Below are 57,671 nucleotides of genomic sequence, written 5' to 3'. Positions count from 1 at the left end.
CCTTCGATTCAAGCAAAAACCACGTCGACTACCAAAGAGCCTATAAATCACCGTACAATATAGAATAGTCTTTGAATCCCCGGGCAGAATGCCTTAATTACATCCTTTCACCTTTACAAAAGGTATCTATTACATATAATTCCCTATTTAAAATCACTAAATCAGCTTCCTTGCCACGATCGATACTACCGATGCAATGAAACTGGCCGATTTTCTTTGCTGGGTTGACGGTAGCCATATGGATGGCTTCATGCAAAGCGATATCAGTAAAATGTATCATATTTTTAATCGCTTCATTCATCTTTAGTATACTTCCGGCAAGCGTTCCATCGACTAATGTCGCTACACCTGATTGCAGATGAACTGTTTGTCCACCTAACTCATATTCCCCATCTTCCATATGCTTTGCCCTTATACTGTCAGTAATTAAAATCAGGCTTTGATATCCTTTAACCTTCAACAGCAGTTGAATCATTTCTGGGCTAATATGTAGACCATCGGCAATGATTTCGGCAGTAAAGGAATCAAGTAAAAGTGCGGCACCTGCTGTCCCAATTTCGCGATGATGTATGCCAAGCATACCATTGAAGAGGTGAGTCATATGAGAGACGCCGTAAGAATGAACGGTTTCGACTTGTTCGTAAGTAGCTTCTGAATGACCAATTGATGGGATGGCTCCGTCTGCAATTATTTGGTGTAATAACCTTTGGTGTGGATCCATTTCGGGTGCATACGTAACCAGTTTTATTTGACCTTGAGCCAGTGATTGCCAGTAGGAAAATAAATGGGGATTGGACTCTTGTATATCTGCTTTTGGCTGTGCACCTGCCTGATGTAGATTGATAAAAGGGCCCTCTAGATGTATGCCAAGTACTTTTGCCCCTTTATAAGCATGAAAACGGGCGATATTTTCAATGGCTTGAGTTATTTTTTTTGTTGGAGAAGTAATGGTTGTTGCTAAGAAACTTGTTGTTCCTTCTTTAGGTAATATCTGTGAAATGGTCTTTAAGGCAGTGGCTGTACCATCCATCGCATCGGCACCAGCCACACCATGTATATGGAGATCAATAAAGCCAGGACTAATATAGCTACTGTTTTTTAAATCATATATGTAATCGTAGCGAGTAGTCTGTGGACATGAAGCCATTTCACCGAAATCTTCAATCAGATGGCCATTTAATGTTAGATAACTGTTTGGTGAAACATAATGTTGAAAAATAATATCGGCATTAATAAAAAGGGTCTTCTTATCCATTAACTAAAATCCCTCCCTTTTGTTCAATGTATTGATTAGTCATTCTCTCCATTTATTTCGTTTCAGTGTATAATAAACAACGAGAGTCGACAATGATATGGAACGGGTTTTTTCGTATACAATGACAGTTTCAATTTAAAGCGTTTGGTTCTCGCGTAAAAAGTGCTAAAATAAAAAACGTATCAGATGAGAATGGATGAAAGAAGAATAGATAACTACAGGATAAGGAGGGGTAAGAGTGGCAAAGGTTCGCACAAAGGATGTTATCGAAAAATTCGGGTTAGAATTACTAAGCGGTGAAGAAGGTATCAACCGTCCGATTGTTACGAGTGATATTTCTCGACCAGGTCTTGAATTGGCTGGCTATTTTGATTATTTTCCGGCAGAACGCATACAATTATTAGGGAAAACAGAACTGTCATTTGCTGAAAAACTAAATGACGAAGAGAGAGAAGCAAGACTGGAGATGCTATGCTCTGACATTACTCCAGCAATCATTATTACGAGAGAGCTAGAAGTACCAGAAGAATTACTTGAAGCGGCTGAGAGAGAAGCCGTACCGATTTTAAGAACAAAGCAAAAAACCACGCGTTTTTCTAGCCTTTTGACGAATTTCCTAGAAAGTAAGTTAGCCCCTACGACTGCCATCCATGGAGTGTTAGTCGATATATATGGCGTGGGAGTCCTCATTACAGGAAAGAGTGGTGTCGGTAAGAGTGAGACGGCATTAGAACTTGTCAAAAGAGGACATCGCTTAGTAGCGGACGATTGTGTAGAAATTAGACAAGAAGATGAGGACACATTAGTCGGTAGTGCACCAGAACTCATTGAGCATTTATTAGAAATTCGTGGACTTGGTATTATTAATGTCATGACTTTATTTGGTGCAGGTGCCATTCGCCGATTTAAAAAGATTTCCCTTGTGATGGATTTAGAAATATGGGATGCTCAAAAACAGTATGATCGTTTAGGTTTAGAAGAAGAAAAGATGAAGATTATTGATACGGAGTTAATTAAAATGACCATTCCTGTCCGCCCAGGTCGAAACTTAGCGGTTATTATTGAGGTAGCGGCAATGAATTTTAGATTAAAACGTATGGGTGTAAATGCAGCAGAGCAATTTACAAATCGTTTAACGGATGTAATTGAAGATGGCGATCATGAAGATCGTTGAGATTTATTAATACATAATTAAAGGAGATATGACTATGTTGTTAACAGTGGCGCCAATTGATCCGGTTGCCTTTAGTTTAGGGCCATTGTCTGTTAGATGGTATGGCTTAATCATCGGTATCGGCATTGCACTCGGTCTTATTTTGGCGATGAGAGAGTCAGAGAAAAGAGGACTAGGTAAGGATTTATTTGCTGATTTATTGTTATGGGCTATTCCGATTTCAATTATTTGTGCAAGGATTTATTATGTGATCTTTGAATGGGACTACTATTCTCAGTATCCAGGTGAAATCATTAAAATTTGGAACGGAGGCATCGCCATTCACGGTGCATTAATCGGAGCAGTTGTCACTGCGATTATTTTTGCAAAGAAGCGTGGTGTATCCTTTTGGCAATTAGCGGATATTGCTGCACCTAGTATCATCCTCGGCCAAGCCATTGGACGTTGGGGGAATTTCGTCAACCAAGAGGCGCATGGTAGTGAAGTAAGTCGACAATTCTTAGAAAACATGCATCTACCAGAATTCATTATTAACGGGATGTATATTAATGGGGCTTATTATCATCCGACATTTTTATATGAGTCAGTTTGGAATTTCGCTGGATTTGCACTGCTACTACTACTAAGACGTGCTAATTTAAAAAGAGGGGAATTATTCCTTAGCTACGTGATTTGGTACTCTATCGGTAGATACTTTATCGAGGGAATGAGAACCGATAGCTTAATGGTGACTGAAATGTTAAGAGCAGCACAAATGCTATCGATCATATTAATAGTTGGGGCTATCGTAATTATTATATATAGAAGAATAAGTGGGAATGCAAAAGAGAGGTATTTAGATCCTCCACAGAAACAAGCAAAAGCAAAGTAAGGGTCAGCAGAGGGGGAGTAGCAGGTGATACATTCTGTTAAAGCAGGATTAAAGGTTGGTTTTAAGACGACTTGGACATTGGGGAAAATTATCTTTCCTGTTACGTTAATTGTGGCGTTATTGCAACATACGCCAGTTTTACCATGGGTGATTGAATTAATCGCACCGATTATGGGAATATTTGGTCTATCGGGGGATGCGGCCATTCCTTTAGTTTTAGGAAACTTCTTGAATGTTTATGCTGGTATTGGTGCGATTCTCACGTTGGATTTAACGGTAAAAGAAGTATTTATACTAGCAGTCATGCTTTCGTTTTCTCATAACTTACTGATTGAAACAAGTGTAGCCATGAAAGTAGGCGTTAAACTATGGATTGTGCTCGCTGTTCGGCTCGGTTTAGCCTTTCTATCGGGGATTATTATTAATCTCGTTTGGAATGGCGGTTCTGAGATGGCAGAGTATGGTTTTGTTGGAGCAAGCGAAGAAACGATTGAAGGCATATGGCCGATTGTATGGAATGCAGTAGAAAAAGCAGGTCTCGGTATTTTTCAATTAGCGATTATTGTCATTCCATTAATGGTAATTGTACAGATTATGAAAGACCGTAAATGGCTTGCAGTATTTTCTAAATGGATGGCCCCATTAACAAGAAAGCTAGGGATGAGAGAAAATACATCGACAACTTTAGCATCAGGATTATTGTTTGGCTTAGCATTTGGAGCCGGTGTGATGATTCAAGCAGTAGAAGAGGATGGCGTTAGTCAAAAAGATGTCACTTTAGCGTTTATTTTCTTAGTAGCTTGTCATGCGGTTGTGGAGGATACTCTTATCTTTATACCTTTAGGAATACCTGTGTTACCACTTCTTCTTATTCGCATCGTAGTCGCTGTGATTTTAACAATGATTGTCGGGATGATTTGGAGGAAGCTTGAAGCAACACCGAGAAAGGAAGCGTATTATGGCTAAAATTGATACAATATTATTCGATTTAGATGGAACGTTAATAGATACGAATGAACTAATTATCTCTTCATTTTTGCATACATTAAATCATTATTATCCAGATAGCTATCAGCGTCAGGATGTACTACCTTTTATGGGTCCAACATTAGTCGAGACATTTACATCAATTGATAGGGACCGTGCGGATGAGATGGTTCATATGTATCGTACATTTAATAAAGAAAACCATGATGTATTAGTGAAAGAGTTTTCAGGCGTGTATGAGACGGTCCGCACACTAAAGGAATCGGGTTATAAATTGGGCATCGTAACAACAAAGATGCTAGACGTTGTTGAAAAGGGTTTACGCTTAACAAAGCTGGATGAATTTTTTGAAGTGATTGTTGCCCTTGATCATGTAGAAAAGCCTAAACCGGATGCTGAGCCTGTTTTAAAAGCATTATCACTATTGGACTCAGAACCACAAGAAGCCATCATGATTGGTGATAATCATCATGATATTATAGGTGGCAGAAATGCAGGTACGGTGACAGCAGGTGTTGCTTGGTCAAGTAAAGGAAGGGATCATCTTCTTCAATTTGATCCTGACTATATGTTAGAAACAATGCCGGACTTATTAACGATTTTAGAGGAATTAAACAGATGAGGAGAACCGAACGCTATCCTGTTGAAGGAGCGAACTCCCTTTGGCATGTGTATAAAACGGTCCCTTTTTTGAAAGTAGTAAAGAACTTTGTTGTGATTCAGCTGGCACGTTACACCCCGTTCTTAGGGGTGAAAAGCTGGCTTTATCGTACCTTTTTACGGATGAAAATCGGTGAACAGACTTCATTTGCGCTTATGGTAATGCTCGATGTCATGTTCCCAGAGAAAATCAGTGTGGGCCGCAATAGTGTGATTGGATACAATACTACTATTTTAGCCCATGAATATTTGATTAAAGAATATCGTCTGGGAACTGTAGAAATCGGTAACGAAGTCATGATTGGTGCCAACTGCACGATTCTTCCAGGAATAGTAATCGGAGATGGTGCGATCGTTTCCGCTGGTACACTTGTACATAAAGACGTACCCGCTGGTGCTTTCGTAGGTGGTAACCCAATGCAAATCATATTTACAAAAGAAGAAATGGAACAACGGTCATAAGCATCTGCTAACTTCACTTTCGAAAAGAAAGGGGGACAGCGGATGTTTTTTTTGTTACGGATGAAGGTTAACAAGAAAAAAAGACTGAGGTACGTAAAAAGATTTTTACAGACAGATTTGGCGCCAAGGTGCCATGCCCTCGCATGACATGAAGATTCACCAGTTTCGTGAGGTCGCTCGAAGCGGATAACAGCGCAAAGGAGAAAATCCTACTGCCCGTTTAGATTATCGTAAATAAGGACCTGACTCCCTCGTCCCCTTTTTAGCAATGAAACGAGCTTTTGCACTCCTCCTGTTTTGTTTTCTCACACCTGCCCCTTAAAGATAAGGACGTTGAACAAAAGTAGAACCCTCCATTATCGTAAACGCCCTGAAGTTGAGACTATGGCAACAAGCGGGATCATTACATCCCCATTAGAATATTTTAGATTACATCCCTTTGTTGTGAATTTCTTTCATTTTTCTCAAAATTAAGTGTTTAGGGTTGACGTTTAGAGGTGAGAAGCGTACACTACTAAGTAACTTCAATTTATTAGCATGGTAGCGAACTAAAGTAAAAATGAGGTGAACGAGTTGAGTCGGTTATTTATGTTTGAAAAGCCTTTAGGCATGAGGGATACATTGCCTAATCTATATATGATGAAAGAAGAAGTACGGGTGACAATGGCCAATGAAATGAAACGCTGGGGCTATCAATTTATTGAAACGCCTACGTTGGAATATTACGAGACAGTTGGTACGGCTTCAGCTATTCTCGATACACAATTGTTTAAACTGCTGGATCATGAGGGACATACACTTGTACTAAGACCAGATATGACAGCCCCTATTGCTCGTGTGGCTGCGTCTAAGTTATTAAAGGAAAAGTTGCCACAGCGTTTAGCTTATTCGGCTAATGTGTTTCGGGCACAACAGCGAGAAGGTGGACGGCCGGCAGAATTTGAGCAAATCGGTGTCGAATGTATTGGTGATCCAACAGTTAGTGCGGATGGAGAGTGCTTAGGATTAATATCCTCCGCTCTAATGAAAACAGGATTGGAGCAGTTCCAGATTTCCGTTGGTCATATTGCCTTTGTAAGGAGTTTTTTCCAAGAGATACTCGGTACAGATGAAAGAGTGGAGCAATTGATGCGATTCCTCTATGAGAAAAATTATGTTGGTTATCGTGTACATGTAGATCAGCTATCATTGTCATCTATTGATAAACAAAGGTTAAAACAGTTTCTAAAATTAAGAGGCGGACCAGAAGTCATTAAGGAAGCGGAAGGCCTATTAGAGTGCAATGCAGGCGTCGAAGCGTTAAATGAATTGAAAACCTTATGGGGAATTATAGCTGACTATCAACAGGATGCCCTCATAAAATTGGACCTAACATTAGTCAGTCATATGAGTTATTACACAGGTATTGTTTATGAAGTGTATGCAGGTAATGTTGGTTTTCCAATTGGCAGCGGTGGGCGGTATGATTTATTACTAGAAAAGTTTGGGAAAGCCAAAAGTGCAACTGGCTTTGCCATTCGATTAGATCATTTACTTGAATCGTTAGACAAACCATTTGAACAACCACCTCTTTCCTGTATTGTGTTTAGTTTAGAAAGAAGAAAAGAAGCTTTTATGTTAGCTGAACAGCAACGACTTGAAGGGAAGAAAGTCGTTTTGCAAGATATTAATGGCGTAGAAGATATTGATGCTTGTTCAGCACTTTATGAAGATATCACTTATTTAGTTGGTAAACAGAAGGAGGGGTCGCGATGAAGGATTGGTTAACAGTTGCGATGCCAAAAGGAAGAATTTTTACTGAGGCAGCGGAGATGTTGAGAATGGCTGGCTTCGAGTTGCCTCCTGAATTCGATGATTCGCGGAAATTAATTATCGATGTACCTGAAGAGTGTTTCCGCTTTATTTTAGCTAAACCGATGGATGTGCCAACATATGTGGAATATGGTGTTGCCGATCTTGGAATAGCCGGGAAAGATGTCATGCTTGAAGAAGAACGTGATGTATATGAATTGCTTGATTTACAGATTAGTGCTTGCTATTTAGCTGTTGCTGGCTTGCCTCATACGCAAATGAATGATGTCGCACCGAAAATCGCTACGAAATACCCGAATGTAGCAGCGGCTTATTTCCGTGAACAAGGTGAGCAAGTCGAGATTATTAAATTAAACGGTTCGATTGAATTGGCACCGCTTATTGGTTTAGCTGATCGTATTGTTGATATTGTTTCTACAGGAAGAACATTAAAAGAAAATGGATTAATAGAATATGAAGACATCGTCAATATTACATCAAGGCTCATCGTCAATCCGGTTAGTTACCGCATGAAAGACGCACGTATAAGTGATGTGGTTGAGAGACTGACAGAAGTGATCGAGCAGGAAAAGGTGGTTAAGTAAGTGGACATATTAAAAGTAACAAACGACCTTTCTATCAAGCGTTCCATTGACGGTGGGACAGAAGAACAAAGGCAAACAGTAAAGGAAATCATAGCAGCTGTACGTCAAGAAGGTGATCAAGCGATCATTCGTTATACAGAAAAATTTGATGGGATTCTATTAGATGATTATCAAGTGAAAGCAGCAGAAATAGACCAAGCTTATAGAGAATTATCTAAGGAAACCATTTCAATTATAAAAGAAGCAGCAGAAAATATAAGAAACTATCATATGAAGCAATTGCAAAATTCATGGATGACGACTGAAGTCGATGGCACCTTGCTCGGACAAAAAATAACGCCGATTGATTCTGTTGGTGTATACGTGCCTGGTGGAAAAGCGGCTTATCCATCTTCTGTGTTAATGAATGTTTTGCCGGCAAAAGTAGCAGGAGTAGAAAGAATTGTGATGGTTTCTCCTGTAGAGCGCAAAACAGGAAAAATACCATCTGCTGTCCTTGTTGCAGCGAATATTGCCGGGGTAACAGATATATATAAAGTAGGTGGAGCTCAAGCGGTAGCTGCACTTGCCTATGGTACAGAGACAATCGCACCAGTGGATAAAATAACAGGCCCAGGTAATATTTACGTCGCATTGGCGAAGAGAGAAGTGTATGGTGAGGTCGATATCGATATGATTGCTGGACCAAGTGAAATTGCTATTCTTGCTGATGACTCAGCAATTCCAACCGAAGTAGCAGCAGACTTATTATCACAAGCAGAACATGATGAAATGGCTTGTAGCATCCTTGTTACGAATAGCGAACAACTCGCTAACGAAGTTGCCATCGAGGTGGAAGAACAGTTAGCTACTCTACCAAAATACGATATTGCCAGCCAATCGATTCAACAATTTGGTCGTATTTATGTGACAGAGACGATAGAAGAATCGATTGCAGTGATTAATACAATTGCTCCTGAACATTTGGAGGTTTTAACAGTCAATCCATTATCACTTTTAGGAGCTATCCGCCATGCGGGTGCAATATTCTTAGGTAGATATAGCCCTGAGCCTGTTGGTGATTATTTTGCTGGTCCTAATCATGTCTTACCAACTAACGGCACAGCAAGATTTTCAAGCCCGTTGAATGTGGATGATTTTCGAAAAAAATCGAGCATTATTTACTACAGTGAAAGTAGATTTACAGCAAATGCGGAAAAAATCGCTTCATTTGCAAGACTAGAAGGTTTAGAAGCTCATGCAAGATCGATTGAAAAAAGACTCCAAAGTGAAAGGAAAGAAGGGAAATGACAAGAACGGCTGAGTTGCGAAGAAAGACTAATGAAACAGAAATTCAACTATCACTCAATATTGATGGAGAAGGAACAAGTGATTTGGAGACAGGCGTTCCTTTTATGACACATATGCTTGATTTATTTGCTAAGCATGGGCAATTCGATTTAACGATTGATGCAAAAGGCGATGTCGAAATTGATGATCACCACACGACAGAGGACATAGGGATTTGTCTCGGACAGGCATTGCGAGAGAGCCTTGGTGAAAAAAGAGGAATTAAAAGATACGGCAATGCCTTTGTTCCGATGGATGAAGCACTAGCACAAGTGGTTGTCGACTTAAGTAATCGACCACATTTAGAAATGCGTGCTATCTTTCCTAATCAAAAGGTAGGTACATTTGATACCGAACTAGTGCATGAATTCTTATGGAAATTCGCCCTTGAGGCGAGAATGAATCTTCATGTGATCGTTCACTATGGTCAGAATACCCATCATATGATTGAAGCAGTCTTTAAGGCACTTGGTCGAGCCTTAGATGAAGCAACAACGATTGATCCAAGAATAAAAGGCATTCCTTCCACGAAAGGGATGTTATAAATGATTGCGATCATTGATTATGGAATGGGGAATTTATTCAGTGTCAGTAAAGCACTGGAAAGGTTAGGCGAACCTTATCTGATTACAAATAAAAAGGATGAGATCCTTTTAGCCGATGGTGTGATTGTCCCTGGAGTTGGAGCCATTAGTGATGCCATGCGACTTTTAAATGAGACGGGTATAGCAGATGTCCTCAGAGACTATGCGGCTAGTGGTAAACCAATATTAGGCATTTGCCTAGGGATGCAATTACTGTTTGAAGCAAGTGAAGAAAACGGTGGATGCCGTGGATTGGGATTGCTTCCTGGAACGGTTGTGAAAATACCTGGTGTAACAACTCAAGGTGAAATGTATAAAGTCCCACATATGGGCTGGAACTTATTACAGTTACGACGACAATCAGCGATTTTAAAGGATGTCGAAGAGGGATTTGCATATTTTGTTCATTCTTATTATGTAACAACAGAGACAGATGAAATTATTTTGGCCGATAGCTTATATGATGTTTGTGTCCCAGCAGTTGTAGGAAAAAATAATGTCTTTGGTACTCAATTTCATCCGGAAAAAAGCAGTATGACTGGCATGAAAATCTTAGAAAACTTTACAGTGCTTGTATCAGAAGGGGTGAGTGTAAAATGAGTCTGACCATCTATCCTGCGATTGATATGCGGGGCGGGAAATGTGTTCGTTTATTACAAGGCGACTACGATAAGGAAACGGTATACGGGGACTCTCCTTTTGATATGGCAAAAACCTTTGTAGAAGATGGGGCTAGCTGGGTGCATATGGTGGACCTCGACGGAGCAAAAGCCGGAAAGCCGGAGAACGATCGTTATGTCATTCAAGCAGCAAAGAAGTTAAATGCAAATATCCAAATTGGTGGCGGTATTCGGACCGAGGAAGATATACATTTTTATCTAGATGCTGGGGTATCAAGAGTAATTATCGGCAGTGTAGCCATTTCAAACCCTAAATTTGCTATTGAAATGATTAGGAAGTATAAAGAGCGTATTGTAATTGGTCTAGATGCTAAAGACGGTTTTGTTGCAACAAATGGCTGGTTGAATACATCACAAGCAACAGCTGTTGAGGTGGGCAAACAATTCGCGGACGTCGGTGCTGAAACGTTTATTTTTACAGATATTGCTACAGATGGTACGTTATCTGGGCCGAATATTACAGCAACTGTCCAATTAGCACAAGCGACAGGAAAAGAGGTCATTGCTTCTGGTGGAGTCAGTTCTCTTGCTGATCTCAAATTAATTAACCAAGCAGGTATTCCTGGAGCTATTGTCGGTAAAGCCATCTATGAGGGGCGTTTTACTGTGAAGGAAGCATTGGAAGGGGGGCCTTTTCGTGCTTACTAAACGAATTATTCCTTGTCTCGATGTAAAAGAAGGAAGGGTCGTAAAGGGTATCCAATTTGTTCAATTAAGAGATGCAGGTGACCCAGTGGAATTAGCACGTTTTTATGACGAGCAAGGAGCAGATGAGCTTGTATTTCTTGATATCTCTGCTTCACATGAGGGAAGAAAAACAATGGTTGATGTTGTTCAAGCAGTAGCGGCAGAACTAGCCATCCCTTTTACAGTTGGTGGTGGTATTCATACACTTGATGATATGAAGAAGCTTCTTCGAGCGGGTGCAGATAAAGTTTCATTAAATACCGCAGCTGTCAATCGGCCAGAGTTAATTACAGAAGGTGCTGAATTCTTCGGGGCACAATGTATGGTTGTCGCTGTAGATGCTAAGTACGATCAAGATTGCGGTACATGGGTTGTGTATACACATGGTGGAAGAGTAAAAACAGAGTGGAAAGTGCTTGAGTGGGTTAAAGAAGCCGTGCGAAGAGGTGCTGGTGAAATTCTTCTCACAAGCATGGACTGTGATGGTGAAAAGAAAGGCTTTGATATTGCCTTAACAAAAGCTGTAAGTACGGCAGTAACCGTTCCTGTCATTGCTTCAGGAGGAGCAGGGGGAGCTAGTCATTTTTCTGATATATTCCTTGAAGGGAAGGCAGATGCAGCCCTAGCTGCTTCTATTTTTCATTATAAAGAAACTTCCGTCGCAGAAGTGAAGGCATATATAAAAGATAAGGGAGTGTATGTAAGATGATTGATCAAGTGCAATTTAATGATCAAGGCCTTGTGCCAGCAATTATCCAAGATAGTGAAACGAAAGAAGTCCTAACGCTTGCGTACATGAATAAAGAATCTTTAGCAAAGACGATTGAAACAGGGGAAACTTGGTTTTTCAGCCGTTCACGCAATGAACTTTGGCATAAAGGGGAAACCAGTGGTCACACGCAAAAGGTCGTAGAAATGAAGTGGGATTGTGATCAGGATGCTATTTTAGTACAGGTCTTACCAAATGGTGTTGCCTGCCATAAAGGCGAAATTAGCTGTTTTCATGAAACGATTTATACGGGGAAAGAAAAAGCTGTAATTGCAGATTATCAAATTCTAAAACGGTTGGAAGAAGTTATTGCTGAGCGCGAGCATGCACGTCCCGAAGGAGCTTATACGACCTATTTATTCGAGAGTGGTGTCGACAAAATATTGAAGAAAGTCGGCGAAGAATCAGCAGAAGTAATCATCGCAGCTAAAAATCGTGATCGTGAAGAACTAAAATGGGAATCTGCTGATTTACTTTACCATTTAATGGTGCTTTTACGTGAACAAGAACTGCCATTTGCCGAAGTATTAAACGTCTTGAATAAAAGGCATGAAGAGAAAAAGCCAGTTTCATAAATGGTTGAATGGGACGATTTCTGTAAGTAGAAATTGTCTTTTTTGAGTGCACGATTTTTTAAGATTAGTTTAATCGGGCAAGGAGTACGATCAAATCGTACTTTTCCACTTTTAAATTATTATCAAGATATACCTTGTTAACTACCGTCAATGATATGCACATACAAAACTTATTCTGTACTCTTATTACCTTCTCGTTCAATTTATATGAATGCTAACTAAAGAGTGATGTTCGAGAAATCCGTGCGCTTTATTAGCATGTTACACTTTCTTAATAAAAAAATCATAAAATAGTCACATTTTTGAAAGTGTTGATTTTTTAAGCTGAGTTAGATAATCATGCTATCTTCACTTTTTTCCTTATCTTGTCACCCCCTTCTCGAGCGATTATTCGTATGTTATACTCAATTAGTTAATATATTTTATGGAGGATTCCATGCGTAAAGACTCTAAAGCAAGAGATCATAAAGGAAAAATTTTATCATTTATCCCTACGGGTGAGTATTATTTTTCAAAAGGCATTAAAGCTTACCACCGCAGGGATTTTCATAGAGCGAAGAAGTACCTCCAACGTGCGATGCATTTAGAGCCAGGCGAACCGATGATTGTTTGTCAGTTGGCAGTGGTGCATGCCGAAATGGGAGAATATCAAGATTCCAATCAGCTACTCCGATTAATATTAGAGGAATTAGATGAAGAGATGGTTGAGTGTCACTATTTTTTAGCTAATAACTATGCACATTTAGGTTTTTTCAAAGACGCATACCATCATGCTACATTATATATAGAACTAGATCCAGAAGGCGAGTTTGTTGAAGATACAGAAGAGTTGTTGGAGCTCCTTACGTTAGAGGATGACGATCTAAACGAACATCTATATGAGCAGGACGACTTAATGGTCAAACAGGAACAAGCAAGGGAGTTACTTGAGACCGGTTATTTTCCAAAAGCTGTGGAACTACTCAATGGTGTCATTGAAGAGTACCCAGAATATTGGTCGGCTTATAATAATCTAGCCCTAGCTTATTTTTATCTAGGCGAAACAGATAAAGCCTCGGATGTGTTGAAACAAGTATTTAAAGACAATCCGGGGAATTTGCATGCCCTTTGTAATAAGCTTGTTTTTGCTTTTTACGAAAACGACTTTAAAGAGGTGCGAGCGCTAAAGGATGCTTTATTAAAAGTACATCCCATCTCTGTTGAGCATCAATTTAAATTAGGGGCAACGTTAGCACTTATAGGGGAATATGATAAAGCATATGCATGGCTCGGTCGTCTCTATAAACTAGGGTTTAACGGGGACGCTTCTTTTTACTACTGGCTCGCATACGCTGCCTATCATACTGGTAAAGAGTCAGTGGCTCAAGTGGCGTGGAGAAGGGCTGTTGAATTAAATCCGGAAAAAGAAGGATTGGAGCCTTGGAGCGATACGTCAAAAAGTGCTCAAGGGTTCGAAGATCATGTTTCTTCTATTCAACAAAGGCTAGATAGTGACTATCCAGAAGAACGATTGTTTGCCTTGTTTTTAACAGCAGTTTCAGGTAAAAAGGAACAATTATTAGAATCTGACCGTTTAAAAGGAAATAGGAAGTTCTCTGCGTTAGAGAGGGATTATGTAGCTTATCTAAAATTTGGTGAGGCATCTCAAGATACGTCTACAGCACATGATATAGCTGGATTGCTTTATGAAAATTACTCACCTGTTGGGGCAAAAGAAGCAAGTTTGTATTTAATGTGGTTTTCTGCGTATTTACAGTTAACCCAAGCTGGGGTGACGATTAAAAACCCTCATGCATATGCCGGTGCAATCACTTACTCTTGGCATAAGCTAAGAAATGAGACTGTATCACAAGCAACAATCGCAAAAAATTTCGGAATCTCTACATCAACTTTAAGAAAATATTTGCGATTATTGAATGAATACCTTCGTTGAGCAAAAACTTGGACGTTTTCCTATAAATTTTATAGGATAAAACCAAGAAGGTCATAATAGAACAGAAGGCTTCAAGACAAAGGAGTGGGAATGATGGCTGAAGAAAAAATTTACGATGTCATTATTGCAGGAGCAGGTCCAGCAGGAATGACCGCGGCAGTATATACATCTCGTGCAAATTTATCAACATTAATGCTTGAACGCGGGGTACCAGGCGGACAAATGGCGAATACAGAAGAAGTGGAGAACTATCCAGGATTTGATCATATTCTTGGACCTGAACTTTCTACAAAAATGTTCGATCATGCGAAAAAATTTGGTGCGGAATATGCATATGGAGATATTAAAGAAATCATCGATGGCAAGGAATATAAAACAGTCATTGCTGGTTCTAAAGAATACAAAGCACGTGCGGTTATTATTACAACAGGTGCAGAATATAAAAAACTAGGTATTCCTGGTGAAAAAGAGTTAGGCGGCCGCGGTGTTTCTTATTGCGCGGTTTGTGACGGTGCATTCTTTAAAGAAAGAGAACTAGTAGTTATTGGTGGAGGCGACTCTGCTGTTGAAGAAGGTGTTTACTTAACACGATTTGCAAGTAAAGTAACCATCATTCACCGTCGTGATAAATTACGTGCACAACAAATCTTACAACAACGTGCCTTTGATAATGATAAAATTGATTTCATTTGGAACCATACAGTGAAAGAAGTTAACGATAAGGACGGAAAAGTAGGCAGTGTCACGATTGTATCAACAGAAACAGGTGAAGAAAAAGAATTCAAAGCGGATGGCGTGTTCGTTTACATCGGTATGAATCCACTATCGAAACCATTTGCAAGCCTTGGTATTACGAATGAAGAAGGCTATATCGTAACCAATGACCAAATGGAAACGAATGTTCCTGGTATCTTCGCTGCTGGAGATATTCGTGAAAAAACATTGCGTCAAATCGTTACCGCAACAGGCGATGGTAGCATTGCCGCTCAAGCTGCTCAGCACTATATTGAAGAGCTGCAAGAAAGTCTAAAAACAGCTACAAATTAACGAAAAAGGGGATCATAATCCAACTTTATTCATCATTTACAAAAAGTCATTTCGTTTTAACTCTACTGTAACCTGGGTGAAACAAATTTCGGTTATGATAATAATAGAAATTGACCCCCTTTTAAAGATATATTCCTTTTACAGCACAGGTAGCTCCTGTGCTCTTTTTTTTGGTTTTTGAGCAAATGAGGAAATGGTTCACTCAGAATGAAATCACGAATGAGAGCGAAGTAAAAGAGATTTGCATGTCACTTAGAATGAGAAAAAGAAATGAGAGCGAAGCAAAGTGGGTTAGCGAGTCACTCAGAATGAAAATCACGAATGAGAGCGGAGCAAAAGAGATTTGCACGTCACTCAGAATGAGAAAAAGAAGTGAGAGCGAAGCAAAGTGGGTTAGCGAGTCACTCAGAATGAAAATCACGAGTGAGAGCGAAGCAAAAGAGATTTGCACGGCACTCAGAATGAGAAAAAGAAGTGAGAGCGAAGCAAAGTGGGTTAGCGAGTCACTCAGAATGGAAATCACGAATGAGAGCGAAGCAAAGTGGGTTAGCGAGTCACTCAGAATGAAAATCACGAATGAGGGCGAAGTAAAAGTAAATTGCGCATCACTCAGAATGAGAAAAAGAAGTGAGAGCGAAGCAAAAGAGGTTTGCGCGTCACTCAGAATGAAAATCACGAATGAGAGCGAAGCAAAAGAGATTTGCACGGCACTCAGAATGAGAAAAAGAAGTGAGAGCGAAGCAAAGTGGGTTAGCGAGTCACTCAGAATGGAAATCACGAATGAGAGCGAAGCAAGGTGGGTTAGCGAGTCACTCAGAATGAAAATCACGAATGAGGGCGAAGTAAAAGAGATTTGTGCGTCACTCAGGATGAAAATCACGAATGAGAGCGAAGCAAAAGTGAATTGCGTGTCACTCAGAATGAGAAAAAGAAGTGAGAGCGAAGCAAAAGAGATTTGCACGGCACTCAGAATGAGAAAAAGAAGTGAGAGCGAAGCAAAGTGGGTTAGCGAGTCACTCAGAATGAAAATCACGAATGAGAGCGAAGCAAAAGTGATTTGCGTGTCACTCAGAATGAGAAAAAGAAGTGAGAGCGAAGCAAAGTGGGTTAGCGAGTCACTCAGAATGAAAATCACGAATGAGAGCGAAGCAAAAGAGATTTGCACGTCACTCAGAATGAGAAAAAGAAGTAAGAGCAAAGCAAAATTCTTTTTTACACAGATCGAATGTAGCACACCGGTTGGATATTATAATAATGGATAGACACTTACTATAAAGAAGTCTAGGCAATTTGCTTAGGACGAAGAATCATGTTCAACCTGTATCGTTGTAGCGCTATGACAAAAATAGTATAATATAATGATAAATACTATGCTTTCATTCATTAGAGTATTTAGGTTCATCTGTTCTCTAATAATGAGTGGCACGAAGTAAGAGGTGAATAGGATGCAGCGGGTCACAAACTGCGTATTATTAAAAGATGATCAAGTATTGTTGTTACAAAAGCCACGCCGAGGATGGTGGGTTGCACCGGGCGGAAAGATGGAGCCAGGTGAATCGGTGCGTGACTCTTGTATCAGAGAATATAGAGAAGAAACAGGGATTTACTTAAGGAATCCAAACATAAAAGGGATATTTACTTTCATTATGAAGGATGGAGATCAAGTACTTTCTGAATGGATGATGTTTACCTTTTTTGCTACAGATGCGGACGGATTAAATGTAGATGAGTCAGAAGAAGGAAAATTGCGATGGGTCGAAGTGGACAAAGTGAAGGATTTACCAATGGCTGCAGGAGATCATCATATTCTTGAATATATGATTAATGGCAATCGCATGATTTACGGTACATTTACTTATACACCTGACTTTGAATTAATTAGTTACCGCTTAGATCCAAGCTAAAAATGAATACAGGGGGAAGCGAGAAATGAGTTCGGTTGCAGCAAAAGAAACACAAATGGTCATTATTACGGGGATGTCTGGCGCAGGTAAAACAGTGGCGATTCAAAGCTTCGAAGATTTAGGCTTTTTTTGTGTAGATAATTTACCACCGACCTTATTACCGAAATTTCTTGAACTGATGAAGGATTCAGGGAATAAGATGAATAAGGTTGCGCTTGTGATGGATTTACGTGGCCGTGAGTTTTTTGAGCATCTTTTCAAGGCGTTAGATGATTTAGCAGATACGTCATGGGTCACACCAGAAATTCTTTTTCTTGATGCGGACGATGCGACCCTTGTAAGTAGATATAAAGAAACGCGTCGCTCTCATCCATTAGCGCCATCAGGTTTGCCAATGGAAGGCATCAAGTTGGAAAGAGAATTATTAGATGATCTAAAGGGTAGAGCGCAGATTATCTATAAGACATCTAATATGAAGCCGCGTGAATTAAGAGAAAAAATACTCCATGAGTTTTCTGTTAATAAACAATCTATTTTCACTGTAAATGTGATGTCATTTGGTTTTAAACATGGATTACCGATTGATGCCGATCTTGTATTTGATGTTCGCTTCTTGCCAAATCCGCATTATATTGAGCATATGCGTCCGAAGACAGGCTTGGATGAAGAAGTGTCTAACTATGTTTTGAAATGGAACGAAACAAATAAATTTTTAGAAAAAGTCACGGATTTACTAGCATTTATGCTCCCGCATTATAAGCGTGAAGGAAAATCACAACTTGTTATCGCGATTGGATGTACGGGTGGACAGCATCGATCAGTAGCACTAACCGAGTATATCGCTAACCATTTTAAGGAAGACTACAACACTCGCATCACTCACCGTGACATTGAGAGGAGAAGGCAAACAACATGAATAGAAAGCCGAGGGTCGTCATCATTGGCGGTGGAACAGGGTTGCCAGTTTTATTAAGAGGATTAAAAAAATATCCCCTTGATTTAACAGCCATTGTCACAGTTGCTGATGATGGTGGTAGCTCTGGTAGGTTGAGAGAAGAATTAAATATCCCACCTCCAGGAGATATTCGTAATGTTTTGGCAGCGTTATCAGATGTGGAACCCCTTGTAGAAGAAATGTTCCAGCATCGTTTTAAAACGTCCAATGAATTATCGGGTCATTCTTTAGGTAATCTGATTCTAGCAGCGATGACTTCTATTACTGGCGACTTTGTTCATGCGATTCAAGAGATGAGTAAAGTATTGAATGTGAATGGGAGAGTCTTACCTGCAGCTGAAAAGAGTGTTGTATTACATGCAGAAATGGAAGATGGAAGTATTGTATCAGGAGAATCTAAAATCCCTTACTCTGGCAAGAAGATTAAGAAAGTATTTTTGACTCCTGAGAAGGTAAGTCCGCTTTCGGAAACGATTGAAGCTATTCGAGAGGCTGATCTCATTATCATTGGTCCTGGTAGCCTGTACACAAGCATACTTCCTAATCTACTTGTACCGTCTGTAGGTAAGGAAGTGTGCCGTTCTCATGCAAAAAAACTGTATATCTGTAATTTAATGACGCAGGCAGGGGAAACTTTGGACTATCGTGCGAGTGACCACGTACAGGCAATATTTGATCATATGGCTGAGCCATGTTTAGATCTGATTCTTGTCAATCATGAAGAAATTCCAGAAGATATTCAAGAGCGTTATGAAGAGGAACGAGCGAAGCCTGTCTATTATGACCGTGATCGATTAGTCGAACAGGGGTTGGAAGTGCTACAGGGTGAGATTGTTAGCCTTGAAAAAGGGGCAATTCGTCATAATACGAATGAAGTCGCTAAAAAGATTTATCAATTAATTGTTAATGACATAATGAAAAACTAGTATTTGTCTGGTTAGGGGGGAGAAGGTATGTCTTTTGCTTCGGAAACGAAAAAAGAATTAACGAACTTGGAGACAAAGGATTGTTGCGGAAAGGCAGAACTATCCGCTTTGATTCGTATGAACGGATCTCTCTCTTTTTCAAATAAAATGTTAATTGTAGATATTCAAACGGAGAATGCAGCGATTGCCAGAAGAATCTATACGCTGATCAAAAGGAATTATGATGTGCAAGTTGAGCTGCTTGTTCGAAAGAAAATGAGACTTAAGAAAAATAACGTTTATATTGTTAGGCTAATGGAGCAAGCACAAAAGATTCTTGATGATCTGCATATTATTAGTGCTGGCTTTCAATTTATCCATGATATCTCAATGGATTTAATTAAAAAGAAATGCTGCAAACGTGCTTATTTAAGAGGGGCTTTTTTAGCAGGGGGATCAGTCAATAACCCTGAAACCTCTTCCTATCATTTAGAAATTGCTTCAATGTATAAGGAGCATAATGACGCCTTGTCGAAATTAATGAATACTTTTGGATTGAATAGTAAAACATTGGAAAGAAAGAAAGGTTTTATTACCTATTTAAAAGAGGCGGAAAAAATTACAGAATTCCTTAATATTATTGGGGCTCATAGCGCGCTTTTACGATTTGAAGATATCCGCATTGTTAGAGATATGCGAAATTCGGTTAATCGCTTGGTCAATTGTGAAACAGCCAATTTAAATAAAACAATTGGTGCTGCCTTAAGACAAGTCGAAAACATAAGATATATTGAGAGTACCGTTGGGCTAAAGGTGTTACCAGAGAAATTACGCGAAATTGCTGAATTGCGTGTTACGTATCAAGATGTGACTTTAAAAGAACTTGGAGAAATGGTCTCTGGTGGCACGATAAGCAAATCGGGTATCAATCATCGCCTAAGAAAAATTGATGAAATTGCAGAAAAAATTAAAACAGGGCAATGGAAGGAATCTTAAAGTTTTTTGGAGGTTAGGACATGGTAGAAAGACAAGTGGAAGTCAAAATTAAATCAGGCTTACAGGCGCGCCCTGCTGCAAAGTTAGTGCAGGAAGCCAATCGCTTCACAGCAGATCTCTTTATCGAAAAAGGCGGAAAAAAAGTAAATGCCAAAAGTATCATGGGATTAATGAGCCTATCTCTAAGTGCTGGTTCCACCGTAACCCTCCTCGCTGAAGGCAGCGATGAAACCGAAGCCTTAAATAAACTGACTGCACTCCTACAAGAAGACATTGTTTCATAATCTGTATAATACACAAATAACCTGCGCACCCCCATTACTAGATGCTTCCTTCTACCAATGGGGGTGCGTTTCTGCACAGCTATCCAGGTGGAAAATTGAAAAGAAGCCGTAGTAAAAAGGAATTGCGCAGCCATCGAGAAGAAAAACCACAAAAGAAGACCGAACAAATTAATTTTTCCTCTTATATCGGTTACGATTGCCACTCGACAAATTACGCTATTTCTACTTCTTTTTATCTCACCATTTTTCGTTCACCTCCCAACTATTTGTAAATCGACAATGAAACGTAATCTTATTCAACTATGTATTAACTCTAAATAGTCGATCTAACAACTATTCACTCATCACAAATAACAAAAGCCATCAGCAAAGGAAATGCTGATGGCTTTTGTTATTTGTGATGCTTATTTTTTCTCTTCTGGTGTATTGTTTGTAATGATTTTGTCGATAAGACCATATTCTAGTGCTCTTTCTGCAGTCATGAAGTTATCACGATCTGTGTCTTTAGAAATAACATCTAAAGGTTGACCAGTACGTTCAGCTAGAATTTGGTTCAATTTTTCACGTAAGAATAGGATGCGTTTAGCAGCAATCTCGATTTCAGTTGCTTGCCCTTGAGCGCCACCTAGTGGTTGGTGAATCATGACTTCACTGTTTGGAAGCGCAAAACGTTTCCCTTTTTCACCAGCTGCTAGTAAGAATGCACCCATGGATGCAGCCATACCAGTACAGATTGTTGAAACATTTGGTTTGATGTATTGCATCGTATCATAGATAGCCATACCAGCAGTGATACTTCCACCTGGACTATTAATATAAAGCGTGATGTCCTTTTCAGGATTATCTGCTTCTAAGAATAATAGCTGTGCCACAATTGAGTTAGCCACATTATCGTCAATCGCACTGCCTAACATAATAATGCGATCTTTTAATAGGCGAGAGTAAATGTCATAAGCGCGTTCCCCTCGGTTTGTTTGTTCGATTACTGTAGGGATTAAGTTCATTTCCAATTCCTCCTTTAAAGGTCAAAAAAGTTTTGGAAAGGTATTTTATACCTCGCCATTGGTAAATGTATGTAGTTTCATCATACATGGTTGGTCAATTAAGGTCAAACGAATCGCTTGATTATTTCAAGAGAATTATTCGACATTTTTTTCTAAGTTGATTTCCTCGTATCCATGATACCCACAAATTTTTGCTTTTAAACAACGAATGCTTGCATATAAAGGGTTTTTCCCATATAATTAATATTCGTAACACCAAGAAAAACGTGTTCCTACATATGAAAAATGCCCTCGTGGTGCAACGGATAGCACGTAAGATTCCGGTTCTTAAAATGGGGGTTCGATTCCCTCCGAGGGCGCTACATGCTTATAATATAAGGGATTATGGGAGATGTTTAATTTTTGTCCGACTTTTGTCCGACGAAGTTAAAAATCTCCTATTTTATTTATCCAAATCGGAAATTCATCAATCGATTATCCTTTAATTATTCTTAATATTCCTACATATAGATTATCGCTAATGCTTAAAAGAAGGTTAGTTTTAATATTTGAGGTGAAAAAAATTGAAAAGATAATTGAAGGAAAGGGGAGTTTAAGAGTTATTACAATATGTTTTCTAAAATTCACCAATCTCAAGAGCAATTCTCAAAAGTTGTACATAAGCGATCTACCAGAAAAAAGATGGTCAAAAGGTAAAAGAGCCCTATGGTATGTTTATCTAAATAAAATACAATGCATGTAACAACTAAATATTTAAGCTACATGAAAAAGTGTGCAATAGCCTTCTACTAGATCCTTAATTTTCGATAGGTTCTACCGGTTTTTCAATGTATTTTTGAAAGCCATAATTCAAAAGAGAAAGGAAATAATAAAGGATAAGTATTCCAGTTCTTGTGAATTTTTTGAGTTTAAAGTGTCCAATCTTTTCGAAAAGAGGAGTTAAGAGATAGGCAAAAATAACATCCATAATTAAATTGGTAGTCGCATATAAGGGGAATTTGCCATAAGTAAAGTGAAACACCCATAAATTTATCGTGAAGAATGGTCCTAAAATAAATGCTAATGCATCAAATAACATAAATTTATAACCACCTTTTACTGTCCACCAATTAAATATTGGACTTAACATTTCGACAATGAGTAAAAGAAAAGAGCAAAATAATGTCACTGGTAAAAATCTTTTAAACGAATTTTTAGGTAGAAAAATAATAACGATTAACCATAATACAATTGCATTAAATATTCTAAAAAAATTAGCAAGCATTCACTTCACCTCTATTTTCCTTTAGATTATGTGGATGTTAACTAATTTATACAGGTTTAGTTAATAGAAGGTTTGAACGATATTATCGAAAACAAATAAAAAGAGCCTATAAAGGCCCTAATTATCTAAATCATATAAACCTGGTGCATGTTCATTTGGCATATCGGGCATTGTTGGCACAGGAAACCCTTTAGGTGGTTCAGTAACTGAAAGGTCTCCACCATTCCTACTAGGTGTTGTTCCAGTGAATACTTCCCCAATAAGTGTATCATCTAAACGGAAATTAAATTGGGCGTTGTGAAAGCCCATATCAACATATTTCTTACATTCAGGATATTTATTCAAGTCGTAGTTAGGAACAGGGAAGATTTTTCCCCAATCGACTCCTAATGTTTCTAATGCTTTTGCAAAAGCATTTTGATGCGCATTATCTCTAACCATAAGAAAAGCTACTGTTTCTCTTAGAGTTTTATTACTGCTCATCTCATAAATTCTTGATTTTTGAAGTACACCAGTTGATTCTAATGAAACATTATTGATTAAATTTGCTACTAAATTACCGTGGTCATAAACCCAGGAACCATTCCATGGGTTACCTCCTGCATCAACTGGTAAGGATGCTTTAGCACCTATAATGAAATGATGGGGATTTGCCCCATCTTGAATAACATCATCTAACGGAGCATTATCAAATGCTTGGTTACCTGGGCTAGAACCACCAGCACCATTTAAAAGTTGATTTATTGTCGATTGTACTAATTCTATATGACTAAGCTCTTCTATAAATACCCCTCTTAATAGGTCTCGATATTTTTTTGCTTTTCCTCTGAAGTTGGCACTTTGAAATGAATATTGCATCATTGTACGTATTTCTCCAAATTGTCCACCTAGAGCTTCTTGAAGCACCTTGGCTGCATGTGGATCTGGTTTATCAGGAACGATCATATTAATTAAATCTTCTTTGTAAAAATACATTAATGTATTCCTCCGTTTTTGAGTTGTAAATTCTAATAATAAATCTATTTTGTGTTAAAAAAATCGTTTTATCCATTTATCCATTTATCCATTTAAAAAGCGCATCTGGGGAGAAATCTTTCTTTGTGAAATCAAGGCTTTAGCCCACATTTTTTAAAAAACTAACCAAAAAAAACACAAAATGTGAACAAAAAAGAAGAGTCATGCATTGACTCTTCTTTAAATGAAATTCCGATGAAACTACTCTTATTATGCAATTTTATCATGCAGAAAGGATGAGTAAAGAAAAGAACAGCGAGCGTGAGGGATGCATTCTGGGAAGGGATCATTGGTTGGCAAACCAATGTAACCATTGTATTTTATGTTCAATCATTTTAATGCTGGGGTTAAATAATGATGTTTCATCAAAAAGGTTGAAAATTCATTTATAAATCTATAAGAACGCTAAAGAGAAACATTACAACCAAGATATTTATGTACATGGCTGCTATAACTATGCCATAATGAATTTTTTTAAAAAGGAATAATGAAGTTGGGGCTAGTAATCCCCCGAAAATGAGCATGCCGAATATTTCATTTGAATAGAAGAAAATAATCACCTACAGACAATTTTCTCCTTAGTGTATTTAATTGATAAATTTTTATACGAAGGTTAACGAAATATGTTTAATTCAGTAAGCTTGGACAGTCTATAGGCTAGCTCGTATGAATTGCCTTCATAAAGGTGAAATGAGAGTGAATCATTGAGGTATTCCACTTTTTGTTGGAATTCCTCTAAACAGCCTATTTGTGCTGACCAATGGAGATCAGGAATAGAGACAATATATTTTTCTTCTGGAGTTTTAATAATGTATACATTTGAGTGTCTTTCTCCTAATAAATGCATTTTTTCTTGAAGATATTTCATCTATTCTACACCTCAACTTCTCCATTTATTAAAAGTATTATATAAATGAAAAGGAGACAAAGAAAGCAATATCTATTAGAAACACTGAAAAGGAGACTAAAGGCTCTAGGGAAAAAGTCTACAATATTGGGAATCGTTAACTTTTTCAAAATAAATGAATAAAAGAAGAGCCGATTGGCTCTATAGTACCTTGATTAACTTCTCATTTGTATGGATCAATATACTGCCACTTTTGAAATAAGTAAATGAGTGAAGCACAAATAATACAAGTGATAAAAATGATGATATGGATAGAATCATCCATTTTATAAATCCCGAAATATTCATAAAGGTTCATGATACCAAAAGAAAAGACTGCATCGCTAATTGTATTAATTGTTATATAAATCCAAAAGTTACCAAATGTAAAGTATAGAAAAATAGTAGGTAAGACAATGTATAAGCCGTAGACAAAAGGAGTTGTATTAGTTAATGGGAAAATGGTTTGCACAACTTCAACTAGATGATATCTTTGATATAGTTGAAATACTATTGTTAAAAGCAGGGCACTTACTAATCCACCGGGAATGAAGGACTTTACCCTTTTAGTATCTAAAAAAAGGAGAAAGAACCAAGGTAGAATCAACATAGTCCACAAGAAAATATGGGTAAACATTCAACTATACCTCCAATAAGTAGATAATTATACTCTTACCGATAACACCTTAGTCTATGCATAAAAAGTTGGGAATCGCCGGAACCCTTAAATGAGTTGAGATGAGAAAAATTCTCGAATAATTTGTTCTGCAAACAATAAAAATAGGTTTCTAAATTTTATAATAAAAAATTTAAAAAGAGATGATTGTATGAGAGAAAAATTATTAAGTATTCAACTTCCTGATAGATATGAAGAAAATTTGTTTGAATATATTCCTACACTAGATGGTGTTCCAGAGTTAATTGATTACTTAAACCTCGGATACTCCAAAAACCAATACAAAAAAATGACATCATTAGTCACAATTGAAAGTATGAAATTCAATTTAATTGAAGCAAAAAAAGACAATGCTCTTTCAAAGGAGGAAGTGGAAAAAGGAAATAAATTGATTGTAGAAGCGATTGAAAGATATAACTCAATATAAAGCACTAAATAATCTTCATAAGATAGGTACTAGAAAACAAAAAACAATCATACAGCCATTTTAGCGCCGGAAAGTGATAGTAAAGCTGAAACTGTTCCTTTTCAGCTGTCTTTAGCAATTCTCATGTATACATCTTCATAAAAACTAGAACTAGCATATCTCAAGTTAGATGTGTTTTTTTGTGTTGGGGTAATTCCGTCAAACATCTCACTAAAAAACGCAAGGAGCCGCAAAAAAATAACCGAAAATGGTCCGTTTGTTTTCTTTTTTCGACAAATTCTTCGCTTTTTTGTACCGAAGTACCTAAAAATATTACCCCAATTTACAAGTAATAACTTCACAACCTATCATTAAATTATAAAAATAATAAATTTTCAAAAAATAGGGGTGGAGTTATGAAGTTTAAAAAGCTAAAGCCGTTACTTACGTTGACGATGGCCGCTGGTATGATATTTTCGTTCAGTGTACCTAGTCATTCAATGGCAGCTGAGAATGATAAGTTCAATATGAAACAGATTGAATCTATGCTCAGTGGTTTATCCAAAGAAGAAAGAGCGACTTTGAATGAATTAAATGCGTCACCAACATTTACAATTTCTCCAGATATTAAGCAGGATAGTGCAGAATTAGTTTCTGTTATTGTAGAATTTAAAACACTTCCAGCAAAAGTGGCTGTTAAACAGCAACTTTTATTAGGTAAGCAAAAAGCGGTTAATAATGCAGAACAGCAAGTTGAGGCTTCTCATAAATCCTTTTCAACATTTATATCCTCAATGAAAAAGAAAAAATCTATTGATAAGTTTGATGCCAATAAGCTTGAGATCATTCATGAATACAAACACGCTTTTAATGGGGTATCAATGACTTTACCTGGTACGGCTATTCAATCATTACTTGCCTCTGATGAAGTAAAAAGAATATGGAGTAACAAAGAAATCAAATTAGATTTACCTAGTGAAGATGAGAAGGTTAGTCCGAAAATGGCTGATAGTGTACCTCAAATTGGGGTGGATCAATTGCATGATGAAAATATTAAGGGAGAAGGCATTAAAGTCGGTGTAATCGATACAGGAATTGATTATAACCATCCTGATTTAATGGATGCTTATAAAGGATATCGCTATACCGATGGCGAGAATCCTGCTGAGGTAGAGCCATCTTCAGTTAAAGGCTGGGATTTTGTTGATAATGATGCTGACCCAATGGAAACAACCTATGAAGATTGGGTTGGAAATGATGAAGGGTATCCTGAAGAATACGGTGGAGCGACTTATTATACATCTCATGGCACTCACGTATCAGGAACGATAGCAGCAAACCCTGATAACACTGTAGATTATGCTGTAACCGGGGTAGCACCAGAAGTTGATTTATATAATTATAGAGTGCTAGGTCCATACGGATCTGGAAGTAACGAAGATGTTATGGCTGGTATTGATAAAGCAGTTGCAGATGAAATGGATGTAATGAATTTATCACTTGGAACTTCTGTCAATGACCCACTAGACCCGACCTCTATTGCGATAAACCAAGCGATGCTTTCTGGGGTTGTTGCGGTAGTGGCTGCAGGAAATGCAGGTCCAGATGAAAAAACACTCGGTTCACCTGGTACAGCTGCTTTAGGTATTACTGTAGGGGCAAGTGACTCCGATATGAGTATCCCGACTTTAGATGTAACCGTTAAAGGACAAAAACTATCCTTAATGTTACTAGCGAAGAATTTTTCTGATAAGTTGGCATTACTAGAAGGTAAAGAGTTACCGATTGTTGAAGCTGGGATTGGCCAAGAGACGGATTTCCAAGGGTTAGATGTGAAAGGGAAAATCGCATTAATTGAAAGAGGCACTTTGACATTTGATGAGAAAATTAAACATGCGAAAGATGCAGGAGCAATAGCTGTTATTATCTATAACAATGAAGAAGGGCAAATCCCATCCTACTTGGGAGAAGGAAGTGAATATCTCCCATCTTTCCGCCTGTCAAAAGAAGATGGAGAGAAATTGAAAGCGAGTGGAGTCAATAAAATCACTTTAACAAATCTTGATGAAACGACAACAGAGGGAGATCATTTAGCTGACTTTAGTTCAAGAGGTCCGGTGAATGGAAACTATGATATTAAACCAGACGTTGTGGCGCCAGGAGTAGCGATATTTTCGACGATTCCAGAGTATATCAATAGTCCTGAAGAAGGAGTCGCATATGACAATGCCTATGCTAGAATGCAAGGAACGTCGATGGCAACACCTCATGTAGCAGGTGTAGCAGCATTGATTCTTCAAGAAAATGAAGCTTATGACCCTTTCGAAGTGAAGGAAGTATTGATGAATAACTCAGTCGACCTGAATGGCGATTATTCAGTGAATGAAGTTGGAGCAGGAAGAATCAATGCCTATGCATCTGTACATGCTGAAACGACAATTAAAGTACTTGATGAAACGGAAATGATGGAGGGAGAAGGTACCGTTGTTATAGATGAAGAGACAGCTTCTATAGCATTTGGTAGGGATTATTTACGTGATGATGGTGAAGCGATTAACCACTCTAAAGATATAGTAATCAAAAATAGCGGTAAGAAAAAATCTTATGACCTTACAGTAGAGTTTAATCAATCGATTGATGGGGTCGAAAATGCAAAAGAAAATAAGGTCACTTTAAAAACGAAGAAGTCTGTTACAGTCGGTAAAGGGAAAGAAAAAACGCTAAACGCCACCATCAATGTACCAGCGAATGCGAAGCCGGGTGCATATGAAGGCTATATTCGTATAAGTAATCAAGAGGATGCCCAAGAGAAATATCAAATTCCTTTTTCCATCTTTGTTACAGATAAAGGAATTGATTCTTTTGAAACGGATCGACCAACACTAGCGAATGATGTTGGGTTTTGGCAAAACTACTATCCAATTATTAACGGATTATTTACTTTGAAAAGTCCAATGGAAAGCATCGACGTGATCGTGAAAGATAGTCAGTCAGGTGAGGCACTCGGATATATTGGTTCGCTAAATGCTGAGAATATGATGCCAGATCGAGAATATTTCTTGCTGTATATGTTTACAGGAGCAATGTTGCCATTTACGAAAGACCCTAATCAGCCAATTGCTGAAGAATACGTAAAATTACCAGAGGGAGACTATGAAATAGTCATTTTAGCGAAGGATGATAGTGGAAAAACGTATACAGTTGACGCACCAGCAATCATTGACAATACCGCACCTGAGATTGAGTGGGATCACGAGCCAGGTGTGTATGAACTGAATGACTCGATGTTTACAGTCGAGGATGGGGAAGAGGCATTTTATGTGCATGGTAAAGTAGAAGATGAAACAATCGGACTATTAAATGAAAAAGGTTTACCGTACGATCAATCATCTAATACGATGTATTTTGACACGTCTAAATACGCTTATTTTGCAAGAACATTCCCAATTGATGCAGAAGGAATTGTGAAATTTGGCATTGAAAAAAGTGATATTGAAAATCAAGAGTTATATTTACGGTTAGCCACTTCCGATTTAGCGACAGCTGTTAAGATGGAGAACTATATTTTTGTGAAGGAAGGAACTCCATATGTTTCCGCTAGTTATGATAAGGAAGCGATAAAGAAAAAAGACAATATTACAATGACTCTTTCGCTAAACAATGTTCAAGATATGATGTCAGGGGAATGGCAAGTGAGTTTCCAACATGACTTATATGATTTCAAAAAGGCAAACTTGACGAAAGAGATAGAGCAATACACAAAACAAAAGGGCATTAAAGTGAATTTAGCTAAACCGGTAGTAGAAAAAAGTGATATTTGGAATAGTACGGTTACATTAAATACTGCTTTATCTGGAAAAGCTTTTGATGGGCTAGATGGGGATATGCCATTAATTGATGTGACATTTAAGTTGAAAGATGATGCTTATTATGCTAAAACAAGTAGCTTTGAAGTAGTAAATGGAAAGTATACAAAAAAAGACGAGCAACAAGTTGATATTCCTTATTATAGTATCGATTCATTTGATGTGATTTCTAAACATACGACTGTTTCAGGCTCAGTAAACTTAGAAGCCTTTAATAGTGAGGAAGGATATTTTAACCGCGTTGGAGAAGCAAACGATTTAGGTATTAAAGTGTATGCTCAAACACGTTCAGGTAAGAATTATAAAGGTACGCTGGATGATCATGGACAATTCACTGTAAAAGGAATTCCAGCGAGCAGTCAGGATTATACGTTAGTTATTGAAGCACCAGGCCACCTAAAGAGCGCCACAACTTTTGTGCCTGGTAAGAAAATCGATGGCGAACTCATTGGTCAACATCAAACCATCCGTCCAAAACTAGGATTAGCCGGTGATGTGAATGGTGATAAGGTCATTGATATTAAAGACATTCGAAAAATCGTTGATGCATATGGAGATGAAGATACCTCGAAGAAGAAAGAAGATATTAATCAAGACGGAATTGTCGATGAATTAGACATAAGAATAACAGAAAAGAATTTCTTAACGAAAGGTCCTGATGCTGAATCGAAACAACCAAAAGAAAAAATCGGTAACAAAGACCTTGAATATTTTCTTCGATTAATTGGTTTAACACCAATTGAATAGTACGAATCCTATCGACACGAACTTATTGAACTGCCCCTGTTAAGTAGACAGTGGAAATAATAAAAACAGTCTAAGCGGCTTTAGCTCTATATTCTTTAGGGCTAAGGCCGCTTAATCGTTTCTGATTTGCCCCCTCATTAGGTTATTTTTTCGAGATAAGTTTCATGGTTTACTCTACCGTATAAAACTTGGTCCTCCTAGTTTGTCTATTACTTTTCCGTCATGTGTAAGACTGTTAAATAGGATTTCCTTGCCTTTCTCCTTCATTTTTCTCTGCTATAATAGCCAAAAAGAGACATGATTAACTTTTCACTTATTGGGAGGTTCAAGGATGGAAGGAAAAATCATCAAATACTATCGAGAAGCAAAGAAGCTTACACAGAAGGAGATTGTACAAGGCATTTGCTCTATTACCCATTTAAGTAAAATTGAAAGAGAATCTACTCAATACTCCAGTGAAATTATTTATATGCTTTGTGAACGGTTGGAAATTAACATGGAAGAAGAAATTGAACGATTTCACCAATTTAAGCGAAAGATGACTGACCTACAAAAGCAAATTATTATTCAAGATGATGAGAGAATTGAGCAATTAAAGAAAGAGTTAACAGCAAACTCGTTAAGAAAAGTACCTGATTTTCAAGCGAGTTACTTTTTAACAATGGCGAGGTACTTCTTATATAAGATGAAAGTGACAGAAGCTTATTACTTTATCAACCAACTTCAAAAGGAAGTGATAGAGCTAACCTCTTTTGAAGAGAATTCATTAAAGCATCAATTAGGGATATATTATTTTTTAACGGGGAGAAATAAAGACTGTATTCGAGAATTAAGTTCTATTGACCATGATAGCTATCATCAAAATGAATATTATTACCATCTAGCACTCGCTTATTATGCTGCTAATCAGAACGTACAAGCCTATTATTATGGTAAAAAAGCTGCTGTTTATTTTCATTCAACGATGAATGTTAATCGCATGATAGATTCGGAAACATTATTACTTGTGCAGTTAAATGCGAAAGGTGCTCATGATTTTAAAGAGACGAAAGATAGGTATGAGGCTCTTTTTCGTTTATGTGAAGAGTGTGGCGAAGTAGAGAGAAAAGCAAAGGTATATAACAACTTCGCTTATGACCTTCATAAAAGGAAAAAATACACTGAAGCACACTATTACTATTTGAAAGCATTAGAAATTGCTTGCGAAAACTCTCCATTATACGCCATGTTTTTAGAAAATTATATTCATAATGGTTTTATTAGTGGGTTAGTACATAAAAAGGAATTGTTACAAGAAGTAAGAAAAGGGATTGAATTAGCAAAGACTTACCAATGGAGTGGGCTTTTTACATTTGAGCTTTACTCCTTCTTAATTGAGGGCAGAGAAGAGGAAGCATACGCTATTATAGAAAATAAATTATTACCTTATTATCGTCAGTCGGGTGATACGCTTATGATAGAAAAATACGAGCAACGTTTATTTGCTTATTATAGGAAAATTGGTGACGTTGAAAACGCGTTTGAATTGGCAAAAAGTTTAATTGCTTCACCGACATTAGTTTAATTGTATATGGATGTAAAAAACTGGGAATGTTTCCTTGAAGTTAAGGACACGCTATAGATAATCTTTCAAGTGGGAGGGTTAATATGGCGGAGAAAGATCAAAGGTTAACGGCATCTGAGTTAGCACAGCTATGGAATGCCTATATGAATAATAAAATGTATAAATGCGTCCTGCAATATTTTTATGAAAAAGCTGATAAAGGAGAGATTAAGGAATTTATTGAGACGGCTATCGAGATGTGTGATGAAATTATTTTTGATATTACGACGATCTACAATAAGAACAACCATCCATTGCCGAAAGCCTTTAGTGAAGAAGAAGATGTTAATGTAACTGCTCCAAAGCTTTACTCAGATGTGTTTATCCTTGCGTATATGCATGATATGACTCGTTATGGCATTATTGGTTATGGAACGGCATTAGCTATTGCGATTCATGAAGATGTGGATCAAATTTTCACAAAAGCATTGGAAAAAGGTTCACAATTATATAGAAGGGCAATTAAATTGCAGCAAGATAAGGGTGTTTTTCACCCCTCACCGTCTATTCCAATCCCAGAAAAAATTGAAATCGCTGAAAAAAATAGTTATTTAAACGGCTTTATAAGTGAACAGCGAGCATTATCAGTCGTTGAGATTATGAATGTGTACAATGATATGCAAAGAAATGCTTTAGGAAAGGCCCTGTTTTTAGGCCTTTGTCAAACAGTTACTTCCAATGATATCAAGAAATTCTTGCGGAAAGGCCTTGATTTGTTCGATGAAAATGTTCAAGAATTTGCTAATACTTTAATTAAAGATAGTATTTCTGTTTCACCGACTTGGGACTCAGAAGTGCTTAATTCTACCACACCACCTTTTTCAGAAAAGTTAATGCTATACCAAGTAGTAATGTTTATTGCTACGTTATCCGGCTATTATGGGACAGCATTAGGTACGACTACAAGACGGGATTTAACGGTAATGTATGCAAAGATAATGACCGAAACATTAGACTTAGGCAATCAATCGGCAAGTTTATTAATTAAATACGGTTGGCTTGAACAAGCCCCTCAGTCAGTAGACCATAGAAATATTTCCAAAAAGAAAAGGAAATAGGGATGTTCTGTGAGAAAAAATAACCCGATTGAGAAATTGTTTTGGTCGATTGCTTTTCCCGGTTTTGGTCAATATTTAAATGGTAAATTGTTTAAAGGGACTGTATTTTTAGTTTTAGAAATTTTATTTAATGTCATGGGTAATTTTAACGAAATTATTATGTTGAGCTTTCAAGGGAAAGTTCACCAAGCTGCTGAAGCCGCTAATTATGGATGGTTAATGTTTTATCCGTGTTTATACTTCTTCGCTATTTGGGATGCTTATAAGGATGCCGGGGGTGAAGGGAGTAAGTATTCATTCTTACCATTTGTATTTTGTGCTTATTTTGTAACGGTTGGTCTTATGTATTCAACAGAGGTATCAATATTTGGCGTGTTTTTTGGGCCTGTATGGTTACCGATGTTAGCTGTCATTCCTGGTGTCATAATCGGGTGGCTCATTCGAATGGTCATCCTTAAATTTTCAACTTCATCATAAAAGCCAACCCTTCGCATGGATATATGGTTGGCTTTTAAATTTGGTATGTATACAATTAATCCTCATTTACTGTTGCTTTGCATACGGGACAAGTAATTTTTTCATTCGATCTAAATTGGATTTTCTTCAAATCTTTCCTCGTAAATGTAGCAAAAACATTATAGCGGAAACCGCATATACAAGAGTGTTGGTCTTTTACAATGTGGGTTAAATGGGTTTCTTCGCTTTGAACGGTTGGATAGATCATAAGACACACCTTTCTTTTTTGTGGGAAATTTAGGCAAAATTAGAAAGGTTTTTATATAGGAGACCTTTAGAAAGTCCATAAGAAGTAAAGGTGATTCAAGCGAAAATAATCACCTCACACATCTGCAACCCGGCTGCCATGACAATATATGCTTTAGGCCCGTGGCTTTGCGTCTTTTACTTTCGTAAAATTTGCCCAATATGATAGATTCTATCACATATTCATAGAGTATGGTCGATAAACGTCCTTTTTGTAACTAAAGGGAAAAATAACTGAAAAATCTAATAATTGTTTAGTTTCCACAAATCTTCCTTTTTCTTTTTTGATGATATTTACTCTACAATCTGAATAGTTATGTAGTGAGCTACCAATTTATTTCTATACACTATTTCAGGTGATTATTGTAGAATGGGAATAAGGGGGTTTTTAGAATGAACTTGAAAGCAGGGTTATGGCAACAGCAAACATTAAAATTGACCATGACACAAGAGCTTACACAAGCGATTGCGCTGTTACAATATAATACACAAGAATTATCTGCCTTTTTGGAAAGTAAGGCGTTAGAGAATCCCCTTATGCAAATTGAAGCGAGTCCTGCACAAGCAGCCGATTCGAGATTTGATCGAATGAAACCATCAAAACAAAAAGTAGATGACAATAAACAGGACTGGATTGAACAAATCGGTTCAAAAAACCATACCACATTACAAGAATACTTACATTCGCAGTTAGCGATCGCAGAATTAAATCATATGGAATATAAACTCATTTCCTATCTCATTGGATGTTTAGATGAAAACGGTTACTTACAAACAGACCTACAAACTGTTGCGGAAAAATTCAACGTAAGTGAAGAGGATATGAATGAAGCGTTGATTGAGATTCAAAGTTTAGAACCCGCAGGAGTAGCAGCGAGAGATTTACAGGAGTGTCTATGGTTACAATTAGAGAGACTTCACCCTTATAATGAAATCGCTGAGAAAATCATTAGTGATTATTTTATTCTTTTTGCTGATAAGAAATGGAAAGAAATTGCGAAAAAAATGAAGGTAGACATAAAAGAGATCCAAGAAGTTTTTGATCTTGTGCAAACACTTAATCCAAGACCAGCTGCAGCCTTCCAAAATGAGTTAGCACCATATATTACACCAGAAGTCGTTATTCAGTGGGAAGATGGGACTTTTTCTGTAAGTATTTATGATGATGTGCTACCAAAGATTCGCTTTAATGAGAGCTATTTTCGTAAGTTTCAAGCAGGCGGAGATCAAGAAGTGAATCGTTTTTTGCAAGAGAAAAAAACGGATTTTCAATGGATTGCTAGAAGTATAGAGCAAAGAAAAGAAACATTATTAAAAGTAGCATTAAAAATTGTTGAAAAACAGCCTGATTACTTCTGGAAGGGCCCAAATTATTTGCAACCGATGACAATGAAAGAGATAGCTGATGAATTAGAGATACATGAATCAACGGTCAGTCGTGCGGTCCGTGAAAAATATGCGCAAACGCCATTTGGAACGATTGAATTGCGATCCTTTTTTTCTAGTACGATTAAGACGACGTCATATGAGAATACATCATCTGAGCAGGCGAAAAACGCAATAAGTGACATGGTCAAAGGTGAAGATAAGAAGAAACCTCTTTCAGATCAAGTGATAGTTAAGCGATTAGAAGAGGAAAAAGGTATTGTGATATCAAGAAGAACAGTTGCAAAATATCGTGATCAATTAAAAATTCCATCTTCTTCAAAAAGAAAAAGATACGAATAAAGAGTGGGGTGGATGATTATTGCAGATTGTTAAACTGTATACAAGAAAAGGATGCCCCTTATGTGAGCAAGCTGAGCTTGTCATTGAGATGGTCCAAGAAGAAAGTTTATTTCAATATGAAGCCATTGATATTGAAACAAGTGATGATCTAACAGAACGCTTTGGTTTAATGATTCCAGTTATTGAAGTAGACGGTGAGATCCTTCAATATGGACAAGTAGATTATGCCACTCTTTCTGAGAAGTTAAGTGGGGAAAATGATAAATGATTGAAAAATAAAAATAACCCTGCTAATATAAAGTTGTAGGGTTATTTTTAAAGATTAATGATTAAAATAGTGTAAAAAGGGTATAAGAATAAAGAAGAAAAAAATGAAGTTTTGACTTCATTATATATTTTTATTCTCGTGGGACACAAAATGTCTTGCGTGGACATATAATGTCCATGTAAAGGGGTAAGAAATTGAATAAGTGGATGAATGTTACTCAAAAAGTAATTCCAGACTTGATGGAAATAATGAAAAGACGATATGAAATTTTGCAACAAACCTCTTTAATGGAGCCTGTAGGAAGAAGGAGTTTAGCGACAAAAGTAGGCATGACCGAAAGAGTATTACGCGGAGAACTCGATTTTTTAAGAGAACAAGGCTTAATTATTGTAGATGCACAAGGAACGAAACTATCAGAGGCTGGAAAGCATCTCCTTGTAGATCTCCACGAGGTGATTAAAGAATGGTCGGGATTAAATGATAAAGAAATAAATTTGACTAAAATGCTTCAAATAGAAAAGGTACTACTTACTTATGGGGATACTGATAAGGATGAAACAGTAAAGTCAGAGTTAGGAAAAGAAGTAGCCCGACTTGTTCAGGTGATAGCTAATGGAGGGATGACCATTGCAGTAACGGGTGGATCCACAATTTCAACTGTAGCTGAAGCGCTTAGGAAACAGCAACATATGTCGGATGTCTTATTTGTTCCAGCCCGTGGAGGCGTCGGCACAGATATGAGATTCCAAGCCAATACATTAGCGGCGCGAATGGCAGAAGAATCGGGCGGCACATACCAAACATTGTATGTCCCAGATGTCGTCGGTGAAGAAATGTATCAATCCATCATCAAGGAACCAGAAATTAAGCAAGTGCTGAAAGTGATAAAAAAGGCGAATATCGTTATTCACGGTATTGGCAATGCACTTGAGATGGCAGAAAGACGTGGTACCCATACGGGAAATATAAAGGAATTAACAGAATCAGGTGCGATTGCTGAAGCATTCGGGTATTACTTTAATGAAGAGGGTAAAGTGGTCCATCGTTTGCAAACGGTAGGACTACAACTAGAAGATTTGCAACATGCAGATTATGTGATTGCCGTTGCAGGTGGATCAACAAAGGCTAAAGCGATTGCTGCCTACATGAAACAAGCACCGAAACAAACCATACTTGTCACAGATGAGATTGTGGCACAGGAATTACTAAAAACAATTAATTAACGGAGGTTTCATACTATGACAATCAAAGTGGGAATAAACGGATTTGGAAGAATTGGCAGAAACGTATTTCGTGCAAGCTTTGAAAAGGAAAATGTAGAAATCGTTGCGATAAATGACTTAACAGATGCGAATATGCTTGCTCATTTATTAAAATACGACTCCATTCATGGAGCATTTCCGCACGAGGTAAAGGTAGACGGCGATAACTTAATCGTAGGTGGCAAAAAGGTTAAAGTGTTAGCAGAAAGAAATCCAGCTGATATTGGTTGGGGTGATTTAGGTGTTGAGTTAGTTGTTGAATCTACAGGCCGCTTTACAAAACGAGCAGATGCAGCGAAACACTTAGAAGCAGGTGCGAAGAAAGTGGTTATATCTGCTCCGGCAACCGATGAAGATTTAACGATTGTAATGGGTGTGAACCATGAGTCATATGATCCTGACAACCATCATATCGTATCAAATGCTTCCTGTACGACGAATTGCTTAGCACCGTTGGCGAAAGTTTTACATGATTCATTTACAATCAAACGTGGAATGATGACAACTGTCCACTCCTATACAAATGACCAGCAAATTCTTGATTTGCCTCATAAAGATTATCGTCGAGCAAGAGCAGCTGCAGAAAATATTATTCCAACAACAACTGGAGCAGCAAAAGCCGTTTCCCTTGTTCTACCAGAATTAAAAGGGAAATTAAATGGTGGTGCCATTCGTGTTCCAACACCGAATGTTTCTCTAGTTGATTTAGTTGCCGAGCTTGATAAAGATGTCACAGTCGATGAAGTGAATGAAGCATTGAAATCTGCCGCAAATGGAGAGTTAAAGGATATTCTTAGCTTTAGTGAGGAACCATTAGTTTCAGGTGATTACAATGGCAATCCTGCATCATCAACTGTTGATGGATTATCTACAATGGTCATGGAAGGCAATATGGTCAAAGTCATTTCATGGTATGACAATGAAAGTGGTTATTCTCACAGAGTAATTGATTTAATGGAATATATGGCTGAAAAAGGATTATAAATGTAGGTTTGGTAAACATTAAAAATAAAATTTTGCTTACAAACTCACATCTTTATGGATATTAGATGAATGAACGTCTATAATGATAAATGGTGAAGGGAGAAAGGGACCATACCTCTCCCTTTTATTTTGACTTTTTCTAAACGTTTTCGCGCTTTTCTTGCGCGAGTAAGAAAGAAAACGGTGATTTTTTATACATATAAATGAATGAACATTCGCCTTTCTTGTAGTACAAGCAGCTAACTAGAAAATAGTCTATTATTATGTTTAGGAGGGCCTTTTACTATGAACAAAAAGAGCGTAAAAGATGTTGAACTAAAAGGAAAACGCGTATTTTGTCGTGTAGACTTTAATGTGCCAATGAAAGAGGGTCAAATCACGGATGAAACACGTATCCGCGCAGCGATTCCGACAATTAACTATCTAATTGACCAAGGAGCGAAAGTGATTTTAGCTTCTCATTTAGGGCGTCCAAAAGGACAAGTAGTAGAAGAGTTAAGGTTAACTCCTGTTGCAGAAAGATTATCTGCCTTGCTAGGAAAAAATGTTGCCTATGCAGATGAGGCGTACGGAGAAAAAGTAGAACAGGCAGTAGATGGTTTAGATGAGGGCGATGTTCTATTACTAGAGAATGTTCGCTTTTACCCAGGTGAAGAGAAGAATGATCCTGAACTTGCTAAGGCTTTTGCCCAATTAGCAGATGTTTATGTAAATGATGCTTTTGGTGCGGCACATCGTGCACATGCATCAACAGAAGGAATTGCCCACCATATCCCAGCGGTTTCTGGTTTACTAATGGAAAAAGAATTAGAAGTGTTAGGCAAGGCACTGTCAAACCCAGACAGACCATTTACAGCTATCATTGGTGGTGCAAAGGTAAAAGATAAAATCGATGTCATTGATAATCTATTAGATAAAGTAGATAATTTAATTATCGGTGGCGGTTTGGCCTTTACGTTTGTAAAAGCACAAGGCCATGATATCGGCAATTCTCTATTAGAAGAAGATAAATTAGAATTAGCGAAAACGTTTATGAAAAAAGCGGAAGAAAAAGGCGTGAAATTTCTGATGCCAATTGATGCTGTTGTTGCCGATCGTTTCGCTGAAGACGCAGATAGTAAAACAGTGGCTATTGACGAGATTCCAGGAGATTGGATGGCATTAGATATTGGTCCTGAAACGGCTAATTTATATAGTGAAGTAATTGCAGATAGTAAGCTAGTCATTTGGAATGGACCGATGGGTGTATTTGAAATGGATCAGTTTGCTGGTGGAACAAAAGCAGTAGCAGAAGCATTAGCGGAAGCAAATGACACATACTCTGTTATCGGTGGTGGGGATTCTGCCGCAGCAGTCGAGAAATTCCATTTTGCTGATCGTATGAGTCATATTTCAACAGGTGGCGGTGCATCATTAGAATTTATGGAAGGAAAAGCCCTTCCAGGTGTTGTCGCTTTAAATGATAAATAAGTAATAAAAAGAAAGGACGAGATAGTATGCGTAAGCCGATTATTGCAGGTAACTGGAAAATGCATAAAACAATGAATGAGGCGAAGTCCTTTATGGAAGAGATTAACGGTCTTGTTCCAGATGAAATGGATATGGATACGGTCGTATGTGCACCTGCCCTATTTTTAGAGCGTCTTGTTGATTGTGTGGAAGGTTCGCCTATTGCCATTGGTGCACAAAACATGCATTTTGAAGATAATGGCGCATTTACTGGCGAAATCAGTCCTGTTGCACTTCAAGACTTAGGTGTATCATATGTCATCATTGGTCATTCAGAACGTCGCGAAATGTTCAATGAAACGGATGAGGCTGTGAATAAAAAAGCGAAGTCAGCATTTGCTCATAACCTCACGCCAATCATTTGCGTAGGTGAAACACTTGAGCAAAGAGAAAACAATGAAACAATGAGTTTTGTTGGACAGCAAGTTGAAGCAGCGTTGTCGGGGTTATCTGATGATCAATTAAAACAGACGATCATCGCTTATGAACCGATATGGGCTATTGGTACAGGAAAGTCATCCTCAGCGGAAGATGCAAACGAAGTATGTGCTCATATTCGTTCTGTCGTTAGTAAACAGTTTTCTGAGGAAATTGCCGAAGCTCTTCGCATTCAATATGGTGGTAGTGTGAAACCGGCAAACATTAAAGAATATATGAGTCAAGCGGATATTGACGGTGCACTTGTCGGTGGCGCAAGTCTTGAGCCCTCTTCTTTCCTGCAATTATTGGAGGCGGGTAAGTATGAGTAAATCACCTGTTGCTTTGATTATTCTTGATGGCTTTGCCCATAGAGAAGAAGTCAAAGGCAATGCTGTTGCTCAAGCGAAAAAACCGAATTTTGATCGGTTATGGAATGAGTATCCACACGCTTATTTAACAGCAAGTGGAGAAGCGGTTGGTTTACCACAAGGACAAATGGGGAACTCCGAAGTCGGTCATATGAATATCGGAGCAGGGCGCATTGTTTATCAAAGCTTAACAAGAGTAAATGTGGCTATTCGTGAGGGGCACTTTGAGCAGAATGAAACTTTCCTTGCAGCGATTAATCATGCAAAGAAAAACAATACAAGCCTTCATCTGATGGGATTATTGTCAGACGGTGGTGTGCATAGTCACATTAACCACTTGTATGCCCTCCTTCAGCTAGCTAGTGACGAAGGATTAAAAAAGGTCTATGTCCATGGTTTTCTTGATGGCCGTGATGTTGGTCCGCAGACAGCTAGAGGATATATTCAATCAGCAGAAGCGAAAATGAAAGAAATTGGTGTAGGTGAATTCGCCTCTATTTCAGGTCGTTATTACTCAATGGATCGTGACAACCGCTGGGAACGTGTGGAGAAATCTTATCGTTCGATGGTGTATGGCGAAGGTCCTGCTTATCATAGTGCCCATGAATTAGTCGAAGATAGTTATGCGAACGGTATTTATGACGAATTTGTTATTCCTTCTGTTATTGTGAAGGAAGATGGATCACCTGTTGGAAAAGTTAGTGATAATGATGCCATGATTTTTTACAACTTTAGACCTGACCGCGCAATTCAGATTTCAAATACGTTTACAAACAAAGACTTCCGTTCATTTGATCGTGGTATAGGCCATCCAAAGACTTTATTCTTTGTTTGTTTAACCCATTTTAGTGAAACTGTTGACGGGTATGTTGCATTTAAACCGACAAACCTAGATAATACTCTTGGAGAAGTACTTTCACAAAATCACTTAACGCAACTGAGAATTGCAGAAACAGAGAAGTATCCTCATGTTACATTCTTTATGAGTGGAGGAAGAGAAGCGAAATTTCCTGGTGAAGAACGGATTTTGATTAACTCACCTAAAGTTGCTACTTATGATTTAAAGCCTGAAATGAGCGCCTACGAAGTAACAGATGCTTTGCTTCATGAAATTAGTCAAGATAAGCATGATGCCATTATATTAAATTTTGCTAACCCTGATATGGTGGGGCACTCAGGCATGTTAGAACCAACAATTAAAGCTGTTGAAACGGTTGATGAATGTCTGGGAAAAGTGATAAACGCCATTATTGCTAAAGGTGGAAAAGCGATTATCACCGCTGACCACGGCAATGCGGATGAGGTCATTACTCTTGATGATCATCCAATGACAGCTCATACAACTAATCCAGTACCTGTTATTGTAACGGAAAAAGGTCTAATATTACGTGAAGATGGTATATTAGGAGATTTAGCTCCAACTATACTTGATTTATTAAAAGTGTCTAAACCTGAAGAAATGACTGGTTCTACATTAATTAAATAAGTGCCGGTGTTCACTTCTTTGTGAACATCTGTGCCTTACATATAAATGAAGTTTGACAAGATGACAGCCAATGAAAAAGGAGAGATTATCATGCCATTTATCCAACATGTATATGCTCGTGAAGTATTAGATTCACGTGGAAATCCAACAGTAGAAGTAGAAGTATTAACCGAGTCTGGCTTTTTCGGCCGTGCGATTGTACCATCTGGTGCATCAACTGGTGAATATGAAGCAGTTGAACTCCGTGACGGAGACAAGGACCGTTACTTAGGTAAAGGTGTTCAAAAAGCAGTAGATAATGTGAATAACTTAATTTCTGAAGCAATTATTGGTTTTGACGTAACTGATCAAGTAGGTATTGACCGTACAATGATCGCACTTGATGGCACAGAAAATAAGGGCAAATTAGGTGCAAACGCGATTCTTGGTGTTTCTATGGCTTGTGCTCATGCAGCAGCAGAGTCTGTTGGTTTACCATTATACCGCTATCTTGGTGGTTTTAATGCAAAACAATTACCAACACCAATGATGAATATCATTAATGGTGGTTCTCATGCGGATAACAATGTTGATTTCCAAGAATTCATGATTATGCCTGTTGGCGCTCCTACATTCAAAGAAGCGATTCGTATGGGTGCTGAAGTTTTCCATTCATTGAAAAAAGTTCTTTCATCTAAAAGCTTAAACACGGCAGTAGGTGACGAGGGTGGCTTCGCTCCAAACCTTGGCTCAAACCGTGAAGCGCTAGAAGTCATCATTGAAGCGATTAGCAATGCAGGTTATGAAGCAGGTAAAGATATTTACCTTGCAATGGACGTTGCTTCATCTGAATTCTTTAACAAAGAAACAGGCAAATATGATTTAACTGGAGAAGGTCGTCTTGGATTATCTTCAGAAGAGATGGTTTCTTTCTACGAGGAGCTTGTTTCTGAATTCCCAATCATCTCTATTGAAGATGGGTTAGATGAAAACGACTGGGAAGGCCACAAATTATTAACTGAACGTATCGGTGGTAAAGTTCAATTAGTAGGGGATGACCTTTTCGTTACAAACACGAAAAAGCTAGCACAAGGAATTGAACAAGGTGTAGGAAACTCAATCCTTATTAAAGTAAACCAAATTGGTACGTTAACTGAAACATTTGAAGCGATCGAAATGGCGAAACGTGCTGGTTACACAGCAGTTGTTTCTCACCGTTCTGGCGAATCAGAAGACGCAACAATCGCTGATATCGCTGTAGCTACGAATGCTGGTCAAATCAAAACAGGTTCAATGAGCCGTACAGATCGTATCGCTAAATACAACCAGCTTCTTCGCATCGAAGACGAGCTTGGTGATTTAGCTGTGTATGATGGATTGAAATCTTTTTATAACTTGAGTAAATAATGTCTTTAAAAACAAACATCATTTTGTAAATGGTGTTTGTTTTTTTAGGCTATGTTGGTTTTAAGAGATGTGCGAGCTTCGTAGTGGAAATACGCGTAAATACATGGCGGGATAATTAAAGAATTGTAAACAAAACCAAAAGCCCTGACTCGTTTATTATGGACTTGTGTCAAATTTTTGGATTTACTTTGAATTTTGATTCATTTATCATGGAATCGCGTCAAATTTTCGAATTCACTTCGAATTTTGATTCATTTATCATGGAATCGTGTCAAATTTTCGGATCCACTTCGAATGCTGACTCGTTTATCATGGAATCGTGTCAAATTTTCGAATTCACTTCGAATGCTGACTCGTTTATCATGGAATCGTGTCAAATTTTCGAATTCACTTCGAATGCTGACTCGATAATCAAGGAAACGCGTCAAATTGTCGGATGCCCATCGGATTCTGACTCGTTAATCAAGGAAACGCGTCAAATTTTTGGGTGCACTTCGGATTCTGACTCGTTAATCAAGGAAACGCGTCAAATTTTTGGATTCCCATCGAATGCTGACTCGTTAATCAAGGAAACGCGTCAAATTTTTGGATGCTCATCGGATGCTGACTCGTTAATCAAGGAATCGAGTCAAATTGTCGTATTCCCTTCGGATTCTGACTCGATAATCAAGGAAACGCGTCAAATTTTTGGATTCCCATCGAATGCTGACTCGTTAATCAAGGAAACGCGTCAAATTTTTGGATGCTCATCGGATGCTGACTCGTTAATCAAGGAAACGCGTCAAATTTTTGAATCCACTTCGAATTTTGATTCATTTATCACGGAAACACATCAAATTTTTGGAATCCTCTTCTTAGTATACTTTGAAAAGAAAGGTCAAAGATACAGAAATATACATAAATAGAGACTTTCCTAAACAGCGGCTAATCACATCGTACAAAATATGATCATCGTTTTTGTGAATAATTTGTAGTGTGAGCATCTAGGCATGCGGGCATGAACTTGACATTTCATGATAGATTAACTTGTCTGTACATAGTAAATATGCTAAAATTTGAGTATTAATATTGTACGTAAATGGTTGATATGGAGGTGCCCACATGCATACACTTTTAATTACACTGCTAATCATTGTGTCTATCGGTTTAATTGCCGTTGTGTTACTTCAATCTGGAAAAAGTGCAGGTCTTTCAGGTGCGATTTCTGGTGGAGCGGAGCAACTTTTTGGGAAACAAAAAGCACGCGGCTTAGATTTGATTTTACATCGTTTGACGATTGTTTTAGCTGTTTTATTCTTTATTTTAACAATCGCAGTTTCTTATTTTGCTCTATAAATAGAGACGAACAATGCAATGCCTGGCCTCAACGAAAGGTCGGGTTTTTATTTTGCCTATTACAGGGAAAACTAATCATGTTAAACAAACGTTTGATTGAAAGGAAGTATACAATAATGAAAGTAGTTCAACCCAAACCATTCACATTTGGAGACGGTAAACGAGCAGTATTATTATTACATGGGTTTACTGGTAATACAGCAGATGTCCGCATGATGGCAAGATTCCTAGAAGGGAAAGGTTATACTTGTCATGCGCCATTATATAAAGGCCATGGCGTCCCGCCGGAAGAACTTGTCCATACGGGACCAGAAGATTGGTGGCAAGACGTCATGAATGGTTATCAACACCTAAAGGAAATGGGCCATGAAGAAATCGCGATTGCCGGCTTATCGCTTGGTGGGGTATTTTCCTTGAAATTAGGTTACACTGTACCTGTAAAGGGTATTATAACCATGTGTGCACCTATGCATATTAAGTCTGAAAAAGTGATGTACGATAATGTCGTTGATTATGCCCGACAATATAAGAAGCTAGAAGGAAAATCACCCGAACAAATTGAAGAAGAAGTAGCTAAGTTTAAAGAAACACCAATGGACACATTAAAGGCATTACAAGCATTAATTGCAGATGTCCGTCATAATGTGGATATGATTTATTCTCCGACTTTTGTTGTGCAATCAAGAGAAGATCATATGATTAATACTGAAAGCGCGAATATTATATACAATGAAGTAGAAAATGATCAAAAACAGATTAAATGGTATGAAGAATCCGGTCATGTCATTACACTTGATAAGGAAAGAGATCAGCTGCATGAAGATGTGTATCAATTTTTAGAGCAGCTTGATTGGCAAGTGTAAGTTGGATCGAAGTTTGAGGAGTGTTGTCAATCGTGGATAACCACAAAAAAGAGCTAGTCGATAAACTATTAAATTATATGAAGGACGAGGCGTACAAGCCTCTAACAGTACAAGAAATGGAGGAGGCTTTTGGGATAGAAGACTCCACCCAATTTAAGGATTTTGTAAAAACTTTAGTCATTATGGAGGAACAAGGCCTAGTTGTGCGTACAAGAAGTAATCGCTATGGATTACCTGAAAAAATGAATCTTGTGCGCGGAAAATTATCTGGCCATGCCAAAGGATTTGCCTTTGTTATTCCAGATGAACCAGGACTCGATGATTTATTTATCCCACCAAATGAAACAAATAATGCCATGCACGGTGATATTGTCTTAGCCCGTGTAGCAGCAGAAAGCGCTGGTCAAAGAAAAGAAGGAACCATCGTCCGCATTTTGGAACGTGGTGTGCAACAAATCGTTGGTACATACACTGAGAGTAAGCATTTTGGCTTTGTTATTCCAGATGATAAAAAGTTTGCCAGTGATATCTTTATCCCAAAAGCTGCTTCTAAAGGGGCAGTAGAAGGACATAAAGTCGTTGTTAAACTCACAACTTATCCTGAAGGAAGAAAGAGTGCGGAAGGTGAAGTAATGGAAATTCTGGGTCATAAAAACGATCCAGGTGTTGATATTCTTTCCATTATTCATAAACATGGCTTACCGATGGAATTCCCTGATGATGTGTTAAAGCAGGCAGAAGAAACGCCTGATGAGATCGATGAAAAAGAAATTGAAAACCGTCGTGACTTAAGAGGCGAAACGATTGTTACGATTGATGGTGCAGATGCGAAAGATTTAGATGATGCTGTTACTGTGACGCAGCTTGATAATGGTCATTATAAATTAGGTGTGCATATTGCTGATGTATCTTATTACGTAACTGAAGGATCACCAATTGATGTGGAAGCAGAGGAACGAGCAACAAGTGTGTACTTAGTCGATCGTGTAATACCGATGATTCCTCATCGCCTATCGAATGGGATTTGTTCATTGAATCCAAAAGTAGATCGTCTTACACTTTCATGTGAGATGGAAATTACGCCTGATGGTGAAGTCGTCAATCATGAGATTTTCCAAAGCGTCATTAAAACAACCGAAAGAATGACTTATTCGGATGTGAATAAAATTTTGGAAGACAATGATGAACAATTAATTGAGCGCTATGAGCCACTGGTACCAATGTTTAAGCGTATGGAGGAATTAGCTGCGATTCTTCGTAAGAAGCGTATGCATCGTGGTGCCATTGATTTTGACTTTAAAGAAGCGAAAGTGTTAGTGAATGAAGAGGGTGATCCAAAAGATGTCGTCATTCGCGAACGTTCAGTAGCAGAAAGACTCATTGAGGAATTTATGTTAGCTGCGAATGAAACGGTTGCCGAGCATTTTCATTGGATGGAAGTACCGTTCATCTACCGTATTCACGAAGATCCGAAAGAAGATAAACTCAGAAGATTCTTTGAGTTTATTACAAACTTTGGGTATATTGTGAAAGGAACAGCCAACGCTGTTCATCCGCGTGCATTACAGGATATTATAGAAGAAGTACAGGGGACACCAGAGGAAATGGTGATCTCCACAATGATGCTTCGTTCCATGCAACAAGCGAAGTACGATCCAGAAAGCTTGGGTCACTTCGGACTATCAACAGAGTTTTATACACACTTCACCTCGCCAATTCGTCGATATCCAGATACGATTGTTCACCGTCTCATTCGTACGTATTTGATCGAAGGAAAGATAGACGATCGCACCCAAGAAAAATGGAATGCGATGTTACCTGAAATCGCGGATCATGCTTCTGAAATGGAGCGCAGAGCAGTCGATGCCGAACGTGAAACCGATGAATTGAAAAAAGCAGAATACATGCTTGATAAAATTGGTGAAGAATATGATGGTATGATTAGCTCTGTTACGAATTTTGGGATGTTTGTCGAACTACCAAACACGATAGAAGGTTTAATCCATGTCAGCTATATGACCGATGATTATTATCGCTATGAAGAACGACAAATGGCAATGATCGGCGAACGTACAGGGAATGTATTCCGCATTGGGGATGAAATTACCGTTCGTGTCATTAATGTCAATAAAGATGAACGTGCGATCGACTTTGAGATTGTCGGAATGAAAGGCACGCCTAGAAGAGAACGCCGACAAGAAACAAAAGTGTTTAAAACAGGTAGTTCAGAAAGAAAGCCAAGGAAATCTGCTGCGCCAGAACGAGGAGATAAATCTGGTAAGCCAGATGGTAAGAAAAAGAAAAAACGCAAATTCTATGAGAATGCACCGAAAGCAAAACGAAAAAAGAAACGTAAATAGTCTAATGGAGGAAGCCTTTTTTGTAAGGCTTTCTTCCTTCTTACCTTTGTTTTTGCTAAAATAAATAAAACTGCTGTGATTTAAGGGAGATGAGAAAGAGATGCCAAAAGGTGCAGGGAAAACAATCGCCCAAAATAAAAAAGCCTATCATGATTATACTGTCGAAGAAACATATGAAGCGGGTATTGTTTTACAAGGAACTGAGATTAAATCCATTCGTAACGGACGTGTGAACCTAAAAGATGCCTATGCACGAATTGTTAATAATGAATTATTCATTATTGGTATGCATATTAGTCCTTACGAGCAAGGGAATATTCATAACCACGACCCATTAAGAACGAGAAAACTTTTACTACACCGGAAAGAAATTAACAAACTAATAGGTGAGTCAAAAGAAAGCGGCTATGCCCTTGTTCCATTAAAACTATATTTAAAAAATGGCTTCGCAAAGGTTTTAGTTGGATTAGCGAAGGGTAAAAAGAAATATGATAAGCGTGAGGACTTAAAACGCAAAGAAGCGAAACGAGAAGTTGAACGTGCCTTCCGCGAAAGACAAAAAATGTAATATACCAAAAGCTTACAATTGATATTTCGTTTGTTTGTGCTATAATAGTAATTGTCACTTCAAATAGAAATGCACAATCTTTGCTCAAAGTTTATCGAGCATTCCGTATGCTGCAACGACTCAGTTGCGCACCTAATACAGTTAGCAGCTTTAAAAACTGCTACTATCCAATGGGGACGCTACGGATTCGACAGGGATAGTTTGAGCTTAGGTTGCGAGTCGAGGGGATCGTCCTCGTTAAAACGTCAAAGCCTATAACTGGCAAACAACAAAACAACTTCGCTTTAGCTGCCTAATAGGCCTTTAGCGGTTCCTCCCTCCATCGCCCATGTGGTAGGGTAAGGGACTCAAATTTAGTGGGCTACGCCGGATTCCACCGTCTGAGGATGAAGGAAGAGAACAACCAGACTAGCTGCCCGGACGCCCGTCGATAGGCATAAGGAGCAGCGAAACACGAATATATCGACTACACTCGTAGAAGCTTAAGTGCCAATATCTTTGGACGAGGGTTCGACTCCCTCCGTCTCCACCAAATACATATTTGGTGGTTTTTTATTTGGTTAAAACCAATAACATATAAAACCAAGCTATTCACAAAACTCAATGATCCTCCAATAAGTTAACATCAAACGTCTCTTTATTGCCATTCCATTCTATTTCGAATGTATGCATTTTATTTGGCGTAAACATGAATGTCCCTTCCTCTCTTTTACTAAGCTGGTTTTTATCATCAAGCGTTTCCCCACCGCCGCCGGTGCCAAATAGTGAAGAATGAAAATACCAATGGTCAACTAATACATTTTTGTCACCACCAGTATATTCTATTTTTATCTCATGCCTATAGTTATCCTGATGAATAGATGTATATTTAGAGGTAACAACCCAGTATTGTCCTTCACCCCTAAAAGAATAAACTTCACTAGCAAATCTATAATTGTTTATATAGTTATAAATCAAAAAAGTAATGACACCTAGCAGAAGAATTAATAAGGCAAATATTTTATAGTATCTTTTTTTCATTAGGGCTTATCCCTCCTTTTTCTCCTACTATACATCATATTATAATTGAAAATTAGGAATATTATGTACATAATAAGCAGGATTTGAGAGGCAATAAGAAGTACAGTATTGTTGTTAAGCAAACATATTAATACTAAAGGTAGTTATATTTTAATTTATGCTCCATAGGGATTATAGTAAGTTAAAAAACAAGGCACTGATTCAGTATCTATGTTTTTAAATTACTTGTTATTTTAGGAAATGAAAGAAATATCCCTTAAATATCTACACAGCATCCCTCACTCTGAACCCCGCGATCCGCCTTCGTATAAAAAAACTCCCACTCATTCCCATCTGGATCGGTGATCCAAAACTTGTCTTGTAGAGCGTAGCAGCAAGTGGTATCTCGTTCTTCACGTGCGAAGAATCCTTCTTGTTCTAATCGTTGTTTATGGTGATCGATTTCTTCTTGTGTTTCTACTTGGAAACCAAAGTGATTCACTTGATTACCGTTTACTTCGTCTTTTACATTAAGGGTAAAGTTGAGTCCAGGTTGTTCTAGTAAAAACTTACTGTAAGTGGGCTTGAGCTTGATTGGAGAAACACCAAATACTTTTGAATAAAAGGCGATAGATGCTTCTAAATTGGTTACGTTAATACCGATATGCACATATTTCATTTGAAATGCCTCCTTTTAATTGCAACAAGAATTACTTGATTTTCTAAAGATACAACAAAGTTCTTCTGATAAGAGATGGTTAACGGATTGCTCATTTAATTCATAGTAATTCCATTTTCCTTGTGTCTCTTTTGTAATTAAACCAGCATCGAGCAAAATCTTTAAATGATAGGATAATTTCGATTGCGGAAGAGAGAAAATCTCGGATAAATCACAAACGCATGTCTGTCCCCGTTGGCATAGCTCATACATAATTTCTAGTCTCTTTTGGTCGGCTAATGCTTTAAATTGTTTTTCATATTCAATGAATGGTTTCATGGCTTGCACTTCCTATCAAATTTTTTTGATGTGTTATTAGTATACTTTAACTATAATTGGAAAATCAAGAAATAAATCAAAAAAATTTGATGCGTTTTTTTCTAACAGGGATTGCTTAACTATAGATTTATCTATAAAATAGCATAAGGATATAAGCATTTACTTATACGATAAAGGAGTACCTTAATGAAAAGTACAATTGAGGAAGTTGCGCTTGTGTTAAAGCTGTTAGGCGATAAAACAAGGCTAAAGATGGTGAAGATTCTTGAATCAAGGGAATGCTGTGTTTGTGAGCTTGTTCATTTATTTGATATGAGCCAGCCAGCTATTAGTCAGCATTTACGTAAGTTACGTGATGTTGGTTTGATCTTTGAATCAAGAAGGGGTCAATGGGTTTATTACGGTTTAAATAGACAATATGAGAACTTTCCCTTCGTTTGTACTTTATTAAATCAGCTTCCAAGTCAAGAGGGGCTACTTGAAAGTCTTGAAAAACAAGGTTTGCGCGTATTGTGTGATTAAGGAGGAATGGGTATGACAACGTCAGTGGTTTTGGCATCAGTGATTTTTTTAATCACACTTATTTTAGTCATCTGGCAACCTAAAGGGGTGTCTATTGGTTGGTCTGCCTGTGGTGGAGCGATATTGGCTTTACTAGTTGGTGTGGTAGATTTCCAAGATGTTTTGGATGTAACGTCGATTGTATGGAATGCAACGTTAACATTTATCGCTATTATTATTATTTCTTTAATTTTAGATGAGATTGGTTTCTTTGAATGGTCTGCCTTGCATATGGCGAGAGCGGCAAAAGGGCATGGTGTAAAAATGTTTGTCTATGTGATTTTGCTCGGAGCGATTGTATCTGCCCTGTTTGCGAATGATGGGGCTGCCTTGATTTTGACACCGATTGTTCTTTCGATGGTAAGGAACTTGAATTTTAATGAGAAAATGGTCTTTCCGTTCATTATTGCAAGTGGTTTTATCGCTGATACAGCGTCATTACCCCTTGTGGTTAGTAATCTTGTTAATATTGTATCGGCCGATTTCTTTGGCATCGGCTTTGTGAAATTTTTCACTGTCATGATTGTGCCGAATTTATTTTCTGTTGCGGCAAGTATTTTGGTTCTCTATTTGTTTTTTAGAAAAAGCATACCCGGTCGTTATGATGGTACGCAATTGCGGGAGCCGCGTGTAGCGATAAAGGATCCACGATTATTCAAGTACTCATGGTGGATTTTGGCGATATTACTAGTTGGTTATTTTGCAAGTGAGTTTGTTGGTGTGCCTGTATCGATTATTGCTAGTATCATTGCTTTTATTTTTCTTATGATCTCTAGAAGAAGTGATGCAGTTGATGTGAAAACCGTTATGAAGGGGGCTCCGTGGAATATTGTTTTCTTCTCAGTCGGTATGTATGTTGTTGTGTATGGTTTGCGGAATGTTGGGCTAACGAGCTTGTTAACAGATGTTCTTCAATTAACCGTTGATCAAGGATTGTTTGCCGCAACAATGGGCATGGGCTTTATTGCCGCCATTTTGTCTTCGGTCATGAATAACATGCCGACAGTGATGATTGATGCGTTAGCCATTGCAGATACGAATGCAACAGGTATGACGAAAGATGCTTTGATTTATGCCAATGTCATCGGTTCTGACCTTGGACCAAAAATCACACCAATTGGTTCACTTGCTACGTTATTATGGTTACATGTGTTATCACGTAAAGGGGTGAAGATCTCTTGGGGTACTTACTTTAAAACAGGTATCATCCTAACGATTCCTACCTTATTTATCACCTTATTAGGTCTTTATATATGGTTATTAATTATTCATTAAAGGAGTGTTCATATGACGAAAAAAATCATTTATTTTCTTTGCACAGGGAATTCTTGCAGAAGTCAGATGGCTGAAGGTTGGGCAAAGCATTATTTAAATGGGGATTGGCAAGTCTATAGTGCAGGCATTGAGGCACATGGACTCAATCCAAAAGCTGTAGAAGCGATGAAAGAAGCGGGGATAGATATTTCACAGCAAACATCGGATGTGATAAATACCGACATCTTAAATCAAGCGGATTTGGTTGTCACCTTATGTGGCGATGCTGCTGATAAATGTCCTATAACACCGAAAGAAGTGAAACGAGAACATTGGGGATTTGATGATCCTGCCAAAGCAATTGGCACGGAAGAGGAAAAGTGGCAAACGTTTACTCGTGTAAGAGATGAGATAGCCGAGCGGTTGAAGCGGTTTGCTGATGCTGGTGAAAAGTAGTCATACACCGTCATGGAAGTACCTCCATGGCGGGTATTTTTATTCTGAATAGTTAAAATATATAGTTAATTAAACTTTTGTTATGCTACACTTGTAATAAATAACGACCAACATTGTCTAAGTCACTCAATGAAATAAGGGTAGGAGGGAATAGACGGTTTATGACTAAAAAAGTTGTTCGTAGGAATGGGAAGCGTAATGAAGGCAAAGCTAGACAATTGACAAATGAAATTGATAATTTTTTAATTCTATGTATTTATGAACAGCAAAAAGAAGCAATTGCCAATCAAGAGTCGATTGAAAAAGAGAAGGCACCTATTTATTATATCTCAGGTGTCAAATCTTTTATGATTTGGGAAAAGGCATATCAAGAAAATCCGGCTGTTTTTAATTCGTTAAGACAAATCGCAAGAGATCGCTTTATTCATCAATTGGCAGATCATATCGTGCATTTTCTTATCGAGAAAAACAAAAATTATTCCTCCCTATTTACAACGGTTTTTTTAGATCATCAACTAAGAGGACTTGCCATTTCAGCAATTGAAAATAGGCTAAGAACGGATACCTTTTTAAATGAGGAAGCTGCTTGGGAAGAGTTTTGTCAGTGGTTTCAGCGGGGAATCGCAGAGTGGGTATTAGATGTAATGGCTGACGAACTTGGGATGGAGCACCTTAGTCAACTAAAGAAAGCTGAATTAAATCAGCTCTTCTATCAATACCTGTCTAATTATTTGCTGAACAGTAAAGAATTTCTTTCTATGTTCACGATAATCGTAAATGATTATGCTGATAAATGGATCAATCAACTTTTTAAATATAGTAAATGCACTGTACAGGAATTAGAAAAGGCTATCGCTCATGGAGTAGACTGGAGAAATTCATCTCTAGTCCCTTCTCAGAGAGAGAATATTTGTGTAATGAATAATGCCCCTTATCAAGCAGTACGAGAGGCGCTATATCAAGTTTTTCATTGGGATCAAGAGAAAGAAAGGTATTGTAGAAGAATCCAGAAAGGTCATGTGCAAGGCTTATTGATGATTAACGAGATAGTAGAAGATCAAAATGTAGATCGCTTTACGTTAACAGATTTGGATGTTGATGTACTCGATATGTTATGTGCCAACTTTCTTGCTATCGCCAAGCATCATGAAGATGTTATTACGATAGAGGTGGATGAACTGCTTCGGATGAGGGGCTTGTTACCTAAACGCGGTGGAGAAGGGAGACGCGGAGGGTATGAGCGGAGTCAACGTCTAAGAATTATGAAATCGCTTACAATCATAAAAAATCTTTGGATCGATATAGAGACTGTGGTATATCAAAAAGGAAAACCAGTCGAGAAAAGGTTAATGGGTAATGCTTTTGACGTGTATGACCAAAATGAATCACAGCAAGTGTACAAATATAAACTGGGTCCTATATTTTCCCCATTTCTATATGGATCCGGTAGGCAGGTTATACATCTACCACTTAAAATATTGCAGTATGATCCTTACAGAAGGTCTTGGGAGAAGAGGTTAGGGAGATATATGCATTGGCGTTGGAGAGTCCAGGCAAAGAAGGGCGATTATTTAAAACCACATTATATTTCAACATTACTCGCAGCGATAGGTGAATCATTAAATATAAGATTGCCTTCAAGGACAAGAGAACGATTTGAGAGCGCGCTTGATACGCTACAAGAGGATGGTTTACTCTCTGCATGGTATTACGAAGCATGGGAAGAATCCATTGTGGATAGTAAAGGCTGGGGGAATACTTGGAAGCAAGCAAAGATTATTATTCAGCCACCTGAGGAAGTTATTGAAAGGTATGCTCAATTGAAGAAAACGACTTTTGAAGTGAAAGTGAAAGACCATCAATCGTTAACAGATCACGTCCTTTTAGGTAAACGTGTAAGAGAAGTAAGAGTGACAAATGGCTTGTCGTTATCACAATTAGCGCAAGAAGTTGAGGTGTCACAAGCTTATATTAGTACGATAGAACGAGGAATTAAAGTCCCATCTAAACGGGTGGAAGGTAAGTTATTACGCTGGATAGAGATAATGGAAAAGAGGCAATGAGCACAAGTTGTGTGATCATTGTCTTTTTTTCGTGGTAATCCCTTGCCATTGTCGAGGTGATCTTGTGTCATAGTCGAGATGATGTAGTACGTAAAAAAATAATTGTGAAAGTTTCTGCCTACGGTAAGTAAAGGTTTAGTTGATATTTACTTTTTTTAACTACCTAATAATTAAATGTTTAATGTTTTCTTTACGCCTGATCCATTAGCGTTCATTTTGTAAGCTATCGATAGAAAGAAATTGATTTTTATTTAGTGAGGTGAATGTAATGATAAATGAAAACGTTTCCGCAAAGGATGAGCTACATTCTTTTTTTTATCCGCAATCAGTAGCCGTGTTAGGTGCATCAGAAAACCCGAAGAAGCTTGGCAATATCCAGGTGAAGGCATTATTAGATGGGGGCTTTCAAGGAGATATTTTTCCTATTCATCCTACTTCAAATGCCATTCATGGAGTGAAGTGCTACTCATCCTTACAAGCGGTTTCACATGCAGTTGATTTAGTCATCTTTTGTTTAAGTGCTCACCAGATTCAGCAAGGGCTAGAGCAATGTGTAGAAAAGAAAGTGAAGGCAGCGATTATTTTTGCTTCAGGATTTTCTGAAACTGGAGAGTCGGGAGAAAAACAACAAAAACAAATAGCGGATTATGCAAAAAAGCATGGTCTCCGTTTACTTGGTCCAAATTGTGTCGGCCTTGTTAATACGCTGAATGGTCTAGTCGGTACATTTTCTCCTGCTGTTATGAGCTATCCTCTTAGTGAACAACGCGCAGTTGGTTATGTATCGCAAAGCGGCGCCTTTGGTGTGCTTACGTATATGGCTGCTGCCCAACATGGATTAACGTTCAATTATTTTGTGAGTGTTGGAAATGAAATGGATACCAGTTTTGAAGATGTAGTCGAGTATATGGTTCATGATAAGCAAACGAAAGTGATCAGCGGTTATTTGGAAGGTGCGAAAAAACCTGAAAAATTAAGGGGATTGGCATACGAGGCGCTTGAAAAAGGGAAACCGATTATCGTTATGAAGGCCGGGCGAGGAACTGCAGGAAAAAGAGCAGCCGCTTCTCATACGGGTTCATTAGCCGGCTCGAACGATATTTATGACGCATTTTTTAAACAAACTGGCATGATTAGAGCCAATGATTATGATGAAATTATTTCATTCTCGAAATTATTCTTATCTGGCAAACTGCCAACAGGGAGAAATACCGTAATTATTACAAGCTCGGGTGGCAGAGGGATTAACGAAGCCGATCGTTGTGAAGCTAATGGCTTGTTGATTCCAAAATTAAATGAGGAAACACAACGGAAAATCAAACAAGTGATTCCTTCCTTTGCTAGTGCAGCCAACCCAATTGATCTAACTGCAGCGGCTTCTGTATCGGCACCAGAGCTATTTACTGCGCCATTAAAAGCCTTAATGGAGGATCCGGATGTAGACAATATCATTCTTACAGAGTTCCCCTTATTTTGGGATGAAGAGACGAAGGAATTACAAGAATTTGTTGAGATGTGTAAAAACACGAATAAATTTGTGTTAGTAAGTACATTTCCGTTAGAAGGAATGAGTATACCTAAAGGGCAACAATATATGGTCGACCATGGTGTGCCAGTGATACCGGGTAACTTACAAGCGATATCTGCGCTCGCAAAGTTAGTCGAATATAGCGAAAAATATCGTGCATATCAAAAAGAGAGTGTTCGAGAACGGGCATCTATTCAGAAGAAAGAGAACGTAGCGTATTTACTGCAAGAGAATCAAATTTTAAGCGAATGGGATGCAAGCAAGGTGCTACAGGCTTACGAAATTCCCACTACAAAAAAGAGCTTAGCAACTAAAGTGGATGAAGCGGTTCAGCAAGCGAACTGTATTGGTTACCCTGTTGTATTAAAAATTGATTCTAAAGACATTTTGCATAAAACAGAAGCAGGTGGTATACGTCTTTCCTTGCAAAATGCAGAGCAAGTAAAGCAAGCATTCGATGACATTCTTCTGTCCGCTCACAAATATCATCCTGATGCCCACATTAATGGGGTGATGGTGCAGGAAATGGTGGCAAAGGGGACGGAAGTAATCGTTGGTGTGACGCGAGATGCCAGCTTCGGACCGGTGATTATGTTTGGTTTAGGCGGCATTTTTGTTGAAGTGTTCAAAGATATTGCTTTCCGGGTTGCACCGATCACAAGACAAGATGCACTTGAAATGATAAATGAGATTAAAGGGAAAGCCATTTTCGATGGTGTACGAGGTGGAGAAGCGCTTGATGTAGAGGCCATTGTCGACATCTTACTGCGTGTATCATCACTTGTACAAGATTATGACATTGAAGAGCTAGATTTAAATCCAATTATTGTGACTGAAAAGTGTGCAAAAGCGGTAGATGCACTAATTGTAACAAGCGCTGCGCAAACAGAAAATATGCTCGTTAGGAGGTAGTGGTAACGATGCTCGATCAGACAATTATCGGTAAGACTGGGCCAACGTTCATGTTTGAAGTGGATAAAAGACATGTTAAACAATTTGCTCAAGCTATAGGTGATGACAATCCATTATATACGGAACCAACTTATGCTAATCAGAGTCCCTATAATGGGCTCATTGCGCCACCTACTTTTCCGGTGGTAGCAGGGGTAGAGGGTGAAGGAATAGAGCTAGATTTAGATGAAAAGAGAATGCTTCATGGTGAGCAGTCCTTTATTTATCATCGCCCACTAAAAGTAGGCGAGTCTCTTACTTGCCAAATAAAAGTAGCAGACCTTTATGAAAAAGAAGGAAAAAAAGGAAAGATGCAATTTATTATTCTGGATACCGAAATGAGAGACACAGAGGGGGATTTAGTGGTTACAAGTCGCATGAATATCATTTATACCCAGCCTCCGGTCCAGGCAGTATAACGATACGAGGAGGAATGACAATGCTAAGATTTGCCGATTTGGTAGACGGTCAAGAGTTAAAACCATTAGTGAAGCCTGCGGTATCGAAGGTTCAACTCGTCAAATACGCGGGAGCATCAGGAGATTACAACTTATTGCATACAGACGATGCTTTTGCTAGAAGTATG

Annotated in this window: 55 protein-coding genes, 1 tRNA gene, 1 other RNA gene and 1 riboswitch (1 of these 58 only partly in view); of the genes, 48 read left to right on the top strand and 9 right to left on the bottom strand. The window is 38.1% G+C overall.

All coding sequences use genetic code 11. The features are described from left to right. Nucleotides 1-97 precede the first annotated feature (97 nt). Nucleotides 98-1,255, bottom strand: a complete 1,158-nt coding sequence (gene nagA / locus LCM23_RS11730; RefSeq protein WP_224937110.1) for an N-acetylglucosamine-6-phosphate deacetylase — start codon at nt 1,253-1,255, stop codon at nt 98-100. A gap of 238 nt (nt 1,256-1,493) precedes the next feature. Here nagA and hprK point away from each other — a divergent pair, with 238 nt between their 5' ends. The 21 genes from hprK (at nt 1,494) to LCM23_RS11625 (ending at nt 20,453) form a co-directional block, all read left to right on the top strand. Beyond that, a complete protein-coding gene (gene hprK / locus LCM23_RS11725) occupies nt 1,494-2,429 on the top strand; it encodes an HPr(Ser) kinase/phosphatase (RefSeq protein ID WP_095371874.1) in 936 nt (311 codons plus the stop codon). 34 nt (nt 2,430-2,463) lie between these two features. Continuing rightward, nucleotides 2,464-3,300, top strand: coding sequence for a prolipoprotein diacylglyceryl transferase (gene lgt / locus LCM23_RS11720; protein ID WP_224937109.1), 837 nt, complete (start codon nt 2,464-2,466; stop codon nt 3,298-3,300). Between the two features lie 27 nt (nt 3,301-3,327). After that, nucleotides 3,328-4,266, top strand: a complete 939-nt coding sequence (locus LCM23_RS11715) for a nucleoside recognition domain-containing protein (RefSeq protein WP_224937302.1) — start codon at nt 3,328-3,330, stop codon at nt 4,264-4,266. Then, nucleotides 4,259-4,909, top strand: a complete 651-nt coding sequence (ppaX, locus tag LCM23_RS11710; protein WP_224937108.1) for a pyrophosphatase PpaX — start codon at nt 4,259-4,261, stop codon at nt 4,907-4,909. Before LCM23_RS11715 ends, ppaX begins: the two co-directional genes overlap by 8 nt. Next, entirely contained in the window at nt 4,906-5,409 is a 504-nt protein-coding gene (locus LCM23_RS11705) for an acyltransferase (protein WP_224937107.1), read from the top strand. The genes ppaX and LCM23_RS11705 overlap by 4 nt, the downstream gene beginning before the upstream one ends. 573 nt (nt 5,410-5,982) lie before the next feature. Next, nucleotides 5,983-7,164, top strand: coding sequence for an ATP phosphoribosyltransferase regulatory subunit (locus tag LCM23_RS11700; RefSeq protein WP_224937106.1), 1,182 nt, complete (start codon nt 5,983-5,985; stop codon nt 7,162-7,164). Further along, nucleotides 7,161-7,805, top strand: a complete 645-nt coding sequence (hisG, locus tag LCM23_RS11695) for an ATP phosphoribosyltransferase (protein ID WP_224937105.1) — start codon at nt 7,161-7,163, stop codon at nt 7,803-7,805. Before LCM23_RS11700 ends, hisG begins: the two co-directional genes overlap by 4 nt. Further along, a complete protein-coding gene (gene hisD, locus LCM23_RS11690) occupies nt 7,806-9,095 on the top strand; it encodes a histidinol dehydrogenase (protein WP_224937104.1) in 1,290 nt (429 codons plus the stop codon). Next, the gene (gene hisB, locus LCM23_RS11685; protein WP_224937103.1) at nt 9,092-9,679 is read left to right on the top strand and encodes an imidazoleglycerol-phosphate dehydratase HisB; all 588 of its coding nucleotides are present in this window, start codon (nt 9,092-9,094) and stop codon (nt 9,677-9,679) included. The genes hisD and hisB overlap by 4 nt, the downstream gene beginning before the upstream one ends. Next, on the top strand, nt 9,680-10,318 hold the full coding sequence (gene hisH / locus LCM23_RS11680) for an imidazole glycerol phosphate synthase subunit HisH (RefSeq protein WP_224937102.1): 639 nt from the start codon (nt 9,680-9,682) through the stop codon (nt 10,316-10,318). It begins immediately after the preceding gene. Further along, entirely contained in the window at nt 10,315-11,046 is a 732-nt protein-coding gene (hisA, locus tag LCM23_RS11675) for a 1-(5-phosphoribosyl)-5-[(5-phosphoribosylamino)methylideneamino]imidazole-4-carboxamide isomerase (protein WP_224937101.1), read from the top strand. Before hisH ends, hisA begins: the two co-directional genes overlap by 4 nt. After that, complete coding sequence (gene hisF, locus LCM23_RS11670; protein ID WP_224937100.1) at nt 11,036-11,794, top strand: imidazole glycerol phosphate synthase subunit HisF; 759 nt, start codon at nt 11,036-11,038, stop codon at nt 11,792-11,794. Before hisA ends, hisF begins: the two co-directional genes overlap by 11 nt. Further along, the gene (gene hisIE, locus LCM23_RS11665) at nt 11,791-12,429 is read left to right on the top strand and encodes a bifunctional phosphoribosyl-AMP cyclohydrolase/phosphoribosyl-ATP diphosphatase HisIE (RefSeq protein WP_224937099.1); all 639 of its coding nucleotides are present in this window, start codon (nt 11,791-11,793) and stop codon (nt 12,427-12,429) included. Before hisF ends, hisIE begins: the two co-directional genes overlap by 4 nt. 436 nt (nt 12,430-12,865) lie before the next feature. Further along, nucleotides 12,866-14,362 (top strand): tetratricopeptide repeat protein, encoded by a 1,497-nt coding sequence (locus tag LCM23_RS11660; RefSeq protein WP_224937098.1) that lies wholly within the window; start codon nt 12,866-12,868, stop codon nt 14,360-14,362. A 93-nt stretch (nt 14,363-14,455) separates the two neighbouring features. Then, entirely contained in the window at nt 14,456-15,409 is a 954-nt protein-coding gene (gene trxB / locus LCM23_RS11655; RefSeq protein WP_224937097.1) for a thioredoxin-disulfide reductase, read from the top strand. Nucleotides 15,410-15,594: 185 nt separating this feature from the next. Continuing rightward, entirely contained in the window at nt 15,595-16,671 is a 1,077-nt protein-coding gene (locus tag LCM23_RS11650) for a hypothetical protein (protein WP_224937096.1), read from the top strand. A 183-nt stretch (nt 16,672-16,854) separates the two neighbouring features. Continuing rightward, nucleotides 16,855-17,313 (top strand): NUDIX hydrolase, encoded by a 459-nt coding sequence (locus LCM23_RS11645; RefSeq protein ID WP_095371889.1) that lies wholly within the window; start codon nt 16,855-16,857, stop codon nt 17,311-17,313. A gap of 25 nt (nt 17,314-17,338) precedes the next feature. Then, entirely contained in the window at nt 17,339-18,229 is an 891-nt protein-coding gene (rapZ, locus tag LCM23_RS11640; protein ID WP_095371890.1) for an RNase adapter RapZ, read from the top strand. Then, nucleotides 18,226-19,194 (top strand): gluconeogenesis factor YvcK family protein, encoded by a 969-nt coding sequence (locus tag LCM23_RS11635; RefSeq protein ID WP_095371891.1) that lies wholly within the window; start codon nt 18,226-18,228, stop codon nt 19,192-19,194. Before rapZ ends, LCM23_RS11635 begins: the two co-directional genes overlap by 4 nt. Before the next feature lie 27 nt (nt 19,195-19,221). Continuing rightward, nucleotides 19,222-20,169, top strand: a complete 948-nt coding sequence (gene whiA / locus LCM23_RS11630; protein ID WP_095371892.1) for a DNA-binding protein WhiA — start codon at nt 19,222-19,224, stop codon at nt 20,167-20,169. A gap of 20 nt (nt 20,170-20,189) precedes the next feature. Then, entirely contained in the window at nt 20,190-20,453 is a 264-nt protein-coding gene (locus tag LCM23_RS11625) for an HPr family phosphocarrier protein (protein ID WP_095371893.1), read from the top strand. A 404-nt stretch (nt 20,454-20,857) separates the two neighbouring features. Here the strand turns inward: LCM23_RS11625 and clpP are convergent, their stop codons facing one another. Next, nucleotides 20,858-21,457 carry an ATP-dependent Clp endopeptidase proteolytic subunit ClpP gene (clpP, locus tag LCM23_RS11620; protein WP_095371895.1) on the bottom strand — a complete coding sequence of 200 codons (600 nt, stop codon included), beginning with the start codon at nt 21,455-21,457 and terminating at the stop codon, nt 20,858-20,860. 287 nt (nt 21,458-21,744) lie between these two features. Between clpP and LCM23_RS11615 the strand changes: the two genes are divergently transcribed. Further along, nucleotides 21,745-21,816, top strand: a tRNA-Arg gene (locus LCM23_RS11615). Between the two features lie 437 nt (nt 21,817-22,253). Here the strand turns inward: LCM23_RS11615 and LCM23_RS11610 are convergent. The 4 genes from LCM23_RS11610 to LCM23_RS11595 all read right to left on the bottom strand — a co-directional run bounded on the left by LCM23_RS11610 (nt 22,254) and on the right by LCM23_RS11595 (nt 25,258). Then, entirely contained in the window at nt 22,254-22,721 is a 468-nt protein-coding gene (locus LCM23_RS11610) for a hypothetical protein (protein WP_224937095.1), read from the bottom strand. 117 nt (nt 22,722-22,838) lie between these two features. Then, nucleotides 22,839-23,696 (bottom strand): manganese catalase family protein, encoded by an 858-nt coding sequence (locus LCM23_RS11605; protein WP_224937094.1) that lies wholly within the window; start codon nt 23,694-23,696, stop codon nt 22,839-22,841. Between the two features lie 652 nt (nt 23,697-24,348). Next, nucleotides 24,349-24,603 (bottom strand): YueH family protein, encoded by a 255-nt coding sequence (locus LCM23_RS11600; RefSeq protein ID WP_095371897.1) that lies wholly within the window; start codon nt 24,601-24,603, stop codon nt 24,349-24,351. A 202-nt stretch (nt 24,604-24,805) separates the two neighbouring features. Continuing rightward, the gene (locus tag LCM23_RS11595; protein WP_095371898.1) at nt 24,806-25,258 is read right to left on the bottom strand and encodes a hypothetical protein; all 453 of its coding nucleotides are present in this window, start codon (nt 25,256-25,258) and stop codon (nt 24,806-24,808) included. Nucleotides 25,259-25,448: 190 nt separating this feature from the next. Here LCM23_RS11595 and LCM23_RS11590 point away from each other — a divergent pair, with 190 nt between their 5' ends. The 19 genes from LCM23_RS11590 (at nt 25,449) to ssrA (ending at nt 48,808) form a co-directional block, all read left to right on the top strand. Then, nucleotides 25,449-25,724, top strand: coding sequence for a hypothetical protein (locus LCM23_RS11590; RefSeq protein WP_224937093.1), 276 nt, complete (start codon nt 25,449-25,451; stop codon nt 25,722-25,724). Nucleotides 25,725-26,119: 395 nt separating this feature from the next. Beyond that, complete coding sequence (locus LCM23_RS11585) at nt 26,120-30,316, top strand: S8 family serine peptidase (protein ID WP_224937092.1); 4,197 nt, start codon at nt 26,120-26,122, stop codon at nt 30,314-30,316. Between the two features lie 331 nt (nt 30,317-30,647). After that, nucleotides 30,648-31,880, top strand: coding sequence for a helix-turn-helix domain-containing protein (locus LCM23_RS11580; RefSeq protein WP_224937091.1), 1,233 nt, complete (start codon nt 30,648-30,650; stop codon nt 31,878-31,880). A gap of 83 nt (nt 31,881-31,963) precedes the next feature. Then, the gene (locus LCM23_RS11575; protein WP_224937090.1) at nt 31,964-32,977 is read left to right on the top strand and encodes a DUF3231 family protein; all 1,014 of its coding nucleotides are present in this window, start codon (nt 31,964-31,966) and stop codon (nt 32,975-32,977) included. Nucleotides 32,978-32,986: 9 nt separating this feature from the next. Then, nucleotides 32,987-33,454, top strand: a complete 468-nt coding sequence (locus tag LCM23_RS11570) for a hypothetical protein (RefSeq protein ID WP_224937089.1) — start codon at nt 32,987-32,989, stop codon at nt 33,452-33,454. A gap of 367 nt (nt 33,455-33,821) precedes the next feature. Then, a riboswitch (cyclic di-GMP riboswitch) is annotated at nt 33,822-33,907 on the bottom strand. A 225-nt stretch (nt 33,908-34,132) separates the two neighbouring features. After that, the gene (gene rpoN, locus LCM23_RS11565; protein ID WP_224937088.1) at nt 34,133-35,467 is read left to right on the top strand and encodes an RNA polymerase factor sigma-54; all 1,335 of its coding nucleotides are present in this window, start codon (nt 34,133-34,135) and stop codon (nt 35,465-35,467) included. Nucleotides 35,468-35,486: 19 nt separating this feature from the next. Further along, nucleotides 35,487-35,735: a glutaredoxin family protein gene (locus tag LCM23_RS11560; protein ID WP_224937087.1), complete on the top strand. Its 249-nt coding sequence runs from the start codon at nt 35,487-35,489 to the stop codon at nt 35,733-35,735. Between the two features lie 194 nt (nt 35,736-35,929). Continuing rightward, nucleotides 35,930-36,958, top strand: a complete 1,029-nt coding sequence (locus LCM23_RS11555; RefSeq protein ID WP_224937086.1) for a sugar-binding transcriptional regulator — start codon at nt 35,930-35,932, stop codon at nt 36,956-36,958. A gap of 15 nt (nt 36,959-36,973) precedes the next feature. Continuing rightward, the gene (gene gap / locus LCM23_RS11550; RefSeq protein ID WP_224937085.1) at nt 36,974-37,981 is read left to right on the top strand and encodes a type I glyceraldehyde-3-phosphate dehydrogenase; all 1,008 of its coding nucleotides are present in this window, start codon (nt 36,974-36,976) and stop codon (nt 37,979-37,981) included. 285 nt (nt 37,982-38,266) lie between these two features. Continuing rightward, nucleotides 38,267-39,451 carry a phosphoglycerate kinase gene (locus LCM23_RS11545; RefSeq protein ID WP_224937084.1) on the top strand — a complete coding sequence of 395 codons (1,185 nt, stop codon included), beginning with the start codon at nt 38,267-38,269 and terminating at the stop codon, nt 39,449-39,451. Between the two features lie 26 nt (nt 39,452-39,477). Continuing rightward, on the top strand, nt 39,478-40,239 hold the full coding sequence (gene tpiA, locus LCM23_RS11540; RefSeq protein ID WP_224937083.1) for a triose-phosphate isomerase: 762 nt from the start codon (nt 39,478-39,480) through the stop codon (nt 40,237-40,239). Then, nucleotides 40,232-41,764, top strand: coding sequence for a 2,3-bisphosphoglycerate-independent phosphoglycerate mutase (gene gpmI, locus LCM23_RS11535; protein WP_224937082.1), 1,533 nt, complete (start codon nt 40,232-40,234; stop codon nt 41,762-41,764). Before tpiA ends, gpmI begins: the two co-directional genes overlap by 8 nt. 90 nt (nt 41,765-41,854) lie before the next feature. After that, nucleotides 41,855-43,150, top strand: coding sequence for a phosphopyruvate hydratase (eno, locus tag LCM23_RS11530; RefSeq protein WP_095371910.1), 1,296 nt, complete (start codon nt 41,855-41,857; stop codon nt 43,148-43,150). A 362-nt stretch (nt 43,151-43,512) separates the two neighbouring features. Continuing rightward, entirely contained in the window at nt 43,513-44,055 is a 543-nt protein-coding gene (locus tag LCM23_RS11525) for a hypothetical protein (RefSeq protein ID WP_224937081.1), read from the top strand. A 196-nt stretch (nt 44,056-44,251) separates the two neighbouring features. Next, nucleotides 44,252-44,485, top strand: coding sequence for a preprotein translocase subunit SecG (gene secG / locus LCM23_RS11520; RefSeq protein WP_224937080.1), 234 nt, complete (start codon nt 44,252-44,254; stop codon nt 44,483-44,485). A 116-nt stretch (nt 44,486-44,601) separates the two neighbouring features. Next, nucleotides 44,602-45,348 (top strand): alpha/beta hydrolase, encoded by a 747-nt coding sequence (locus LCM23_RS11515; RefSeq protein ID WP_224937079.1) that lies wholly within the window; start codon nt 44,602-44,604, stop codon nt 45,346-45,348. A gap of 77 nt (nt 45,349-45,425) precedes the next feature. Next, entirely contained in the window at nt 45,426-47,708 is a 2,283-nt protein-coding gene (gene rnr, locus LCM23_RS11510) for a ribonuclease R (protein WP_404826605.1), read from the top strand. Nucleotides 47,709-47,808: 100 nt separating this feature from the next. After that, the gene (gene smpB, locus LCM23_RS11505; protein WP_095371914.1) at nt 47,809-48,276 is read left to right on the top strand and encodes an SsrA-binding protein SmpB; all 468 of its coding nucleotides are present in this window, start codon (nt 47,809-47,811) and stop codon (nt 48,274-48,276) included. A gap of 172 nt (nt 48,277-48,448) precedes the next feature. Continuing rightward, nucleotides 48,449-48,808: a transfer-messenger RNA gene (gene ssrA / locus LCM23_RS11500) on the top strand. A 68-nt stretch (nt 48,809-48,876) separates the two neighbouring features. On the opposite strand, the gene LCM23_RS11495 is transcribed toward ssrA, so the two are convergent. The 3 genes from LCM23_RS11495 to LCM23_RS11485 all read right to left on the bottom strand — a co-directional run bounded on the left by LCM23_RS11495 (nt 48,877) and on the right by LCM23_RS11485 (nt 50,272). Beyond that, nucleotides 48,877-49,296 (bottom strand): family 16 glycosylhydrolase, encoded by a 420-nt coding sequence (locus tag LCM23_RS11495; protein ID WP_224937077.1) that lies wholly within the window; start codon nt 49,294-49,296, stop codon nt 48,877-48,879. A 256-nt stretch (nt 49,297-49,552) separates the two neighbouring features. Next, on the bottom strand, nt 49,553-49,954 hold the full coding sequence (locus LCM23_RS11490; RefSeq protein WP_224937076.1) for an ArsI/CadI family heavy metal resistance metalloenzyme: 402 nt from the start codon (nt 49,952-49,954) through the stop codon (nt 49,553-49,555). A gap of 15 nt (nt 49,955-49,969) precedes the next feature. Then, on the bottom strand, nt 49,970-50,272 hold the full coding sequence (locus tag LCM23_RS11485) for an ArsR/SmtB family transcription factor (protein WP_224937075.1): 303 nt from the start codon (nt 50,270-50,272) through the stop codon (nt 49,970-49,972). 186 nt (nt 50,273-50,458) lie between these two features. On the opposite strand from LCM23_RS11485, the gene LCM23_RS11480 reads away from it, so the two are divergent. The 7 genes from LCM23_RS11480 to LCM23_RS11450 all read left to right on the top strand — a co-directional run. Beyond that, nucleotides 50,459-50,794: an ArsR/SmtB family transcription factor gene (locus LCM23_RS11480; RefSeq protein WP_095371918.1), complete on the top strand. Its 336-nt coding sequence runs from the start codon at nt 50,459-50,461 to the stop codon at nt 50,792-50,794. Between the two features lie 12 nt (nt 50,795-50,806). After that, the gene (locus LCM23_RS11475; protein ID WP_263624209.1) at nt 50,807-52,108 is read left to right on the top strand and encodes an arsenic transporter; all 1,302 of its coding nucleotides are present in this window, start codon (nt 50,807-50,809) and stop codon (nt 52,106-52,108) included. A gap of 12 nt (nt 52,109-52,120) precedes the next feature. Then, entirely contained in the window at nt 52,121-52,543 is a 423-nt protein-coding gene (gene arsC, locus LCM23_RS11470) for an arsenate reductase (thioredoxin) (RefSeq protein WP_224937074.1), read from the top strand. Between the two features lie 161 nt (nt 52,544-52,704). Next, nucleotides 52,705-54,606: a helix-turn-helix domain-containing protein gene (locus LCM23_RS11465; RefSeq protein WP_224937073.1), complete on the top strand. Its 1,902-nt coding sequence runs from the start codon at nt 52,705-52,707 to the stop codon at nt 54,604-54,606. A gap of 268 nt (nt 54,607-54,874) precedes the next feature. Beyond that, nucleotides 54,875-57,046, top strand: coding sequence for an acetate--CoA ligase family protein (locus LCM23_RS11460; RefSeq protein ID WP_224937072.1), 2,172 nt, complete (start codon nt 54,875-54,877; stop codon nt 57,044-57,046). An 8-nt stretch (nt 57,047-57,054) separates the two neighbouring features. Then, a complete protein-coding gene (locus tag LCM23_RS11455) occupies nt 57,055-57,504 on the top strand; it encodes a MaoC family dehydratase N-terminal domain-containing protein (RefSeq protein WP_224937071.1) in 450 nt (149 codons plus the stop codon). Between the two features lie 20 nt (nt 57,505-57,524). Next, nucleotides 57,525-57,671 carry the beginning of a MaoC/PaaZ C-terminal domain-containing protein gene (locus tag LCM23_RS11450; RefSeq protein ID WP_224937070.1) on the top strand. It continues 273 nt past the right edge of the window, so only the first 147 of its 420 coding nucleotides appear in the window; the start codon lies at nt 57,525-57,527; its stop codon lies off the right edge, out of view.

The organism is Cytobacillus kochii (genome assembly GCF_020171845.1).
Taxonomy (GTDB): domain Bacteria; phylum Bacillota; class Bacilli; order Bacillales; family Cytobacillaceae; genus Cytobacillus; species Cytobacillus kochii.
The sequence above is the reverse complement of the archived record's forward strand: the minus strand, read 5'-3'. Positions and strand labels throughout refer to the sequence as shown.

Coding starts and splice junctions, on each gene's coding strand:
- LCM23_RS11485 (WP_224937075.1), bottom strand. CDS start 50,272: ATGAAACCATTCATTGAATATGAAAAACAATTTAAAGCATTAGCCGAC.
- LCM23_RS11480 (WP_095371918.1), top strand. CDS start 50,459: ATGAAAAGTACAATTGAGGAAGTTGCGCTTGTGTTAAAGCTGTTAGGC.
- LCM23_RS11495 (WP_224937077.1), bottom strand. CDS start 49,296: ATGAAAAAAAGATACTATAAAATATTTGCCTTATTAATTCTTCTGCTA.
- LCM23_RS11600 (WP_095371897.1), bottom strand. CDS start 24,603: ATGAAATATCTTCAAGAAAAAATGCATTTATTAGGAGAAAGACACTCA.
- arsC (WP_224937074.1), top strand. CDS start 52,121: ATGACGAAAAAAATCATTTATTTTCTTTGCACAGGGAATTCTTGCAGA.
- LCM23_RS11455 (WP_224937071.1), top strand. CDS start 57,055: ATGCTCGATCAGACAATTATCGGTAAGACTGGGCCAACGTTCATGTTT.
- LCM23_RS11585 (WP_224937092.1), top strand. CDS start 26,120: ATGAAGTTTAAAAAGCTAAAGCCGTTACTTACGTTGACGATGGCCGCT.
- LCM23_RS11490 (WP_224937076.1), bottom strand. CDS start 49,954: ATGAAATATGTGCATATCGGTATTAACGTAACCAATTTAGAAGCATCT.
- tpiA (WP_224937083.1), top strand. CDS start 39,478: ATGCGTAAGCCGATTATTGCAGGTAACTGGAAAATGCATAAAACAATG.
- LCM23_RS11475 (WP_263624209.1), top strand. CDS start 50,807: ATGACAACGTCAGTGGTTTTGGCATCAGTGATTTTTTTAATCACACTT.
- LCM23_RS11645 (WP_095371889.1), top strand. CDS start 16,855: ATGCAGCGGGTCACAAACTGCGTATTATTAAAAGATGATCAAGTATTG.
- hisIE (WP_224937099.1), top strand. CDS start 11,791: ATGATTGATCAAGTGCAATTTAATGATCAAGGCCTTGTGCCAGCAATT.
- LCM23_RS11610 (WP_224937095.1), bottom strand. CDS start 22,721: ATGCTTGCTAATTTTTTTAGAATATTTAATGCAATTGTATTATGGTTA.
- LCM23_RS11705 (WP_224937107.1), top strand. CDS start 4,906: ATGAGGAGAACCGAACGCTATCCTGTTGAAGGAGCGAACTCCCTTTGG.
- LCM23_RS11660 (WP_224937098.1), top strand. CDS start 12,866: ATGCGTAAAGACTCTAAAGCAAGAGATCATAAAGGAAAAATTTTATCA.
- trxB (WP_224937097.1), top strand. CDS start 14,456: ATGGCTGAAGAAAAAATTTACGATGTCATTATTGCAGGAGCAGGTCCA.
- LCM23_RS11575 (WP_224937090.1), top strand. CDS start 31,964: ATGGCGGAGAAAGATCAAAGGTTAACGGCATCTGAGTTAGCACAGCTA.
- rapZ (WP_095371890.1), top strand. CDS start 17,339: ATGAGTTCGGTTGCAGCAAAAGAAACACAAATGGTCATTATTACGGGG.
- nagA (WP_224937110.1), bottom strand. CDS start 1,255: ATGGATAAGAAGACCCTTTTTATTAATGCCGATATTATTTTTCAACAT.
- gap (WP_224937085.1), top strand. CDS start 36,974: ATGACAATCAAAGTGGGAATAAACGGATTTGGAAGAATTGGCAGAAAC.
- LCM23_RS11545 (WP_224937084.1), top strand. CDS start 38,267: ATGAACAAAAAGAGCGTAAAAGATGTTGAACTAAAAGGAAAACGCGTA.
- LCM23_RS11590 (WP_224937093.1), top strand. CDS start 25,449: ATGAGAGAAAAATTATTAAGTATTCAACTTCCTGATAGATATGAAGAA.
- hisG (WP_224937105.1), top strand. CDS start 7,161: ATGAAGGATTGGTTAACAGTTGCGATGCCAAAAGGAAGAATTTTTACT.
- eno (WP_095371910.1), top strand. CDS start 41,855: ATGCCATTTATCCAACATGTATATGCTCGTGAAGTATTAGATTCACGT.
- LCM23_RS11460 (WP_224937072.1), top strand. CDS start 54,875: ATGATAAATGAAAACGTTTCCGCAAAGGATGAGCTACATTCTTTTTTT.
- hisH (WP_224937102.1), top strand. CDS start 9,680: ATGATTGCGATCATTGATTATGGAATGGGGAATTTATTCAGTGTCAGT.
- LCM23_RS11465 (WP_224937073.1), top strand. CDS start 52,705: ATGACTAAAAAAGTTGTTCGTAGGAATGGGAAGCGTAATGAAGGCAAA.
- hisB (WP_224937103.1), top strand. CDS start 9,092: ATGACAAGAACGGCTGAGTTGCGAAGAAAGACTAATGAAACAGAAATT.
- LCM23_RS11650 (WP_224937096.1), top strand. CDS start 15,595: ATGAGGAAATGGTTCACTCAGAATGAAATCACGAATGAGAGCGAAGTA.
- LCM23_RS11625 (WP_095371893.1), top strand. CDS start 20,190: ATGGTAGAAAGACAAGTGGAAGTCAAAATTAAATCAGGCTTACAGGCG.
- LCM23_RS11605 (WP_224937094.1), bottom strand. CDS start 23,696: ATGTATTTTTACAAAGAAGATTTAATTAATATGATCGTTCCTGATAAA.
- ppaX (WP_224937108.1), top strand. CDS start 4,259: ATGGCTAAAATTGATACAATATTATTCGATTTAGATGGAACGTTAATA.
- LCM23_RS11595 (WP_095371898.1), bottom strand. CDS start 25,258: ATGTTTACCCATATTTTCTTGTGGACTATGTTGATTCTACCTTGGTTC.
- LCM23_RS11580 (WP_224937091.1), top strand. CDS start 30,648: ATGGAAGGAAAAATCATCAAATACTATCGAGAAGCAAAGAAGCTTACA.
- clpP (WP_095371895.1), bottom strand. CDS start 21,457: ATGAACTTAATCCCTACAGTAATCGAACAAACAAACCGAGGGGAACGC.
- gpmI (WP_224937082.1), top strand. CDS start 40,232: ATGAGTAAATCACCTGTTGCTTTGATTATTCTTGATGGCTTTGCCCAT.
- smpB (WP_095371914.1), top strand. CDS start 47,809: ATGCCAAAAGGTGCAGGGAAAACAATCGCCCAAAATAAAAAAGCCTAT.
- rpoN (WP_224937088.1), top strand. CDS start 34,133: ATGAACTTGAAAGCAGGGTTATGGCAACAGCAAACATTAAAATTGACC.
- whiA (WP_095371892.1), top strand. CDS start 19,222: ATGTCTTTTGCTTCGGAAACGAAAAAAGAATTAACGAACTTGGAGACA.
- lgt (WP_224937109.1), top strand. CDS start 2,464: ATGTTGTTAACAGTGGCGCCAATTGATCCGGTTGCCTTTAGTTTAGGG.
- hisA (WP_224937101.1), top strand. CDS start 10,315: ATGAGTCTGACCATCTATCCTGCGATTGATATGCGGGGCGGGAAATGT.
- LCM23_RS11525 (WP_224937081.1), top strand. CDS start 43,513: ATGGAATCGTGTCAAATTTTCGAATTCACTTCGAATGCTGACTCGATA.
- rnr (WP_404826605.1), top strand. CDS start 45,426: ATGAAGGACGAGGCGTACAAGCCTCTAACAGTACAAGAAATGGAGGAG.
- LCM23_RS11515 (WP_224937079.1), top strand. CDS start 44,602: ATGAAAGTAGTTCAACCCAAACCATTCACATTTGGAGACGGTAAACGA.
- secG (WP_224937080.1), top strand. CDS start 44,252: ATGCATACACTTTTAATTACACTGCTAATCATTGTGTCTATCGGTTTA.
- LCM23_RS11635 (WP_095371891.1), top strand. CDS start 18,226: ATGAATAGAAAGCCGAGGGTCGTCATCATTGGCGGTGGAACAGGGTTG.